This window comes from Elizabethkingia sp. YR214, from assembly GCF_003058195.1.
Classification (GTDB): domain Bacteria; phylum Bacteroidota; class Bacteroidia; order Flavobacteriales; family Weeksellaceae; genus Elizabethkingia.
Genome location: NZ_QBUH01000011.1, coordinates 57,672 through 115,342, shown reverse-complemented (window position 1 = coordinate 115,342; position 57,671 = coordinate 57,672). Strand labels below are relative to the sequence as shown.

The window sequence follows — 57,671 nt, the reverse complement described above, 5'->3', positions numbered from 1 at the left end:
TAATGTAATATTTAAAATATTAGATCCTTTTACAGGAATATAATTGCTTTGATTGTAATACATAAAATCCCGGTTTGCATCATCATAGTTTACCTGTGCATTATTGATACTTGTTTTTTCTCCTGATGTAATAGCTGGTAATGTCATAGTTCCATAAGAGTAAACGACCATGGTATAAGTCGCTCCCACATTCAGCATCATCGGTACAGCCTGTTGCCCTACCGTATAATCCTGAAAAGCCTGAAAAGAACCATCAGCCTGATTATAGGCGATAACACGGAATTGAATACCCGCTCCTAAAGCATTGCCAGGTACAGCAGCTAATGCAGCTTTCCCTACAGAAGCCTGCGTGGAAGATTTTATACTACCTGAAACCGGTGATAATTCTGCAACGATCACTGTACTGGGATCAACCATTACAGTTTGTTTCTGAACAGAAGCTTCAGTAAATGCAACTCCCTTTCCCTCTACAGATGCCTGGGCAGTTGCTGTTCCGCCTGAAAATTCCGTACCTGTCAAATTAAAATTAACAGCAGTAGGAGCACCACTTACCAGATTACTCTCTGTATCAGTACTGCGACATGAAGTTAACAAAAGACCAGTGGTTCCCAACACCAAGTATATACTTGCAATAAATATTTTTTTCATCTTTATTAAAGTTTTAAAATCCAGTATTAATTGTCGTATCATCTGTTCCTTCCCAGTCTGTAGGTACCTGATCAGCTGCACCATTTACCGTAACGGGAGTAACAGAAGCGGATGCGGCAGCAATTCCACTCTCCATTTCTATTCGTATTACATCTATTTCAGGCGAAACATATTTCTTTTTTTCAGTCTGAAATAGAATTTGTTTTTTTTCATCATTTCTCATAATTGTCAATTTTATAGTTCATCTTTATGTAAATAATTGCGGAGGGATTTGAAGTAAAGCCATAGGAGATTATATGCTCCTTTAAAAGTATACTTATAGAGCATCTAAAAAATACTTATGTACTTCCCAGAAGTTAAACTTGAAAAAAAGTTTAATGCTGGAAATGAATAAATATTAATTCCGGGCTTTTTTCAAAATTTTGATTGTTTCTTAAGAGGGATTTGTAATCCGTTTTTGATAAAATACCTAACAGATATTTCGGAGCCTTTGCACTTTTTTATGTTGTTTTTATTTTAACACTGCAAATTTTAAAAATACAAGCATAAAACACATAATACTAACACCATACACAGACCCTACATTACAACAACACCCTTTTTAGGCTCATTTTTACACAATATTTTTATATTTTTCAATAGAATATATGAACCATCCTTTGATACTGAACTTGTTTAAAGTAAAAGAAAGAATGAAACCTTTGTAAAAAAGTTGTGTTATTCTTTCAAAAAAAGTTTGTTAAGTAAAGATATTATAAAAAGAGATTTGTCCGTATTTATCATTGGGAGAAAAGAAAAATAACGCCAAAGTATTATTGGAACAGGTTGTAGAAGCGATCCTCCATCGTCTGCAGAAAGACTGCCAATGGCGAGAACTCCCTGTGAAACAGTTTTTTGAAGTGGAATATAGCTGGAACAGTGTATACCAACATTTTGCAAGATGGAACAAAAACGGAAGCTGAGAAAGGATTAAGCAAAAGCTCTTAGAAAGCACAAAATACTTTTGGATATGAGCCGCATTCAATTGGATGGCTTTCATGCCCCGACGAAAATAGGCAGTGAAAATGTTGATTATCAGAGAGGAAAGAAAGACGAATAATATGCTTTTTATTTTTGACAGCAATAGACTTCCGCTAAGCTGCTCAGATGCTATTTGTGGACATCATCATAATGTCTTTGAAATTGACAAACAATTAGATACAATGTTGGAAGATATTAAGAAATCCAATATTCGAACAGATCACCTCTTTCTTAATGATGATACAGGTTTTGATGCCCAGGAGCTGAGAAATTTTTGTGTAAAAAAAGATCTGTTTGCCAATTTCAATAAAAGAAATGGAAATATTTCAGATAGAGAAGAAATATTTGATGAAAAGCTTTACAAAAGAAGATTCGTGATTGAGTGGATGAATGCTTAGTTAAGCGGCTTTAAAGCACTCTTGATCCAATATGAAACGAAACAAAAACACTGGAGAGATTTACATCTAATTGCTTTTTGTTTCATCATTATTAGGAAACTTTAAACAAATTCACAATTTTAAACAAACATTTGCAACTTGTTGACCGTAAAAAAAATGAACAACAAGAAATCATCTATGGATCTATGGTACCGATAAGAAAAAGATAACTGAATTAATTCAGTTATCTTTTTAAATACTTATATTATTTAAAAAAAATTAAAATATCATAAGTCAAAATCAAAAATTTTAGCATCTATAATAGCTGCATTTTTAACTCTTAATAACTGATTTCTTTCACCATTTTTTTCAAAGATTTCGATTAGCAGAAGTTTATCTTTTGTTAGTGTAAATTGATCCAGCATAAACACATTATTATACTCAGATTTTTCCGGAACTTTATCTAAAGCTTTATAGGTACGAAGAGGTGAAAGTGTCTGATCCTGCAGAATAATTTTCTTAGCTTTTTTCTTATTGACAATACTAAAAGTAATAGAATCTATAATAAATGGGAGACTGCTTTTGTTGTTTAATGTTATATGAAAGTATAATTTACCCTGATGTACATATATAGCATTGAGCGAAAATTCTATTCCGTAACGATCTGAATCAATATTTTTGACAATCTTTTTGTTTTGCTGGTAGATTGTTTCCAAAATTAATTCTGCAAAAGATGGTGAATAGCCTTCCATTTCATCAAACAAAGTTTCACTTACTTTTTGTTGTTCAGTCTGCTTCATTTTTAATAAATCATACGTAAGAACAGCAGGTGCTGAACTGTAGAATACATCAAAATTATAGAACCTGCCATCTTCGGTGATGACAGAAAAATTAGTTTCCGGTTCAAAATTTTGGACTGCTGCCTTTATACGTAAAACATTCTCCACTCCATCTGCTTTACCTGCAATTAAGTATTCACTGCCTAAATCCACATACCGGATTTTAGAAGGAAAAATTAAATGACTTGTTTTTTCATAAGTAACCGTTAGCCAGTAAGGTTCTATTTTAGCTTTATCCAGTAATGATACTTCCTTTTTGGCGTTAGAGGTTATGGAATCTGTGAACTGATGATTATTGATTGTCTGCTGAGCATATATCTTTGCTGCTATTGAAATAACGAAGAAAATTACTGCTGTATACTTAATACATTTTTTCATTGATTTTAAATTTATTAAATGAATATCTATTTTTTTGAAACAAGCCATACTTTATGACCTGCATTAAGCATAACTTTGGGTGTTTTAACTTTCTTGGAAAAATATCCTGAAAGCCCTTGTACCAAGCTTTTACTCATATCTGAAGCAATCTGTTGTCCTGCTGTTGAGCTTAAACTGATGCTCGTTCCGGTATTAGTTCCCATATTGGAAATAATTTCTTTTAGTGCGCTTTTCTCAGGAGAGTAGGCAGTAAATAGTCCTTCCTGTCCATCGAGATCATAAACCTGAATATCAACAGGGATAATATTTCCATTATAAGCTATTGAATGAATAAGGATTTGTAAACGGTTACTCTGAAATTGAACTGTTCCAGAGAGAATATGTCCTCTGGGAATTTTAAACCCGTCAATTTCAACAGGCTCCAAAAAACGAAGAACAATCAGATCTCCAGGAATAACCCGTTGTGATTTATGAATACATGCCGAAATACTGTTTTTTATCTGTATATTCCTCTCCTCTTCTCCAATATTGAAAAGTCTCTGATTTGCGTAGTCTCTCTGATGTATTGGTTGCTCAGTATCAGATAGAGTTCTGTATAAAGTTGAAACTGTATTTTTCCTTACAGACAAAAGCGGTTTTATTCCAGCTTGCTTATTAGAGATCGTTTTCTCCAGAGTATCTATTGATTTTGTCTCCGTTTTCTCCTTTACTTCCGAAGCTTTAACTGAAGGAAAATAACGCGAAGCCATCTCATAAGATTTCTCCATAAGCATAATTTGGTTCTGCATGGTATTAACCGGCTTTGACTCCTTGTCTGCCAGCTCCTTCTTTAGTATTATCAATTCTTTTTTTAATTGTTCTGCTTCATAATTTCGGTCTTCTTTGTAGAATGAATTTAAAGTGTTTTGAGCATTATGATACGTACTTAAAGCAGTATTTTTACTTTTCTCAAGATCATAGGATTTGTTTTTGTTAAGAGTCTCTGTTATTTGATCCTGATTTGAATTTATACCTTTGCCGTCATTCCAGTAGTCGGATAAGGTCGTCAGGGTATTTTTTTCCTCTTGTTTCTTTTGTTCAAATAAGGCCTGTTCATAAGCTTTCTGTTTGTCAGACTGCATTAAAGAACCTGAAGCATCAGGTACAAACTCATTAAGTCCTTTCTGCTCTTTTATACTTTTGTCTGAAGTGGGCTTAAATACAAGATATAAAGATCCAAGGAAAACAATTCCCATCAAAGTAAAAATAACTGGCTTTTTCAGCTTTTCCATTCTACTTTGAGTTTTTGCTTCTGACTGATTTTCTAAATTTTTAGCATTTGGATTATGGGTAAGAATATTAACAGTTTTATGATCATTTTTTTCCATCATTATTATTTTTAAAGATTAAGGAAATGTTGTCCCCAGATAAATTAGAAGGTCTGATTCTCAATGTATCTTTACTCTTTACAGGCTCAATGGATATCTTATTTTTCTGCATCCTTAAATCTTTGCAGATCTGTATTATAACCATAATGGTTAAGAGAAGATATAAGAAAAAGAAACAGATAAGATATTTTTGCTGTTTCTGTACAGATAAATTCAGCCAGCGCTGATCAAGCTCCTTTAGTCCCTTGGATAGGGAGATGTAAATACTTTTCATCATGTAGGATTTTACCGGTCAACAACTTCAATGTCTTTATTCTCTACCACACTGAACTTTTCCATGTTAAATCCCTGCGGATTAGTATCTGATCTGACGGAATTAACTAAAAAACAGGTAGTTTTTAAGTTACGTCTGGTGATATTGCTTGAACGGATAATGAACTGTGTAGCGTAAGTATTGACCGCATATGGGTAATTATTAAAGTTACAGACCACGCTGTCAACCTCAATACGCTGTTGAACATTTCCCGATATAATGCGATTGTAATAGCCTTTTTCCATAAGGTCTTTATAGTAGTCAAAAGCAGACTGATCAGCCAGAAAAAAAGCGCGCTTCATATTGCTTTCGATAGCATTTTTATCAGGAGCCAATGTGAAAAAGAGTTCATGGAAACGCCTGACATGTTCCCTTGCTTCAACCGGACGGTTTCTGCTAACATCTTGTGACAAAGCCAGCATTAATGATTTTCCATTATCCAGAACATAAATTTTCTGGCGCTGCAATTCTGCAAAGTTGTAAGATTTCCAGATGGTAAATCCGACAATACAGATGCATAACAAAGCAAATACAATCGTATAAAGTCTGATCTGCTTAAAACTGTTCTCTATATTTCTTAATGTTTTAAATTCCATTGCTTAATAATTAATCATTATGGTCTTTCATGAGCTGTCCGCTGATATTTCCGGTCACAGATCCGGCACCGGCGCCTGCAATATTTCCGGTTTTACGGCCTGTCTGATTGATATTGCGTAAAAAGTTTCCGGCACCTCCGGCCTGAATAATCCAACCAGTCACAGTAGGAATCGTAAAATATCCTACTATACCAATAATCATATAAATAATGTATACCGTATTAGAAGTATCCGGTATAAAATCCGGATCTACCAGCATTTCAATATCCCTTTCCAATATTAGTGACTGTATCTTAGCCAGCATCGAACTAAACATATCTGAAACCGGCAGCCAGAGATATACACTGATATACCTGGTGAGCCACTGGGTGACCGAATGCTGGTAAAATAGTAAACAGCATCAGTCCTGTAATCAAAATCTTCTTTAATTGTTTTTCCATAATCTAAATGATTTATTATTCGTAGTTCCCACCAGGTGTGGGACTTTGATACAAAAATGAAAAAGAACAAGATGGGCTGTGATAAAGTGTCACTTATGGGTAGCTTTTTACCATTGATGGCCTGTAGGATAAAAACAAACGGATAATATTAGAAACGCCCTTATCGGCAAGAAAAAACATTTTTATTAATTAATTTTGCATTAAATTTGCCGATAACGGTAATAACAATTAATATCATGAACTATATTTCAGTCAGTGAATTTGCAAAAAAATGGAATATTCCCCAGCGAACTATACGAAACTATTGTGCAAATGGAAAAATAAAAGGAGCTTTTCTGACTGGAAAAACCTGGAATATTCCATTTGATGCATTACTACCTGCAAAAGCAAATAAGAAAAAATTAAGTAATAATATTTTACTTAATCATCTAATAGAGCAAAAAGAAATGAAACTTAAGGGGGGAATTTATCATAGAACACAAATTGATCTGACTTATAATTCAAATCGTATTGAAGGGAGTAAATTAACACATGATCAGACCCGATATATTTATGAAACTAATACCATTGGAGTAACTGAGGAGAGCGTTAATGTCGATGATATTATCGAAACCACTAATCACTTCCGTTGTATTGATTTAGTTATTGATAAAGCAAAAACCAAATTAACAGAATCCTTCATTAAAGAATTACATTTTTTATTAAAATCGGGAACATCTGATAGCCGCAAGGATTGGTTTAATGTTGGAAGTTATAAAAAACTTCCGAATGAAGTTGGCGGTAATGCGACCTGTTCGCCCGAAGAGGTATCTGCACAAATGAAAGAATTACTTGCCAATTACCACCTTATAAGAAATAAAACTTTTGAAGATATTATTGATTTTCATTATCAATTTGAAATAATTCATCCTTTTCAGGATGGAAATGGACGCGTTGGCCGGCTCATAATCTTCAAAGAATGTCTCGCCAATAATATTGTACCTTTTATTATAGATGAAGATTTAAAACTTTTCTACTATAGAGGGTTACAAGAATGGACTCATATAAAAGAATATTTACTGGACACTTGTCTGACAGCTCAGGATCATTACAAAGATATTCTTCGATATTTTAAAATAGAATTTCATTAAATTATAATAGTAGGGAGAGAATCCTTAATTCCTGTACAAATTTCGGCTTATGGCTCTGAAGCGTGCTGAAAAATTCCGGCATAAACTTTTCCCGCTTCGTAAGCCATCATTTATTCCGTTACTTTTTGCACTTGATCACTATAAGCCGTATGGCGCACCATAATTTATTCTTTAACCTTTAAAATGAACAATTATGGAACCTAAAGTTAAAAATCAGGAATTGTACAATATTTCAGAAGTTCAGCTTATCTACAGAAATGTTGTAAAAGCATCACTAAGACCAACTATTTCATGTTCTAAAGATGCCTATGAAATAATCATAAAAAATTGGGATCATGATAGTATTGAATTTGTAGAACAGTTTAAAATACTGCTGATGAATAACGCCAATAAAGTACTGGGAATTTATCTGGTATCAACAGGAGGAGTAAATGCAACATTTGTTGATCCAAAACTCATCTATTCAGCAGCTCTCAAAGCAAATGCATCAGCAATAATATTATCACACAACCACCCCTCGGGGAATCTTAAACCCAGTACTCAGGATATTCAGTTGACTGAAAAGATTAAAAACGGTGGAAAATTACTTGAGATACAGGTTCTTGATCACCTGATTGTAACTTCTGAGGGATATCTTTCTTTTCAGGATGAGGGATTATTATAATCCCTTTTTAGTCTTCAGATAAAGTCCTGAATATCGAAATCTTTGTAATTATTTTTCAGCAATAAAACGGAAGAATCGGTTTTTGTTTCAGTTAAACTTATGTTATATAAAAGTTCTGAGACCTTTCGGGATGCATCTTCAACGGAATTTATTAGTAAATCAAATAATGTGGTTCCATGTATTTTTTGAACTATGTCAGCTGCTGTTTGTTTTTGAGATAGTTCTAATTTATCTTTTTGTAGAAGCATCCCCGCTGTTCCTAATTCTTCAAAGGTAACCCCTTGGGCTAAACCATCATAATTACTAAATTCCGCCTCCTCTTTAAACTCTTCTTCCTCCTGATCCCAATCCGGTGTCATACTGAAATTTTCTTCCGATTCTTCCTGCTGAATTTCACTAACGATGTTCTTATTTTCATCGTATTGAAAGTCAAAATTATCCGCATTATCCATCGTCATGTCTTTCGCCTCACCGATGAGGAAAATGAAAAACTCTTATCGCTTTATAAAGACTCAGGCATGCCTAATAAAGCCAAGTTTATCAAAGCTTTATTATTTGGAAAGGAAATAAAAACTGTGAAAATTGATAAAGGAACCGTTGATTTTTATATGCGCCTGACAACATTTCACAGTCAGTTTCGCGCGGTAGGAGTCAATTATAATCAAATAGTTAAACTTCTTTATCGGAATTTTTCAGAGAAAAAAGCCAGTGCATTTCTTTTTAAATTGGAAAAACAGACGATTGAGATGGTCGTTTTATGTCAAAAGATTATTCAGCTAACTGAAGAATTTGAGAAAAAGCATATCATAAAACAACCCTAAAAATGATTGCAAAAATTGGCAGAAGCACAAACTTATATGGCGCTTTAGCTTACAATCAACTTAAAGTAGAAGAAAAAAACGCCAAGATCATCTTAACTCATAAAATGATTGAAACTCATGATGGTCATTATTCTGTGAGCCAACTGGCCAGATCTTTTCAGCCCTATATAATGGCCAATCGCAATACAGAAAAAATCGCAGTTCATATTTCCCTTAACCCGGATCCTAGAGATCATGTAAGTGAGGAAATGTTTAAAAACATAGCCGAGGACTATATGCAGAAAATGGGTTATGGAAATCAGCCTTTTGTTGTATTTAAACATTCAGATATTGAACGTTCTCATATCCATATTGTATCGGTTGGCGTGGATGAAGAGGGTCAGAAAATTTCAGATAGATTTGAAAAAAGACGTTCCATGAATATATGCCGCGAAATTGAACAAAAGTATAATCTGACCACATCGAAGGGTGGTTTTAAAGTTGTATTGTTTTGAAATAAACTATGGAGTTTAAATTCTTTTAAATCCTTATTGAACAGAAACTCTACATAACCTCTTTCAGCATTGAACTGAAGACTGGCGTTGAAGAGGTTGCCTCTTCGGGAGAGTATATTTTCCAGAAATAAAACCCTGCCGGATTTTAGTATCTCTTCCTGCTCTTTGGAGAGTTGAATTCCGCCTATAGTTTGAGGTATTCTAATATTCTCTATTCTGTAAGAGAAGAATTCACGGGTTAACCGGTCTATACTGATAAGAGAAGGAATGACTTCATTTGTTACCGGATGGATTAGATCCACTACCCTTCCCATATTTCCAGTAGTGGTGAGATTGCGCTGATCCTCTTTCGTGAAATAATGGCCAAAGAAACTTTCTTTGAAATTAGGCGCTTTTCTGACGGGGTAAATAATAGGCTCGAGTAATCCGGAAGTATTAGCCCGAAGAACTATTCTGGCATCAGTTCTGATGTGGGTATCTCCCATTCTTATGCTAATAGGAATTAATACAGAGGTTTTAAGACCTTTGAGTAAAGGGACTAAAATGCCTCTATTCTCTAGTAATTGCTGACTAAGTCCAAGCTTTTCCATCGTATACCAATCAATGTCTTTAAGATTATACAGATAGCGCTCCTTTGCTGTTTTTGTATGGGTATCACTGCTTGTCAGGCTCTTTATATTCTGTACCGTATTGATGTTAATCTCATACTGTGATAAATTTTTATAATCTTCAGGTCTGGCATGATCGATATACTGTTGTAAATCTTTTCCGGTTTGAACAGCTTCATATTCACTAACCTTGAAAAATGAGAATTCTTCAGGATGTTTAAGCTGGAAATAAAAATCACAGTAGAAGTTGACAAAATCCTGATTTTCCTCATCTATAAGAATAGGCATTTCACAAGGGTCGTGACTAAGTGAAATATCTTTAAGATTTCCGTTGTGATCAATTCCCTGAACAAGTTTAATAGTATCAGTATCGTGGTGTAATACGAGTAAAGTATCACCTGTCTTTTTTATACTGGTTTGCTGGTGTAATTCTTTTTCTTTAGAATCCTTTTTGTTTTCCATAGCATGTAAATAATAGCTACGGTTAAAATAATGAGGAAATCATATTTAAAGAGTAATTTGGAAGGCTTTCAGTATATTTTGTCTATAATTGCCTTTAATAGGGATATTAAAAGAAAAGACCCCGAAGTTCGGGGTCAGTTAAGTAGTTTTTCAATAGTTTTATTTGATAGAAATCAATGTTCGTTTCAAATTTAAAAAAACAAAACCCCGGAATAGTTCCGGGGCTAGATACTATAAATAATTAGACATTGGACTTAACTAATTGACAAATGAGCTACAAAATAAACATAAAAATTATGGCCTTAAATAACCTGAATGTTAATTATTTATAGTACAATGAAGTAATGATTTTAATTGGTTGGAACAAAAATAAGAAGGCAGAAAAAAAATTGCAAGAAGGGATATGTTAAAAAATGTAAAATTTTATTTAATTATATATTAAAAATAAAATTTAAGGATAAGTAAGGTAAATCTGATATATGATACGATAAATAAGATATAGTAAAAATGCATATTAATTATAAGTTTTTCCAGAAACTATAAGCTAACTTTGAACAGCACAATTGAAGTTAAGCCAAACTGAATTAAATATCCATTCTCCTGAAAATGTCAGAAGTAAATCTATCTGTAAGCGCTACAAAAAAAATATTACCGGTTATTCTTGCAACTGCAATCTTTATGCAAATGCTGGACTCCACCATTCTAAACACATCACTCCCCTCTATAGCAAAAGATCTGCAGGAATCTCCCCTTAATATGCAGAATGCCATTATCAGCTACGTTTTAACATTAGCTGTTTTTATGCCGGTGAGTGGTTTTTTAGCGGATAAGTTCGGAACTAAAAAAGTATTTATCTCTTCACTTATACTCTTTAGTGTAGGATCTTTGTTTTGTGTCTTATCTCAAAATCTTACTCAACTGGTCATTTCCCGGGTAATTCAGGGAATTGGTGGAAGCTTAATGACACCTGTAGGAAAATTAGCATTAATCAAAACATTTGATAAAAATGAATTATTAAAAGCAATGAATTTTGCTATTATACCAGCTCTGATAGGTCCTGTTTTAGGACCCTTAGTGGGTGGATATCTGGTAGATTACTTTTCCTGGCATTGGATATTCTTAATTAATATTCCTATCGGAATCATCGGTATTATTCTGGGGTCAAAGTTTATGCCCGATTATAAAGCAGAGAGTCTGGATTTTGATTTAAAGGGATTTTTGATTTTTGCTTCTGCATCTCTCCTGCTCTCTGTTTCATTGGAACTTTTTGGAGATCTTCAGAACACCACTCCGGTTTTATTTATTTTTATTTTAGGCTTTCTTTTTCTGTACTATTACTATTGGCATGCAAAACGGGATGAGAATCCTATATTTCCTTTAAACCTCTTCAAGGTAAGAACATTCCGTGTTGGAATCATAGGTAATATGGCTACAAGATTAGGAATAAGCTCTGTTCCTTTACTACTTCCTCTAATGATTCAAATCGCCTATAAACAATCAGCAGTTACTTCGGGATGGATTATTACACCAATGGCTATTACGGCAATCTTTGCTAAATCTTATGTGATAAAGATCTTAGATACCTTTGGTTATCGTAAAACATTAATGATCAATACATTTATTATAGGAACATTGATATGCGTTTTGGCAATTCCCGGTATCAATACTTCCATATACTGGTTTATCCCTATTATCGCAGTTTTAGGATTTTTCAATTCTATTCAGTTTACTTCAATGAACACCATTTCGATTGCTGATCTCAGAAACTTTCAGACCAGTAGCGGAAATTCTTTACTATCTGTAAACCAGCAACTGGCAATAGGATTCGGAATTACATTCGGTTTGATTGTATTAAAACTATTTGAAAACTCTGCTTTAATTAAAGGAGATGTACATAATGCATTTAGGTATACATTTTTAACGATTGGTATCCTGACTATTATTTCAGGATTTGTTTTCCGCAGGCTTCATATCTTTGATGGAAAAAACATGAAATCAAAGCAGAATTAATAAAGAACAAAGCCCTAGAATCCTAAGGCTTTGTCATACTACCAGAATTAATTCTGGTTAAACTAAAATAATCTATTTTCATTTACTTTTTTATCGCACTGTAGACGGCTAAGCATAAAACAGCTCCTCCGATGGCTACTAAAAAACTTGAAATATTAAAACCGGTAACATCTACGCCGAAAATCATAGAGCCTAGCCAGCCTCCGACCACTGCACCGATAATACCAATAATAATTGTTGCAATCCAGCCTCCCGGATCAGATCCTGGATGAATAGCTTTTGCAATTGCTCCTGCAATGAGTCCGAATATAATCCATGTTAAAATACCCATAATTGTAATTTTTAAGTGTTAATAAATTAGTGTTTGTTATTACTAAAATTACAAACATGATGCCATTAGTACTAATTCATTAATTTATTAATAAACAAAACAATTGTTTTAATAAATTATTAACAATATTACAATGCCATTTTTCTTCCCCATATATCGTATGATTATATTAGCAGTCTTTAATAAGATTTTTTTAATAATTACAAATATTTATAATTGAGCGACTGGCCTGACATAGCAACAGATGATTAAAAGGGATTGGTTTGGGAATCTCTTAAAAGAATCAATTCAGTCCACATATAGTCGCGTATTACAACAATTGTAACTCAGCAGTGCATTTAGTCTTCAATAAATATTTTCTTTTTAGATATATCAATTGTAAGCACCTTTCCTAGCCAGTTTATACTAGTTTTCCCTTCGTAAATCAAACCATCTACGAACACAACATTAAAATCTTTTACTAAAGAAATATTATTTATCGTTGATAAATCACTATACTTTCCTATATAAAAGTAATTCTGCACTTTAGGATTAAATTCACTTTTTATTGCTTTTTTTTCAAAAGCATCCTTGTTAACGGACAAATAATCAAATAATTTTGAACTAAACCAATATGAATCCTTTCCCGAACCACTATCTAGCTCTACTTGTATATTAATTTTATTATTAAGTTTTACCCAAGTGAAAATATCAAGAGACTTCCCAGCTTCATCTGCTAATTGAATATCAATATATTTTCTTGATTTTGTCTTTTTATTAAAATAAATGTTTTGTGTATTATAATCTATTGTCACAGGAGTATTTCTAAATGGTTGTAAAGAAATCAATCCATCTATATCACCAAAATCTAAATCAATTATAGTGTATTGTTGGTTTGGGAACTTTTTCGTACCAATCTCAAGACTATTAGCATTATATAAATCAGCTTCTATAGGCTCTCCGGTTGCTCTGTGCCCGACGAAGAAATTTGGTGTTTTAGTATTGCTTAACTTCTTTGAAAAATTTTTGAATATTACATTTATACCTGCCCCGGTATCCAGAATAAAGTTACCTTCAATATTGTTTATTTTAGCTTTTACAATTATATGTCCATTCTTGTTTATTTGAAATGGTACTTGTGCAGTTATATTCAATGCAATACTTACAAAAACTAAGATTAATATATTTTTCATAATTATATTTTTTATTTAGGGTTAAAGTTATCAAATGTCACGGTTGATGAAATAACATTTTTTTAATATTATTCCAAAAATAGCAGGATACAGCACAGATGAATCTGGGAACATTTAAATAAATACCCCTCAACCAATACTCTTTCTTTTCTAAGCTGTTATTTCTTATTATATATATGATTTTATTTGTGGCTTATTCCTTCACAGAATAAAGCTTAATAAATGAAAAAAGTCTATCTACTGGCTGTTATTGTTTTATTTACTCTATCCAAGGCTCAATCTGATACTATAAAAATCGATACAGTAGTTCCAGCAAAATCTCTAATATGTTATACATCTTCTGCATTGGAAGAGCATCAAAAATTCATTCAGAAAGAATGGGTGAAAAAGTCTATTGCTCCAAGTATTTTATTTGTAGCTTCCGCAGCTACATGGGGACAAAAGGAACAAATACGTGAGAACAGAAACAGGTATCTTCCCAATTTTAAGGTTCCTTATGATGACTATTTACAATATACACCAGCATTGGCAGTATATGGGCTAAAACTGGCAGGTGTAAAGGGACGTAATAATATAGGAAGGGCTACTCTTTCTTATGCAACCAGTCTTGCGATTATGGCAATTTTGGTTAACTCTATAAAATATACAGCAAAAGTAGAGCGTCCGGATGGCTCAAAAAGAAATTCTTTTCCATCAGGGCATGCTGCAATGGCTTTCACCAATGCAGCCTTTCTGGACAAAGAATATGGATTGGTAAATCCTGCTTATAGTATTGCAGGATATAGTGCTGCAACATTTACAGGCTTAGGCCGTGCTCTAAATAACAGACACTGGTTACCTGATATTCTTGCGGGTGCTGGTATCGGTATTCTTTCTACAGAATTAGGTTATTTCTTTATCGATAAAATATTCAAAAATAAAGGAGATAACATGGGATTGCTTTCCAAAATTGAAGGCAACGAAAACCCATCTTTCCTGGCTCTGAAATCAGGAGCAACAATTTCTATGTCTAACTTCCTGAGAGAATCTGGCCTGAGTGACAGAAAAACAGTAGGTTTTGAAGCTGGTTTGGAGGGAGCATACTTCTTCAGTAAAAATTGGGGTGTCGGTGCCGATTTAAATATCAGTACATTCCCTGTAAGAGCACTGCATCTGAAAACCGAAGATCCGGATTTGGAAACGCTGGATGTAAAGACTGAATCTCTGGGCTTTCTAAATGCAATGATAGGACCATATTTTGCCTATGACCTTACAGATAAATGGCAAGTAATGCTAAAAGCTACTGCCGGATATTCCAAGGCTGCCAATGGTAAAGTATTCTTAAAAGATGATGATCCCACAGCAACACAACAGTATTACAGGATAGCAACCTACCGCCCATCTAAAAGTCTTATGATGGGCTCCGGAATATCCTTAACCTACAAAATAACGCCACAGTTGGGTATTACAGCATACAACGATTTCCGTTTTACCAGCTCTAAAATCAGGTATTATTTTACAGATTCTTCCAATATAATTGAGAAGATGAATTCTGCACCCCGTGCAAATATTTCTTACATTTCACCCGGCCTTAAGCTGACTGCATATTTTTAAGCATTTAAACAGGTTTGTACACTATTATATTTTTAACATCAATTGCTTTCAATATTGAAAACATACCGCACTCAAAATAAAAATGCAGGTTTTACAACCTGCATTACTCACACTAGAGAAAGATATAAAAGATATATGTAGCTTTAGTTCTAATTAGTTCCACATAATAGTATGAGTTTTTTTATTGAAGCAATAAACTTCTTTTTTATTCAGATTCTGTTATAAGGCGTCCGTTTAAATTAATTACATTTCCTTTGGATGTAATTTCATTTAATTCAGAATCAAAAAATTCCATTTCCAATACATTATCTTTAAATGCTCTCCTTCCGCTAAAAACATTAATATTAAGAAGGATCTTTTTATCTACAATAAAGTTATACAGCTTTTTGGGAATAGAAATATTCTTAACCTCAATTTCATTTGACTGATGAATATCTTTTTCTTCAATATTAAAATCACCGAGCTTTAAACCATTAGGCCCTATTTCTTTCTTAATATCCGGAGGTAAAGTTTTCTCATCTGCTGTATTTCCATAGAAAAACAAGGATGCTATAATAGATTCTTTTCCCGATTGCAATTTTTTAACTGCAGCATCTGAAAGATTAACGACAATTTTAAAATTAGGAATCACAACCTTATCATTTTCAACCTTGATTGTATCTGTATGTTTAACCGGCATAATACTGCTACTATCAGTTAAAGCCCCCTCTTTTTTAGCTGTTTGAATAATTTTCGTTTGGATATCTTCATATTTAGAACCCAGTATACCGGAAATTCCATCAACCTTTCCTATAACCTCATAATTCTTTTTTATATCTCTGGTATCCATAAAAATATCAATATTTTGAGTGGGGCTATACTTTTTCCCGATGTAATTGACAGAAGGTGCACAGCTATAAATCTGCATAAATATTACCAGTAAAAAAATATTATTAACAATTCGATACATTTTTTGTGAATGCTTAATTTGATGTAACATGGATTTTCATTTTATAATTTATATAATACTGCCTTAATCGGAACAATATCAGATTTTGTCATCTGTCTTAAAATAATATGCTCCACTTCTTTACCTAGAATACCATCAGCTACGCTTCCACCTTTTTGATCTCGAAAGTGTATGTAAGCTTTATGATCTTTGGTATATCCATTAAACCGATAATACACCAGAATCTAATTGATGATCTCTTGTTTTATAGTTTGCAATACCTTCTATTTTATGACCTGATTTTGATAGTTCAAAAGAAATAACACCTATAACATCCATATCCCCCTTGTTTGAATACTTCCCCATATATTCTTTTGAAAATACGGATAGACTATCTTTATCAACGGACTTCAAAACATAAAGATAAGAGCTAGAAGGAAGCACAGTGGATTTAGTAGTCTGCTTAAATAATTACCTTTAATGATTTTTAGTCTTCTTCTTTCATTTCCGTCTGACCTGGTTCTGGAATACTATTATTCGTTTCATTTTGAGTTTTCATTTCAGTTTGACCAGGTTCCGGTATATTATTATTGTTCTCATTTTGAGTTCTCATCTCCAACTGACCAGGCTCCGGTATATCATTCGTACGTGTATTATAATTACGGTTATTATAATTTCTCTGATTCTCAGACCTCATTTCCAACTGGCCTGGTTCTGGAATATTGTTCGTACGACTACGCGTATTGTAGGTGCGGTTGTTATAGTAGGTATTGTTATGAGTGCGCACATTATTCTGTCGTTGGAAAACAGTTTGTCCCGGTTCTAATGGAGCATCATATGCAGAAGAAGGAACTGTCATACAAGAACTCAATCCGATTATCACTAACGAATAACTAAAAAACTTTACTATTGCATTCATTTTAAATTAGGTTTATTGCTAAAAATTATCCACAAAAGAAATAAAAAAGAAGATTCAGAGGAATTCCCCTACCCCTCATCACCCCCTCTCCCTGATTAAATAATTAGATATCAACAGATAAAAGATCACTACACCTATTCATACATGAGATCATCCTGTACTTTTGCAGAATAAGAGTTATGATCAAATACATGGGATTCGTTCATTCCCCTATAAAGATTTATATCAAACACTTTCTTAGTAACAACACCATTTTCGTGAATAAACCTTATTGTTATTCTAAAAGGCTCACCATCTAGCCAAGTATTATTATACAAAGCCTTATTAGGCATAAGAATACTGAATCTTCCATAATCTGTATTATTTGTATACTTTTCCCCTAGCCCTACTGAACCATATCCCTGTCTTTCCTGTTCTTGCTGCGGATCATTTTCACCACCTTTTAAAATAGTATTAAAATTAACGGTAATAGCCTTAACTGTTTTATCTGTTGAAAATACCCCGGACAGTAATATTCCATTATTATTTACTGATAAAGATATTTTTGGCAGGTGAAAATTTGGATCTTTAAGCCAGTCCGATCTTAACTGAGTATTTATAGTAGGATTAACACTTAAGATTGCAGCATCTGCAGAGGTTAAATATGTAGGATGAGTTGTCCCATAGCGAAGTGCACCATACCCCATAAGCCCTTCACCAAAACTCGATTTCTCATCTGAGCGTCCAATATTATGGTATAGACCTAGGCCATGTCCTAATTCATGGAGCATACCTCCAATTAAGTATGTTGCCAATTTTCCCTGCGCATCATCCTTACCAAGGTTCCTTAGATCAAGTCCCTGATAATCTACTGCATAACACCATCGATTAGAACCATAGAAAGGAACTCCACCATGAGTAGCAGCAGCATTTTCTCCATTAAGAGTCGGAGGTGTAATAGCAGGCAAAATAATCAGATTATAACTTCCGTGCTTTTCATTAGGATGCAATTTAAAATAGTTTAGAACCTCAGTTCTGATCTGTGTACTTACACCACGATCGTTATGAATATCATAAACATAAAAATCTTTTGTTTTCTCTCCGTTAATTACAATAATATTGACTATCGACGGTCCTCTTTTATTAAGTCTGAAAGTCTCATTACCATACCCCCACTGTTCCATCCATTTACCATAATATTTTTGGGCATCTAGTAAAATATTGCTTATTCTGTTAAGATAACCAGAAACAGGCTCACTTCCTTTAGGTAGAAAATAAATCACGTTAAGCATATCTTCACTAGTATGACCGGGAATATGGGGCGTACCAGGGACATTAGGCTTATGTGGAGCCTCATTATTAACTACTGAATCATTTCTGCATCCAAGTATTATAAATAATACTATCAGTCCAGAAATATTTTGAAATAATTGTTTTAGTGTCATAAAAAGTATTTTAATAATCTCAAACAAAGAAACTTAATCACTTTCTAACAACTAAGCAGATAATCCCCTCATTATACCCTCTATTCTTACAGCACAGTTAAATAAAATTCACAAATAGTTGAATATCAATAAATTGAATTCTAAAAAATATCATTTATCCAAATAGAATATAATGCATATCAGGCTCTTTATTATAATTCTCAAAAAAGAGACATAATAAGAATGTATTAATCTGTAAACCAATATAATAATCCAAAAAAAAGTTATAATTACTTTTATATTCAAAGCAATATAAAAGCATTTATATTTGAATATCAATAAATATATAATATGTTATATAATTTAATTTTGTACTTTTAAACAATTCACATAAAAAAATACATAAAGCTACAAATCAATAGGATACACTCAAATTCTGTTATTCTGATTTTGCATTTTCATCCGTTATTACACTATAAGAATTAAAATAAATGTTTTAATAATATCTATATATAAATAATTATTTACTACGTCAAACAAATGAAGAAAGCTTTTATTTTTATTTTTTATTTTTTTCAGATTTCTATTTTCTTTTGTCAGAATACTAAGGAACTTCAAAAGGTCGATGAATTAATTAATTCTGCAGATTTTTATATCTGGAAAGACCCCCTCAAATCGTTGGAGTATGCAAAAATGGCCAGTCTAAGTGCTGAAGAGCTCAAAAATTCATCAAAAAAATCTCAGGCTTATTATTATATTGCAAGAAGCTTACTGTTTTATGGGGAGTTTAAAGAAGCGAATATTTATATAAAAAAAGGAATTAAAGAAGATGCCACAAAGCAAAGTTATTATCTAATCGCCCTCTACGGAAATTTAAATTCAATGTATTATTCTCGCATGCTTCTATTTGAAAAACAGCGAATTGAGGACACTAATACATTGAAACAATTAGCTTCTATTGACCAGACTCAATCAATACTCTTACAGTCCATTAACTACTCCGCACTTGCTGATTATTATACAGAAATAAATGATTACAAATCTGCACATATACATGCAGATAAGTCAATTTCTTTGGTAGAAAAGATACCACAACGTGATTATTTTTTAGCAAGAGAAGCAATTAGATACAAAGCATATATTTATTATTACAAAGCCATTATTTATATGGCACAGCATAATGCTTCCGCCGCCTATCCTTATATACAAAAGGCCTATAATCAAGCACTATCTGAAGGAAATCTATATACAACCCTTTTTTTAGAATTATATGGAGATTATTATTTTGAAACCAAAAACTACCAAAAAGCACTTGATTTTTATTTAGTCTCTTTTAGTAATAAGAAGAAGTTTTTGAGAAATACAAATACTGCAGTTGCTCTGACTATGAAAATATCAAAAACCTATAAAATACTTGGTAGTAAGGACAAAGAAGAGGAATATTTTAGATTAGCAGATCAATACAGAATATTTGATGAAAAGGTAAGTCAGAAACGTATACACACACTACTGGATAATATAGAGCAGGATCACATAACAGAAAAGGCCTCCATAACTTATAAAAGCAATATAAAGGTTACATTTATAGTTGCATTCTTTATATTGTTATTTATTACCGCGATTTATTATCAAAAGAAACAAAAAGCTATTACCAACTTAAAACATAATATACACAAGAATCAGATTATTGAAAAAGAAGAAGAGCTATTGGTTAAGAATAGTGAAATCAAAAAACTTCAGTTACAAAAAAATGATGCTTTTAATGAAATCATTGATTTGGCTCAAAGTAATTCTCCACATTTCTGGGTTCGTTTTCAGGAAATTTATCCAGAGTTCACCAAAAATATTTTACAAGTAAATACAAATCTAAAAGCATCGGAACTTGCTTTTTGTGCTTATATCTATCTTGGCTTTACAACTAAAGAAATTGCCTCATATACTTTTAAAGCAACCAAAACTATAGAGAACAATAGGTATAATATAAGGAAAAGATTAAAATTATCTCCTGATGAGGATTTAAAGTTATGGCTTACAAAGTTTATAGAATAAACAGCCAACAATAAATGCATTAAATTAAACTAAAATACAACACATTACATGAAAGAGGGGTTCTTGAGGGGCCTCTCTTTTTATGTTTTCTATTCTTTTCAATTCCTTTGTAAGAGAATCTTTTTAACACTTAAATAAACTATTAAAAAATAAACTTAAAATAAATTATTATGAAAAAAACAATTAAAATTTTAGCAATTGCTATAGCAACATTAGGAGTTGTTACAACATCATGTTCATCTAAAAGAGATGAAGAACATCAAACAACAAAATATAACGTTACAGGAAACTGGCAAATAATGGCATATATTGATTCTCTAGGAAAGGTTGTAGATCATAGCAAAGATACTTACTACATGGAATTCGATAAAGATATGTCCTATCTTACTACTTATTTAGATCAGAACGTATCGGGTAAATATGTATATGAAGGTACTGACAGAATAGTTGTTACAACGACCACCGGAAAGAAAATTTATTATAAAGTAGTGAGCATGAACAGTAACACCTTAGAGATTACCTCATATGATCCTTCCAATGATAAAGCAACTGAAGGATTTAGATTAAAAAGACCATAATACATTTCAGTTTCTAAGTATTCAAAAAAAATAGAATGAAAAAAATTAAGGTGAATTACAAATAATTCACCTTAATTATGATATTTCATAGCCGAAGGATATCAAAATACTTCAATCAATTATTCATTCTTTTTAACAGAGCTTTTAATTAATAAGAGATATGATGAATCTTACAGTAGCTTCTATTGTTTATAATGAAAATAGCAATATAAAACGTTTTTTAAACGCAGTACACCATATAGCTGACGAGGTTATTATTGTAGATAGCTTTTCAACAGACAATACAAAGGAGATATGCCTGGGCTATTCAAAAGTTAAATTCTACGAAAAAAAATTTGAAGGATATGGTTCCCAAAAAAATTACACTTTAGATTTATGTTCCGGAAAATGGATTCTTTTTTTAGATGCGGATGAAATTCCTGACCAAGAGCTTATAAATCAGATTTTTGAAATTACACAAAAAAACTCATCAAAACATGATGTATATAAAATTAAACTGGATAATATTCTTTTTGGAAGTTCGATTCGTTACGGCGGTTGGGGAAATGTTTACAGAGAAAGACTTTTTAAAAAAGAAGCAGGTAAATATTCAGATGATATAGTCCATGAGAAGTTTTTAACCAATAAGGACATAGGAACGATATCTGGAAAGATATCACACTATACATATAAAAATATTCATCATCATATAGAGAAGATAAACCTGTATTCTCAAATGATGGCAGAAAAAATGCTAATAGACGGAAAAAGAATAAGCCTCTTTAAAATAGTTATGGGGCCTGTATTTACATTTATAAAAACATATTTTATTAGGCATGGATGGATTGATGGTATGGTAGGTTATTATTGTTCAGTAACCTTATCATATTATACTTTTCTTAAGTATCTTAAACTTTATGAAAAATTAAAAAATTAAACTTCTGATGATCTATATTATATTAGTTTTAATTCTTCAATTTTTGATCATTTATTTTCGAATTCACCTCTTCCTTTCTCCGAAAGAAAGGTTAATCATACTGATGTATCATAAGATTGGAAAACACACTCAGGATAGTTTAACTGTAGAAATAAATGCTTTGGAAAAGCAATTTGAATACTTAAGTAAAAAGAAATATCTTCCAATTTTTTTCAACGAAATACATGCATCTACTAAGAAAAAAATTATTATATCATTTGATGATGGCTATAGAAATAATTATGAATATCTCCCGAAATTATTAAAAAAACATTCTTTAAAAGCAGTTATATTTATTCCTACTTTCTTTATTGAAAATGGATATAATGATAATACTATGATGAGTTTTGACGAAATAAGAAGTCTTCCTTCTGATCTTATTGAAATTGGTTTACATAGTCACTTTCACAGAAATTTCAGAACCCTGTCACCTCAACAGGCAGATGCAGATATTAAAACCAATATTGAAATATTGAAAAAAAATCAGATTAATTATTCAAAAGTTTTTGCTTATCCTTATGGGAAACATATAAGAGAGAAGAAAAGCAAAAAAGAATTTATCTCTATGCTAAAACAAAATGACATTCATTTTGCAGTCAGAATAGGAAATAAAATAAATCATATTTATAATACTAATCCTTTTGAGCTTTGCAGAATAGATATTAAAGGAAGCGATTCTATGCTGAAATTTAAGCTTAAACTTTTATTGGGTAAATTAAAGTTTATGTTTTTACTCATTAATTCAAGCACATATATAGAACTCTTATTCAACAACATAATCAAAACTCAAGAATTAATCCACTAAAAAAACAAAAGTTCTCTGACTGTTTAAAGCTCTCTATTAATTTTGGAAATTCATATTTATATATAGGCATTATTTAAAATGGTAGAGAAAAACCACATCGCCAATATAAGCTGGTTTAGCCTCATCTTTAATCAGAAGCTTAGCTTCGATAGTAACTTTGACCGTTCCCCTAAGATTATTGACAGATTTTATAGTAGCCTGCAAAGAAACTTCAGCGTTAACTTTTACAGGAAGTCCAAACCTAAGGTTTTCTATCCCGTAATTAATCTCCATAGTAACATTCCTTACTTCTGCAATTTGTTTCCACAGATAAGGAATAAGGGATAGGGTTAAATAGCCGTGCGCAATTGTTGATTTATAAGGGCCTTCACTTTCAGCCTTCTGAGGATCAACATGAATCCACTGATGATCTAGTGTTGCATCAGCAAACTGATTGATCTGTTGCTGATCTATGATATGCCAGGAAGAGCTGCCCACCATGACACCTTCCAGCGATTTATATTCTTCAAAATTATTGATTGTAATCATGGTATCATTTTAATTTATATTACGTAAAGATATGTGGCAAAGAGTATATTTAAATACAATTTTTGTAAAATAGATAAAAAACCTCCCGTACTGTACGAGAGGCCTATTGTATATCGAAAATAAAAAATAATATACGACTTAGATTATGCCAATTTTACATTGACAGCATTTAAACCTTTTTTTCCACGTTCTACTTCATATACAACAGCATCGTTTTCGCGAATATTGTTGGATGTTAAACCTGTAGAATGTACAAAAATGTCTTCTCCTCCATTATTAGGAGAAATAAATCCGAAGCCTTTTGCTTCATTGAAAAATTTTACGGTGCCTTGTTGCATTGTAATTGTTATTAAAAAATTGTTATTGTATAAATGATGATTAATGAGGGAATATCTTTATTCCGTTCATTAATTCAATATTTCTTAGTGTAAGCCAGCCTGATTTCCGACAGGCATTGTAAAGCCAATGAGCTTTTGAATATTTTTTAAATCAGAACGTTCATCCTCGTCGCAAAAAGAAACTGCTTTTCCTTCCATTCCGGCTCTTCCTGTTCTGCCTATTCGGTGAACATATGTTTCCGGGACATTCGGGAGTTCATAATTGATAACGAAAGAAAGTTCATCGATATCGATTCCACGTGCCGCAATATCAGTGGCGATTAAAACACGAACCTTACTCTTTTTAAAGTCTTCAAGTGCTTTTTGCCTAGCTTGTTGGGATTTGTTTCCATGAATTGCTGCGGCAAAGATTCCTGTGTGTCCCAGTTGTTTTACCAATCGGTCAGCTCCGTGTTTGGTTCGAGTAAAAACCAATAGCCGGTTAATGCTAGAGTCTTCCAAGAGATTGATAAGTAAATCTGTTTTTCTGTTCTTGTCTACAAAATATACTGACTGCTCTATAGTTTTCGCAGTTGACGAAACAGGTGTTACCGATACTTCTACTGGATTCTTAACAATTGTATTTGCAAATTTCCGTATAGAAACAGGCATAGTTGCAGAGAAAAACAGCGTTTGTTTCTTTGAGGGTGTTAGCCTAAGAATCTTTTTCACATCATTCACAAAACCCATGTCAAGCATTCTGTCTGCTTCATCCAGAACCAGAACTTCAATTTTGGAAAGATTTACATGTCCATCGCTACACAAGTCTAAAAGTCTTCCCGGTGTGGCAATCAATACGTCTACTCTTTTTCTTAAGGCTGCAATCTGGCTTCCCTTGCCGACACCGCCGAAAACACAAAGCTGTGATAGTGGCAGATATTTACTATAAACCTTAAAGTTTTCCTCAATCTGTATTGCCAGTTCCCGTGTGGGGGTTAGAATGAGTGTTCGGACTTCTTTATGTTCCGGATTTTTCTTTTTAAGTAACTGGAGAACAGGCATTGCAAATGCTGCTGTTTTTCCGGTTCCGGTCTGTGCACAGCCAATAATATCTTTTCCCTCAAGAATATGTGGTATCGCCATATTTTGGATATCAGTGGGTTTTGAATATCCGGCTTCAGTTATGGCGCGGATAATAGGATTTATTAAATTTAAACTTTTAAAATTCATTGTTTTGAAATTGCCTTTTTCAGGCTTTTAGTGAATCAGGTTTTCCATAAAATCCTGAATAAAATTCATAAACAACAGTCCTTAAATAAGGAAATAAAAGTTTATAATCCTGCGTATTATGTAACTGCTTATTGATATAGCTCTTACTACCTAAACTCATATTCATCCATAAAGATTTAAAAAGTTAAAATTTGGCGGCTGGAAAAGCTAGTTACTGAAAAAGAAAAAAAGGGGGTATTTTAAACTGTGACAGAAGGCAAAGGCAGAGGCCTGTTATTTATTGTGTTGCAAATGTACAATAAACTTTCAGAACAACACCATATTTAATTAACTGATTATCAAAAATTTATTCATAGATTTCGTGCACGAAACAAATTGTTTGCATTTAGCGGATAATTTTAATCCTCTGATAATGTATACTTATTTTCCCAAAACACAATCTCAGCTGGCAACCACCTCTCCTCCACCTTTGATAAGAATTGCCTATTTCATTATGGTACATCATGAACCAGAAGTTTTCAAAAAACTCTTTCATCAAATTTATACAAGAGATCAATTCTACCTTATCCATATTGACAGAAAAGCAAAATCAGAATTTACAGAAGAAATTCAACAATTTCTCATACAGTTTCCAAATGCTTATGTTTTACAAAGTATGAACATTAATCCTGGAGGATTTAGCATGATACAAGCTGAGCTCAATGCCATGGAATACCTTCTTAACGTAAGTGCTGATTGGGATTTTTTTATTAATCTCAGTGGCGATGATTATCCCTTAAAAAATCAAAATATTATTCGCCAGTTTCTCTCTGAAAACACGAATAAAAACTTTATTTTCTATTACGATCAGAAATTTTACAGGCCCGATACGCTTCAAAGAATCCAAAATCATTTTACAGAATTGGCTTATAAGATATCTTCTCTGATTTATAAAAGAGAGTTTATGAAAGGAATAACGCCTTATATTGGCGGAAAGTGGTTTATTTTCACACGCGATACCTGTGCTTTTATGTGTGGTAACGATAAGGTTGTGAAATTTAAAAATTTTTATCTTCATACTTTTCTGCCCGGAGACTCTTTCTTCCAAACAGTCTTAATGAATACAACATTTCATGATATTGCGGTAAATGATGACAAAAGAATGCTTATTAAATTGTCAAAGGTAACAAAACAAAATCCAGAGATTTATATCAATAAGCTAAAGCAGGGCAATCATCTTTTTATAAGAAAACTCAATCATCAAACCGATACCCTAATCCTACGTTATATTAAAGAAAATTATAACCTCCCGCTAACTCAGACAGATCAGATTGGAAACGAACTTAAAACAGATGAGAATCAGAAGAACTAATCCGCAGAATTATTATAATTTTTAGGGTTCAAGTGTAGTGAACAGGTAAAGTATAAAAATGGCAATCAATACAAATCCCTGCATAATATTGGTACGGCCTGTTGCTAGGGAAACTGTAATAATAAATAAAGACAATCCTAAAAGCAGTATTGATTTAATGCTGATGCCTAACATCATTCTCATATCAGCTATTACAGAGACAAAAGCGATGAAAGGAATACTCAACCCAATACTTGCCAGAGCTGAACCTAAAGCTAAATTAAGACTCGTTTGAATTCGGTTATTGTATGCTGCCCTGATAGCCGCAATTCCTTCCGGAAGAAGAACTATTCCGGCAATAATAATCCCTACTAACGACTTTGGGGCCCCTAGTCCTATGACCAGTGTATCGACATCTTTTGAGAGGTATTTGGCCAGAAGCACGACGATTCCAAGACATAACAATAAAAGCATAATACTAAAATACATCACCTTTCTGGAGGGCTTTTCCAGTGGGACATCATCTTCAATAAAATCGGAACTTTTATTCGGTATGGGTGCTATAAAATAAGCGCGATGCCTTACCGTTTGTATCATCGTAAAACCCATATACAAAGCCAGACATATTAAAGAAATAAATATTAACTGGTATGGAGTATATTCTCCTCCTGTATGGCTTATGGTATAGTTGGGCAGAATTAAGATAAAAACAACAATAGAGGTAAGCGTTATTAAAGCAGTACTAACACCCTGTAAGGTAAATACCTGTTCTCTGTATTTCAATGAACCTACTATAATACACACACCTATAATTCCGGTAAGAATAATCATAACGGCTGCAAAAACAGTATCCCTTGCCAGAGATATGCTTTCTAGCCCCTTGCTGCTAAGCATAATAGATATAATAAGTGCTGCCTCAATAATCGTTATGGCAAAAGCTAAAAGAAGGGTTCCGTAGGGTTCCCCTACCCTATAGGCAATAATCTCAGAATGATATACAGCTGCTAAAACCGAACTTATGAGAAAAAATACAAGAATCAGAGAATAAATATGCCCGGTAAAACTATTATGAAACAAATAAACCAACCATGCCATTACAGGCAGAATGATTGTCCATCCTAAAAGGTATATTTTATTTTTCATAGGACATCAAGTACTTTCCCTGTTTCTAAGCAACTGCAGGATATTAGCTCTTTAAATTTTCTTAAACTAAATAACATCATAATCATTACATGTGACAATGAAGTTATGATCAATTGTACTCTTTGATTCCTCGCACCATTTTATAAGTTCATCTTGCAAATAATCCTCAAATTCAAAATCATCCGGCACCTCTACGATACATTCGGTAACCATCTCTATATCAAAAAATTCAGAAGCCATAATATCATTAAGTGAAGTCAGTTCATAATAACCTTTAAATAAAGGTATTTTTTTAGTTACACTATTTTTAAACAGGTAAAGCGTTGTATTTTTCATCATAAAAATATTATTTGATTATGTATATTCTTTTATCGTGTGTTAATAATGCTTATTGCTATTCAGAATGTCTTTGATAAAACATAAAGTAAACTCCACCCTTTGGTATAAGTTCATATTAAACTAACAGAACAGGCTCCTTGTAGGCACCTGTTCTGTTTACTAAGACTCTTTATAGCAGATCAATTATTTTTTATATTTTAATTGATCAACCTACAATACAAGTGCTTTATTAATGATATCAATAGTTTCCTCACGATTTTTATTTAATTTTTGCCCCAACTTTCTGAGTAATTCATCTTCTTTTCCTTCTTCAAACTGAAGATCAGAATCTTTTAGCTCTGCAAATTTTTTCTTAAGTCCTCTGGCCTGTTCAGCCCAATTACCTTTTATTCTAAAATTGCCAAGGTTTTTATTTTGGTTGTTATCCATAATGCTATTTTTTTAGGTGTAACAGAATTATTACTGAGTAAAGGTGAGCTATTTAATTCACTCAATCATTATACCTGAATATAATAAACTTACATATATCACATCTTTATAAATCTTCAAGATTTTTTAAACGCCGAAGCTTAAGTTTTTTGTAAAATGAGGGAGAAAGACCTGTTATTTTTTTAAATTGATTCGAAAGATGGGCAACACTGCTATAATTGAGCTTATAAGAAATTTCTGTGAGATTGAGTTCATCATAAAGCAAGAGCTCTTTTATCTTTTCTACTTTGTTGATAATAATGAAATGCTGTAAGGTTATTCCCTTTACTTCAGAAAATGTATTGGCCAGGTAAGTATAATCATAGCCTAATTTTTCGCTAATGTAGTCTGAAAAGTTTTCTTTTGGAAATTCATCTGTATAATGAATCATCTGCGTAACAACATTCTTGATCTTTTCAATAAGGATACTTTTTTTGTCATCTAAGAGTTCAAGGCCTGTTTTCAGGAGATTTTCTCTCAGCATTGTTCTTTGTGAAAGAGATATATCATCCCATAACTCTACCATCCCAAGATCTACGACAGCATTTTTTATCCCTAAGTTCTCGAGTTCCTGATGAACGACCATCTTGCAGCGCAAGCTTACCATATACTTTATATACAACTTCATCACATTTCCTACAGCTATTTTATATTACTAAGAATCAATATTTTATGATATCTCTATTTTCAAAGTTAGTGTTTATACTTTAAATACCTATGATTTATATAACAAATTATAAGACGTTTATAAAGCAGCTGCTTTTTAAAGCCTGACCTTTACACCTAATCAAATAAAGTATATACCATGTCAAAAGAGAGAAACGGAAAAAAGAAATCTGACAGTCAGGATAAAACGGCCCCCTCAAAATCAACAAAGGAGAAGCGTAAAGACAAAATTGCCAAAAGAATTGATAAAGAAAATGAAAGAAGGCGTCTTGATACCTGAATGAAAAAGTTAAACATAAAAAAAGAAGGAATTCTTTTAAAGAAAACAGATTATAGTTTTGAAAATGAAGGTGTTTTAAATCCTGCTGTAATAAAAGATAATAAAATAATACATCTATTTTACCGTGCTGTGGCTAAAGGAAATTTTTCAAGCATAGGCTACTGCCAATTGTCTGGTCCACTGCATATAAAAAAACGAAAAGACGTTCCTGTTTTGATACCTGAATATGATTATGAAAAACAAGGAGTAGAAGACCCTCGTCTGGTAAAGATTGACAATCTGTTTTACCTTACTTATACCGCTTACGATGGAATTAATGCTCTTGGAGCCTTAGCTACTTCTACGGATTTAAAAAAATGGAAAAAAATAGGAATCATTTCTCCCAAGATTACTTTTGAAGAATTTAAACTCTTCTCAGAAGACAAAACTAATCTTCATGAAAAGTATATTCGTTATAATCAATTCCAGATCAGTCATCAAACTGATAAGAATAACGTTTATCTGTGGAGCAAAAATCTTGTTTTTTTTCCCAGAAGAATTAATGGGAATCTCTATTTTCTCCACCGTATACGGCCAGATATTCAGATGGTTGCAGGCATTAAAAATCTGGAAGCACTGACTCCTGATTTTTGGAAAGATTATTTCCTTCATTTCAATGATCATATTGTACTTTCTCCTGTATATGCCCATGAAATAAGTTATATCGGAAGCGGTTGTCCCCCCGTAGAAACATCTGAAGGTTGGCTTATTATTTACCATGGTGTATATGATTCTATAGATGGTTATGTATATACTGCATGCGCCGCCATGCTGGATTTGGAAGACCCAAAAAAAGAAATTGCAAGACTTCCCTATCCCCTTTTTCAACCGGAAAAAAAATGGGAACTAAAAGGGGAGGTTAATAATGTTTGCTTTCCAACAGGAACCCTTGTAGAGAATGACACGCTCTATATATATTACGGAGCAGCAGACCAGCGCATTGCAGTTGTCTCAGTTCAGCTATCAGAGCTCATAAAAGAACTACAGCACTATTCTTCATTATAAATAAATTAAATATTATCCCGGAATAAAATGGAAAGTAATAACGATTTAATTATGCAAAATAATACTATTACAGGGCAATCCGAAAACTTATATAAAAACACAATACATTATAAAAACAAATATCTGCCGAAGATTGCCTTTATTAGTACTTTTCCGCCAAAAGTATGTGGTATTGCCACATACTCACAGGACCTGGTTAACACACTTAGAATTCAATTCCCAACTTCTTTTCAAGTCTCTGTTTTTCCTTTGGAATCTAATCAGGAACATTATCACTATCCGGAAGAAGCTATCCACATCCTCAAGACATTCGATCCGGATTCTTATATAGAACTGGCCAATAGAATAAATGAAGATCCCTTGATTAAACTTGTTTTATTGCAACATGAATTCGGTTTCTTTACCGACACCAACATAGGATTATCTGTTTTTCTCAAGATTTTAGAAAAAGAAGTAATTGTAACTTTTCATACTGTGCTTCCAAAACCAGATAAAAATTTAAAAGAAAAAGTACAGCAGATTGTTAACCTTTCAGCCTCTATTATAGTGATGACAAGTATTTCTTCTCAAATTTTGATTCATGACTATGGCATTACACCAGAAAAAATCAAAATCATTCCACATGGCACCCATTTATTAGCCTATAACGATAAAATTGTATTAAAATCAAAATACCACCTTACCCATAAAAAAGTACTCTCGACCTTTGGTCTTCTGGGACCCGGAAAAAATATTGAAACAACATTAAAGGCACTTCCCCAAATTATCTCGCAACACCCCGATGTTATTTTTTTGATTATAGGTAAAACACACCCTATGATTATTAAAACTCATGGTGAAGAATACAGAAATTATCTAAAAGACCTTATTAAAAAGCTTGATATTGAAAATCATGTAGCGTTTATTAATTCCTATTTGCCCCTAGGAGAATTATTAGAATATCTTCAGTTAACCGATGTTTATCTTTTCACTTCTAAAGATAGAAACCAGGCGGTAAGCGGTACTTTTTCCTATGCCATCAGTTCTGGATGTCCCATTGTATCTACCCCTATTCCGCATGCACTAGAAGTATTGAAAGATGGGAGTGGCCTTATTATAGATTTTGAATCTCCACAACAATTAGCGTGGGCAGTAAACATTATACTGAAAGATAAAACCATACAGGAAAAATTGAGAACTAAAGCTTTAGAAAAAATGGCCCCTACAGCCTGGGAGAATTCTTCTCTTCTCCATGCACATTTATTTCAGGCTTACGGAAAAGGAGAAATAGAGCTTCATTATACTCTACCTGAGATTAATCTTGAACATTTTCGGCAGTTAACTACAGATTTTGCCATGCTTCAGTTCTCTATACTGAATCGCCCTGATATGGATTCCGGATATACACTGGATGATAATGCCAGGGCAATGATTGCCATGTGCCAACACTATATGTACAGTAATGATCCGGCTGACCTGAAATTAATAGCTGTTTATTTAAATTTTATTGATTTCTGCCAAATGCATGATGGTAGCTTTCTTAATTATGTAGATAAAGAAAGAAAGTTTACCCCTCAGAATTATAAATCTAATCTCGAAGATTCTAACGGTAGAGCGATTTGGGCATTAGGCTTCCTTATTTCCCAGAAAGAAAATTTACCCGAAGAATTTTCTGTTCGGGCAGAGAAAATACTGCAGAAAAGTATTCTTTATATCCGTAAAATTACATCGCCAAGGGCAATTGCATTTATTATAAAAGGCTTATACTACCAAAAATCGATTCACAATGTACCTGTCATAAAAAAATTGGCTAATAAATTGTTAAAATTATACCAAAAAGAAGCCAGGGATAGTGACTGGCAATGGTTTGAGCGTTATTTAACCTATGCTAACAGTGTTCTGCCAGAAGCTTTACTATGTGCATGGCAAGCAACAGGAAACGAGAAATATAAACATATCGCTTTTGAAGCTTTTCATTTTCTTTTATCAAAAATTATTATAGGTTCTAATATTAAAGTAATCTCAAACAAAGGCTGGCTTCATAAACACAGTAAAAACACCCCCATTAATGGAGGTGAACAACCTATAGATATTGCCTATACCGTTTTAGCGTTATCTGCATTCTATAAGGTTTCTCATAATCCGCAATATCTTCATTTGATGCAGAATGCCATGAATTGGTTCCTGGGACAAAATCATCTGAATCAAATTATATACAATCCTGCTACAGGAGGTTGTTACGATGGTCTTGAGCAGCACAATGTCAACCTCAATCAAGGAGCAGAATCTACTGTCAGTTATCTTATGGCAAGACTTTGTTTGGAGAAGGTACAGGAAAACATTTAATTTAGAATGCACCAGACCTTGTAGTCATCATCATATAATTAAGGCTATAAAATACTATACTTGTACTTTTATAAAAGAAACAATTCATTTACTTACATAGTGTAAGTAAATGAATTTTAAAAAAACAATATAATAAATAAAATAGGATATTACCTTTCATCATTCCCATTGATCCATCTGTCTAACATAACATGTTCTTTAGGCGACTGATGTGTTCCTCCTGCTAATATATCTAAGAGCCTGTCCCATAGATTTCTTTTTTTATTGAATTCAGCTTTATAGATCAGTAATGCTTTTAAGTACTCTTTCTCGTATTTCTTTGCCTGCTCAAGAGTATAGTTTACGGGAATATTGTGCATAATATTAGCGGTGGTGTTACTAATTCTGGCTGGCGTTTGCTCCTCAATATACTTCAGTTCGCCCATACAAACGTTTATAAGAGCTATAATTAATGTAAAAAACTCGTCCTGAATATCACATATATTAATTCTCCAGTATAGTTTTTCCTCTTTAGGAAGAATTTGAAAACCAAGTGTTTCAATATGTTTATAATCTATAGTAATTTTCTCTATAAAATGCTGGTTTTGATGCCAGAATATATATGAATTTAGCCTGTTCTTTTCTACAATATTTTCTTTTATGTAAAAAATTTGCTCTTCAACATAAGCAAGATTATAACTTATACGTAATAAGGCATCTTCACACTGTCGGTCAACCTCTGTAGAACAATGAAGATTCAATATCACTTTCGCTTGTTTATTCAGGTTTTCTAATTCTTTTAATGCTTCCAGTATATCTGTCAAATCTTTTCTTAAAACCGTATTCGCATTTTGAATATAAAATAAGGCTGAGAGCTGTGACGTATTGTCCTGTATTATACTGCGTTTCTGCCGGTTTACTCCGGCTCTCTTTCTATGATAATTTAATGTACTTCTCATTGTAATTTAACTTAGATTTTATAAAAATATCAGATAGTTTATATCAGCCAATAATGGAACTATCAACTGTTTTGACAATAAAGGGATAGGAACTAAAGTTCCTATCCCACTTATTAAAACTTTTCGAAAACATATTTACTGCTTTCTAATAGCCCTAATTACTAATGGTAATGAATTTTGTTTTTAATAATACCTGAGGTCTTTTATAGTCTTATTGTAATTATTACTTTATCAGATTTCCATCATTAGCCTGTTTAATATAATTTAAACATTTCATATACAAAGATGGATAATTACTCGTCTATAATATTATGCTTTTATATAATAAACTTACATATATCACAGTTAAAATAGATCCAATTAAAATTCTTAAATACTTCTGTAAATTTTCTTTCTGAAGGTAACCATTTAACACTCACCTCTATGGCTATGTGAAAATATTCACAAATACCATAGGCTTGTGGGCTTTCAGCTTTTGTTTTGGTATGATAAATACCTTCAATAGCAAATATAACTGATATTCATACTGTTCTCTTATTCCGCAGTATCAGCTTCTCTGGCAGTAAAAATTCTAAGTAAAATAAAAGCTTTCTCAATCGACCAGTGTACACAATTCTTTAACACAGATTTTCTTCTGGAAATTTTCTGTAAGACAAATCCTCCGATCCCTTCATACAGTTCTTTAAGTCTATAAAAACTATCCCGGGAATATGGTAATACCTTACTTGGATATGTTTTCCAAATGTTGTGCTAATTCAAATACACCTAACTTGTTTTTAATAAGTAGTCATAATACTTAATCTGTTTTAAAGCTAATTAATCTTGATTATAACTATCAGATTAAGTGTTGACTAATTCAATTTATACTACAAAACCTGTTATTCAATCATTATCCTTCTTTTTCTCTTCTAAAGATCTTCCGAATGCACTATCTGATGATGTAAGATGTTTTATAGGGGCCTTTAATGCCTTTGCCTTTTCCAAGACTATTTTAGCTCTTTCTAAGTCTGTTTTCTTATTGTTGTTACCTAAATTGTCTGGAATATTATCCGTTTTATTTTTTCTCTTAGACATATTTCATATTTGTCTACAAGTTAATCATTTAATAATTAAGGAGTTTTAAAATTTAGCTGTTTTTTCCTATATCCTTTTTCTACGAAGCGATTTAGCCATCCTCATTAGTGATAATAAAATACCATTCTTCAAAATTAGAAATCATCCCAGAGCTACTAGTCTATTTCAATATTTTGTTTTAAAGGTAGATTCTTTGACGAATTTCGATCATGACTCTGTAGGTCCCTTTTTCAACGATCCAGTTCATTTTTTCATCTAAGAACTTAAGTTCTTTTACAGGAAGCTCTATTACAATATTTTTTGATTCTCCCGGCTTCAAATGCACTTTCTGAAAGCCCTTTAGTTCAATAACAGGTCTTGATACAGAGGCTAATAGTAAAGGTGAAGCAGTGTACAGTAACTTTATTGTGAAAAATGAAAATTATTATGATTACAGAGACTTTATACTTAGTGTTGGCTATAAATTTGGAAACAGCAAAGTAAAAGGTGCTGATAAGAATGCAAAATTTGAAGAGAAAAACAGAGTGAACTAATCATGATGATTTCCATGTGACAGCTCCTTCAACAATCAATTATACCCATACATTCTAAAATACTTATATTCTCTATACATAAAAAAAATATAAGCCCCAGATTTACTGAGGCTCTTATAAAATATAAACTTTACAAAAGTATCTTTGGTTACAGTTTTACCAACTGTCCAACTTTTTTCCAGTTTTCATCAACCTTCAAAGATACAGCAATATTAATCCCATTTTTGGAAGTTTTAAAAACGGTTCCTTGTGCTAACTGAGCATTAATCTGCTTAGGCGTTAAATTATAAATAGCTCCGGTAATAGGATCTATAACCAAACCTATAATTCCACCAAATAAAATATTAGCTAGATACCATGCATTAAACTTTTTTGTAAGTTTAGTTTCATAGGGCTGATAACCATCCAATTTAATCATAACACTATATTCTCTCTTTCTTTCAAGCTTTGTCTCAAAAGGAGTTTTACCTACTTCAACTTCATCAATATATACAGTTGCTTCACTTGGAATACTTGTGAAATTTACTCCTTGTTTACTTCCCGAAATAATTGTAGCACAGCTTGTTGTTAAAAATAAAGCCGAAAAGGCTAAAACAAAATAATGTTTTTTCATATAATATAGTTTAATTAATTTGCAATTGATATTGGGGTAAAGTAGTGACATTACCCTCATAGTAATAAAATTCAACTTTTATTCTATAACATGTACTCCATAAACCAGGTTCTTTTTTCTCTGTAACCTTTACAATATTAGCTCCGTTCTCTCTAGCTAGTTGACGTGCCTTTATTAAGTTGGAATTAAAATCACAGTCTGTAGAAAATCCTGAGTCGCCAAATTTAGTTGTTCCCAATTTTCTAGCACCATCTGGAACTTTGTGATTTACATCAAGAAATGCAACTTTATCATTAATAGTTAATGGTTTTCCTGAATCACTAAAAGTTGAATTTATAGTTGCTGAACAACTGTTTAAAAAGATAAGTGTACTAAAAATGAATATTATTTTTTTCATATATGTAATAATATGGTTATTGTTAAATAATTATTAGCAAATATTTCTAAATGAAACCACCCATGAAATTGCCAAATGTTAGATTCAAGATAGAAGCCTGTTTAAAACAGAACTTCCATCAGAAAGCACTCTACCATATAAAAGGTAAAAAAGTGCTCGTTATTTTTATTCTATTGCATTAAATTCTCCTATGCCTTGGAGTGATGAAATATTATCAAATTTTACATAACGTGTCCTTACAGGTTCTATAAAAGATATCCATCCGATATAAGGGGCCTGCGGAGATCCTCCTATATTTTCATTGTTTTCATAAGCCCCCTGTTTGGTCCAGTTGATACCATCATCACTTGTATATACTGTAAAATTTTGAGAAAATAATGCATAAGAACCATTGAAATAAGTTGGTGTCAATGAGAAACCTTTTAAGGTATGGATAGTACCCATATCTAAAGTAACTGCTGATGAGTTAAGGCCTGAAAGCCATCCTGTATTGGTATCTCCATCCAGCATCATTGATGCATTGTATTCTGGCTGGTATTCTGAACTTGTTGTGACAGACCAGTTGCTACGGTCTATAGTGCTGCCAACAACAGGCGTGCCGGAATTGAAATTGGTTATAAAAATATTTATTTTTAAATAAACAATATCATTGGTAGTAGGCAGGCCTGATTGCATGCTTGATTTTACAGGTAATAAATATTGTTTCTGAGTATCTAATTGGGCCATAGCGTCTGTAAATTGTATTTCTAATTCGTTAGACAAAGTTTTACCTTTCGCTATGTTAAGCGAAGCGGTACTTAGTTTATATGTATTTTCCGGTAACATTTGGAATTGAGTTCCATTGGTATTGTTATAGGCTCCAATAAGAGAATTGTCTACACCCACTTTTATTAATGTCTCGGTATTTATAATACTATTCAATGAAACTGATAGTTTTGGATTTGCACCGTTAATTAGGACAATGTTTCCTGCTTTCTTAAATATTACATCATCTGTGGTTTTACCTGCTAGGGTTTTAAAGCTATAGGATACTTCACTAAATTTTACTTCTATAAAAATGGTGTTTCTGTTAGAAGTAAGTGTTGCATTTTTGTTATCCATACTTTTTATAGATACTGGAAGCAGATAGGTTGCATTTTTATCCTTTATTAAAGAAGGATCCTTCCATGTTAATGAAAGCATTTTATCTGACATGCTTTTTCCTGCAGGAATATTAATAGTCTCCTGAATACTGTAAGCACCTGATGGTAATAAGGGAAGTGTTTTTCCATATTGCTTTTTGTATGCTTCAATAAAAGAAGTGTCGGACTCAGCAGTTATGGTTAGCTGTGTATTGCTTGTGACTTCTCTGGTAGCAACAGCAAAAAACAAATCGTTGTTATCTGCAAGAAACTTTCCCTGTAATATAAGAATAGGGGTACTTATTAATACCTGATCTTTGTTATTATTGGCTTGTAAATAAATTTGCAGAGCGTCTTTAGAGGATGCAACTGTAGTATCATCTTCGCGACAGGAAAATAACAGAAAACTCCACAGGGATATGAAAAGAATGCTGTATATATTTATTTTATATGCTTTCATAGTGTACTTTTTTATTGTTTTTTAATATTTGTTGGTTACAAAAATTTCATATTTATTATTTTTTATCAGACATTTACAGATCATGTAAGTATTATTCAGCAAGCATCCGCACATCTGGTATCCATTTAAAATTACTTCCCGCAATCATATCATTTCCGTTTCTAGAGTAGTCTTTAACTGTAGTACCTTCCATCATTACACTTCCAGTAACCCTCCAGACCTGGTGTTGCAGGGTCTATAGCATACATATTATTTCTTATCTCCGCAGACGAACTTACAATATTCCAGAAACGAATTTCATTAACCTATTTTGTCCCATAATTACCTCCAAAACCAATAGATTTAAAATCAAAAGAAGCTGACAATGCATTTGTCATGGCTAGGACCCCATATACCATATAATAGAGCTTCCATTATACAAGTGCAAGGTGATACCAGCGGTTTGATTGTGAGCTTTGCTGAGGTAATAACTCAACCCCTCCTATTCTTACTTGTAATAAATCGGGTTTTTCTATTACTTTTTCAAATCTGGTATATACTTCGGTTGGGTAAGAATATATTAGTTTTTGATTATTACCATTAAGATCTGCAGCTTTAACCCTCCATTCCATTGTCCATGTTCTTAGGCCTTTATAAGGTGTTTTATATTTTGCATCAATAGAATTATTGAATCCAAGTTCTGCTACAGAAGTATATAATACCCGATCCATTAATATATAATAGGTTTTTGCAGCATTCAAAGCAGGAGAATTCCCCTCTGTACCTATAATCATAATGGCAAGAGCATATTTGTTAATCTCCGGCAAATTAGCAATATCTTTTATGGATAACTGATAGTGGTCAGAGATATATTTCCCTTTTTCTATTGTAAAGGAATTATTGTTAAATGTATAATAATTTAAAGGTAGCATCTGGTAAATCGTACCATTCTCCTTGTTATATTGTTCCAAAGCTTTGGAGTCTATTTGTACAGCCACGCTGGCTTTAGTATCCATAGGTTTGGCTGCTCTAACCGTAATGGGTATCAGGGCTCCGCTCTTGTCTATGGAGATATTGGTAATATTGGTTCCGGAGGCCCCCTCAAAGTAGATTGCATTAGGAGAGGTTATCATTTCATCACTGGTACAAGCCAGGATGATAAATGACAATAATATAAAATTTATATATTTTATCAGTTTTTTCATAAATAAATATCATTTTTAATTGCTACATTTTACTCCTTGTACCCATGTAATGGAAGTATTAGCTATTGCGTCGTGTCCGTTATCTGATAAGTCTTTTACAACCTTACCATCGCTTTCATTGAACTTCCAATAACTTATGAGACCTTCTGATTTAGGATCAACACCACATACACCATTGGCGATTTCGTTTTGTGATAATGCGCGGGACCACACCCTGGCTTCACTAATTGCCCCGTCTAGCAGACGCCCATCTGCTGAATATCCAATATGGAAACCTCCTGCCCACATGTTAGTGAGGTCTATGGTACGTACTGCATTTTTGGATGCAACTAATTCTCCGTTTACATAAACTCTTAACTGACTGCCATCATACACTGCCGCAATATGGTACCAAATCCCTGTGGAGAAGGGGGCGGGCACTGTGACAGAAGTATTTCCGCCTCCCACATGTAGTTGGGATGGTAATATGTTGACATTTCCGAAGCGAATTAAAAAGGTTTCCTCAATTCCCATTACAGAGCATATAAAAGGATAGTTATTCTGAAAATTATTTATGAGGACTCTTGATTCAAATGTAAGTTTGGTCATAGCATTTAATCCCTCATTATTTTTAGAAAAATCTACTTTAAAGTAATTGTTAGTAAGTGAAGCAGCTTTGGTAGTAATCGTACGATTGGTAACTACATATAATGATTTGGAGGCCCTAAGTAATGGAATATTGGTAGTGTTTATTATTGTAATAGGTACTATATATTTCTTATTGGTTAGTAAACCGGTAAGACTTTTTATTTTTAATATTCCTATATTGGAAATATACTTTCCCTTTTCTATAGTATATTTACTATCCTGAAGTGTATAATAATCTGCAGGCAGTGCTGTATACTGAGTACCATTTCTCTTATTGTAATCATCTACTGTGCTTTCATCTATCCGAACAGATGCTTGTATTTCATTGTCTACAGGCTTAGCTGTCCGTATGGAAATAGGTACGTTTAAATCACTGTCCTCTATATTGACATTAATAACATCTTTACCTAAATTGCCTTCAAAGTAAATTGCATTTTCAGAAACAGGTATTTCATCATTGGTACATGCATAACAGAAAAGAAGACACAAGACAATACTTATATATTTAAGGAGATTTTCCATAGTAAATTTATTTTATTTAGATTTTGGAGCAGGATTCATAATCTGTATCATTTTACGGGTATATTTATATCCGGGATAGTTTCCGTAATCATATTCTATATGGTAAGAGCCGGCACCACCTTTTGCCCCCTGTGTAGGATTCCAGTAGGCCATTCCGTATAAGGAAGGAACCAAACCATTGATGGGATCTTCATAATTTGCCCCTCCTGTTTTCCAATATTTTTCAAAATCTTCAGTAACAATGAATCTCTCAGGGGGACACCAGGACGAAATATTATCGTATCTATCTTGCAGGTTTTGTGGAGATGATGTTCCGTATGCCTGTGCGACAGCGTAATCAATATACTTACCGGCATCAGTGGGAACTAAATTGACTTCTCCGTCTATTAATAACATTTTTCCGGTTCCTGCAACACGTCCGAAATACTTACCCATAGCTTCTATAAAAAGTCCAAAGTCATCTTCATTCTTGGTGATGTTCCAGGTATTACAGCCACAAACATAAGGTTCATGATCAAAGTCTATACCGTCTAACCCATTAGTTACAATCTCTTCATATAATATTTTAGCTACTTTATCAAAGCCTTCTTTTAGTTTGCCTTTGGTTTGACCATCGAAGTAGGTAGCTTTAAAACCTTTTATAATTTTGTCGAAAAAAGCTTCATCCGTGAATTCGACTCGTACAATTTTGGTACCTTTTACTTCCTGCACAAATTTCATTTCTTTGTATCCTGGAGAATCTTTCTCTGGAAATCCGCCCCACATACTTATAATATCTAAACTATCAGGTATTCCTTTCCATCGGTTTTGCATGGAAGCTTCCAGATTGGAAAGCCCCGACGGTCCATACCAGCCAAATGCAATCTGATGAGGTGATTTTTTATAGGCCCTGAGGTTAGCATGGTATTCATCAGAATTTTTGGGTACTGAATCTACATTTTCAGGTTCAGGTCTGTTTTCAGCTGTGCAACCGAAAAGTATCAGAACACAACTGATCAATATTGTGAGAATTATAGGTATAATACGAACGTCTTTCATTTTTTTAATTTTTTCAGGTTAGCTTAATTTTTTTTATCCCACCATAATCGGGTTCCTCCATTGTCCGAGCCGCCCAAGGCAGTAACACCCGAAGCAACTCCCTGCGGATTGTCTCTGTATTCCGAATTAGGAAAAGGCATTCTGCGGATTTGTTTCGATGTATCTATCGTTCCGCCACTATAGTTCACAACAACAGGGAAAATTTTAGGATACCCAGTCCGGCGGAACTCACTCCAAGCCTCTTGTCCATTAGGAAATACAGCAATCCATTTCTGCGTGATGATACGCTCCAGTTTCTTTTCAAAACTATCGGTTTCAGCCCATTTAATCGTTACGGTACTAAGAAGTGTACTTCCGGTATTGACGTTATTGGACGAGCTTACAGGGTCTCTGTATGCTGCTGCCGTACTGCTGCTGTCATTAAGATAATTATCAGCACCGCTAGCTCCAGCCTGCTGAAAAGAGGTACGTATGCCGGTTTCATAGAGATCTTTGGCTGCGCCACCCATATTCCATCCTCTTAATGCACCTTCTGCCCTTGCAAAATATGTTTCCGCCGCTGTTAGCCATGGTAAGGGGCTGTTTTCCTCAAGTTTTATGGTAGAAAAAGGGGTGTACAATGCTTTGTTGCTAATCTGGATTCCGTTTCTTATTCCAAAATAGCCTGTTGTTCCTCCAATAGTCACCTGATTGAAATAAGACGATATTCTGGGGTCTTTATAACCTTTTAGAAAGGACTCCATATTCGCGCCCATCCGAACATCATCATATTGGTAGCATATAGCTGAAATAGGATTCCTGATGAAGTTTGTTGGAGAAGATTTAATGGCAGCACTTGCATCGGCAGTTTTTATAACTCCTATCTGATGATTGACTGCTGATTCTGCGTATAATTTTGCTTTTGCCGGATCAGCGTACACAATTCTTAATGCAAGTCTCAGTTTCAGTGAATTGGCAAACTGAATCCATTTACGGATGTCACCCTGATAAATTAAATCATAATTGCCAAGAATTTTTGAATTTGGAAAATTCTGAGAAAAAGTTGTTAATACATTAATTGCATTGTCCAGTTCTTTGAAAAAGGAATCATAAATCGCTTGTTGCGAATCGTATTTGGTACTGACAACACCTGCTTTTATACCTGAATAAGGAAGCGGGCCATAAGTATCAGTCGCTCTGTGAAAACCTGCTACTTTTATAATGTCTGCTAATGCTACTGTTTCTGGTGTGCTTGCTCTGTCTTTTATTTGGGTCCATCCTGCGAAATTCCCCAGATAGGCACGCTTAAACATTTCTTCGTACCAGCTGGGTACCAGTCCGTAGGTAGAATTATTCTGTCCACCATTCCAAGTATTACTAACGCCCATATAACCAGAATAAATATCCCCTTGTAGGTTGTCTGTAAGTTGGTATTGATTTACTTCATCGGTGCCATTACTTCCCGCAGGAAACACATTCTTTTGCATCTGAAGAAAGAATGCTCCTAGCTGATAATAGTCACGTTGTAGCATATCTTCAGTAGGCTGTGTGGGATCGGTATTGAAGTCTGCATATCGATTGGTACAAGCACAGGCTACGCTTGCCATGCCCACTAAAATTATATTTTTTATAGGTAATTTCATCTTTAGTTTTGTTTTTGTGGTTTGTATTAGAATTCTAATCTTAGTGAACAGCTTATACTTCTAAGACTGGGCTGCATGAAATAATCTATTCCCTGATAATAAGTGCCTACGGATGCTGTATTTTCAGGATCGAAAGGTGCTTTATTGTAGAACATAAATAAATTTCGCCCACTCACATTTATAATAACATTGTTAATAAATTTTATCCACGGTGTACGCAATCTATAGGAAAGAGATACCTCAGCTAATCTTACATTGGTCATGCTGTATACATAATAGGCACCAACACCTGCTTGTGGACTTCCTACTACCTGATAGAATTTCTGAGCATCTACTTTACCATCGTTTATCAACACACCACCATTTTCCCGTGCCATTGCACTGGATTCAGATACACCGAAGAAGTCCATAACAGCCTGTGTCTGTGATACCCCGACACCACCCACCCGGGCGTTTATAAGAAATGCGAATGTGAAATCTTTATATTTGAATTCATTTCTCCATCCCAAACGATACTTTGCGAGTGAGGTCCCAGCCTTGATGAAATTGTCAGGATCGGCTTCAATTTGTCCTGAATTAGCATCTACATAAACATTCCCCTGAAAATCTTTTTTTAAGGTGTTGACATAAATATCTCCCATAGTGCCACCTTCTGTAAGGACAGTGCGATAGCTTCCGGTGCCACCCATATTAAGTTTGTCCATAGTCAGTGTAGAACCACTGTATGGGTCGTAATAATCTTTGAGCAAGCTGACAACTTTGTTTCTGTTTAATGAAAAAGTGGCCTGCGATCTCCATCTCAGATCTCTGTTGAATATAGGGCTTTCCCATGCTAAAGAAGCTTCAATACCTCTGTTGTCTACCTGACCGGCATTCACATATATGGAACTGAAAAGTGATGTTCCTGAAAAAGTAGGTTTGAATAATTGATTAAAAGTTGAAGAAGTATAGGCTGTAGCAGTAAGCTCTAATTTATTTTTCAGAAATCGGGCATTGATCCCCACTTCTGAGGAACGAGTGCGTTCGGGCTGGATACTGTTGGAAGGTCTTGTTCCTGTAGTTCCGATATTGCTTCCTACAAAAGGAAATGTAAGAACTGTAGTGCCTCCCGGCGGACTGTTACCAACTTCACTATAGGAACCTCTTATTTTTAAATAAGATAAAATATCTGATTTAATTTTGAAAATATCGGTAACAATTGCAGAAAGACCTACAGCAGGATAGAAGTAGTAACTTTTGGTGCTTCCGTATAGTCGGGAAGGCCAGTCGTATCTTCCGGTAAGATCTAAGTAGACTAATTTGTTATAGTCTACAGTAGCGCTTGTAAAAACAGATTGTGTCTGGTCGCGGGATTTTGCCTCGTATGGAGGAGTGGTTGTAACCGTATTTTTTAACGTGAAAAGATTGGCTAATTGTGAAAGGTTCCCTCCTACAGTAAAGGTTTCATACTGATTGTCAGTAATAGCAGCTCCTACATTGGCATTGATTCCAAATTTTCCGAAACGACGATCCATATTGGCAATAATATCACCATAGATTTGTTGATTGTTTTGAGGGTTTCTCATATAGGCACCAAGAGATCCTGCAAATAAACCGTATGTAGAGGCATATAATTTGGTTTCGGAATTCATAGCTGAATTGTCAAAATTCATCCGTCCCGTAACATTTATTCCTTCCGCAATATTGATTTTTAAAGCTCCTGTAATGATATAACGGTTTATCTTATTGGTAAATATATTCCGGTTTGCTGTCCAGTAAGGATTTTGTAAAGCTATTCCCTGATCCCCATAATCCCAATATTGTGTTTCGAAATTTCTTTCTGGATTATAGCGCTCATATATTTTATATTTTCCTATATCTGTAGTTGCAGGCATTAGATAAATAGGAACTATAGGATTGTAGTATAAGCCCTGAGTCGTCATGTTCTGGTCGTTCTGATTGATGTAATTGAATGATAAATCCAATGTTGCTCTTTTGTTGAATAAGGATGCGGAGTTACTGGCTGTGAAATTATAACGGCTGAATTTGTTCTCAGGAATAATTCCGTCTGCATCCTGCCTGGAGGCGGAAACGTAGAATGTATTATTTTCAGAACCACCACTTACTCCAATTGCGGTTGTGTAATTGGCTCCTGTTTGGTAAAAATTAGCAGGATTATACATGGGGGGTGTCGTTAGTTTATCTCCCCAACTAAACATACTTCCGCCTGCGTTGGCACCATAGCTTTTCTGAAAACGAGGCAGTATAAACGGATCCATGACGCTTAAAGTATTAGTGAAAGATATTCTTGGTTTTCCACTCTGCCCTTTTTTAGTGGTGATAAGAATCACCCCGTTGGCTGCACTGCTGCCATATAATGCTGCCGAAGCTGCTCCGGTAAGAACAGAAATATTTTCAACATCTTCCGGATTTAGCATAGCAATTCCACCAAAAGATGCTCCACGACCACTATAAAAATCTGAGGTTTGTGGAGCAGCAAAAGAAAGATTGGGCATAGGAATTCCGTCTACAACATACAAGGCATTATTGTTTTGTGTAATGGATGTTGTTCCTCTAAGAACAACCCTGGACTCCGCTCCAATACCAGATGCAGAAGATTTAATATCTACCCCAGCAACTTTGCCCGAAAGGCTGTTAAGGATATTTCCCTGCCCACCATCGACAATTTCAGCTCCGCTTACTTTCTGTACATTGTACGTAAGGGCCCGGGATTCTTTTTTGATTCCTAATGCAGTTATGACTACCTCGTTAATTTGTTGTGCTTTCTCAGGAGTGACAGAAAAGAGTGTGATACTGATTGTTATTTTTCCGTCTGTTGGAATCTCCCGAGATTTGAATCCAGACTTAGAAATTGTTAGAACAACATTCTCTCCAGAAGCTGTAATACTGAATTTCCCTTCCTGGTCAGAAGTGATTTTGTTGTTTGTTCCTTTTTCAGTGATTGTTACGCCGGCTAACGGAAAGTTATCCTCTCCTGTAACAATGCCTGTAACTGTCCTCTGGGCATAGATTAAAACTCCGGTAAGGAAACATAACAAAATGAAAAATAGTTTTTTCATGGTGTGCATTTTTAGTAAATTATTTATTGATTCTAACTACATTAATTAGATTTAACTCCTTTATTATTTTGCATTTTCACTTGTTTTAACTGTAATAAAAAAAAATAACATTTGACTAAATAATATTAAAATATGAAATTTATTGTATTTTTATTAATACATCTAAATTAATTTTTATTTTAATTTATTCGTTATTTTTTTATTGTAAATTAAACATATACCATTAAACTCTGTATTTTTAATATCGTGTAGGGTATCTGTATGGTGTTAATGTAATTTTTAATTACTTTTTTTTTTTGAATTTTATAAAAAAAATAATTCTAAAACATGAAAATAGATTTCACACCTAATGTAATCAGTTGATATTTAGCATCATTAATATCAAATCAAACATTATTCTTAGCAGAAGTTTTGTTATAGGATAAATTTTGTAAAGGGACCTAACCAATAAACCTTACTTTAACAACTCAATAAATGAATTATTTTTCGTTGTTTAAACTAAACTCATTTTAATTAATATTCTTGATAAACTTTTAAAACTACCATATGAAAACCTGCATCATTAAAACATTATATAGACCTAGTATTGGCCGGATTAGTCGTTAAAGCCCAGGAGGTAAGACCTTATAATGCAATCGTAATTCTAACAGATGACCAGCGATTCAATACCATTACGGCACTTGACAAACACAAAATACATACACCATTCTCTACTAAAGCTTTATCCTTGTGACGATCAGCTCTTACAGACAGAATAGTCTAATACTCTTGGTCGTGTGGCATCTATTGCCATATATATTGGTAACGTTTAATTTCCTTATCAGATTGATCAAAGAAAGTAAGGGACTTAACATCTACCTAAGCTCAATGTCCAGAAATCTGTTTTTCATATCGTTTAAAAGTCTTTAGAGTGCTTTCTTATATTCTATAAGGCAATTTATTTACATCATTCCTTTTTAATACATTATAAAACAGCACGTAAAGATACCTCTCTGATAATCTTTCCTGAAAAAACTGGCCGACTTAAAATAGAGACGAAAATCGACCGGAAAGCCATAAAGACTTATTTCACAAACAAACGTACACAATAATGAAAATAATGATTAAACATTTTCAAACCTATTGATTTCTACAGCAAGTATTTAATAAACAATTATTTATATGTTTTTTATAAATCTTTTTGTTTTATATATCCATTATTTATTCGTGACAATTACCGGATAGAAAAACACTTTCAGAACTTTATAAGTTTCACTCTATCTTGCTCAATATTTATTGGCTGTAAAATTGATTAATTTCAACATTGATCACAAAAATAAAGGCCCTACATAAGTCCTATGTTTTAATAAAATCAGGAATTCATATTTTTAACATTTATATGCATTCTTTTTCTGAATAGGATAAGAAATAAAAAAACTTTGTTTAATTGATTCCTAGGGCTCTTTAAATCTTTCATCAAGAGTAAATGCATTTTGAAGTAGGAGTTTAGCATTATAGTCATATTGTTATCCCTTAATATATTACATTCATCTAATTGTAGATAAATTGTAAAAGATCCCGCTAACTTTCATCAATACGATAATTACAAACACGTAGCATGCAAGTAGGGTTTCATTTTTAAGTTTTAGAACATTTTTATACTAGCTTTGCCACCTCTAAAATACACTTTTTACTCTAAGTTAAACCTCAAACTCTCTTAAATAGCAAATAATTTATAAGATTTTCATTTATAATAAATGATTTTAATAGGTTTATTGAATATTCAAAAAACATAGTATTCCTTTTTATCTTTTCTCCTCTGAACTTAATAGTACTTCGCAGCATATATTCAAAACATACCTTTTACTTTTAGGAGCAATTTAATTATTACATTAACCGTTAATCAAGATGTTAAAACATAGCTTTTTATTCATATTCTTCTTTACAACCTTATGGTTTCAAAGTTTACCAGCTCAACATACACCGTCCCAGAACGAAAGGAATCTCTTCAATCATGAAAATGTAGATAGTGAATACCTACTTACTATTGAAAAAATAAATGAAGTGTTTGAGTCTGCTTATATCAAATCCGAATTTACAGCAGATGTATATCTTATGTTCAATAATATTGAGCAAACCACTAAAAAGCTAAATATTATCCTCAAAAGTGTAAAGGTCGCCAACCTTAATGTTCGGAATCAACAAATGTATTATACTATGCTGCAGGATTTGGAAAATAGCCTGGATGATCAGAGTAAATTTATTGTCAAACAGGATAGCATAATCGATGGTGTAAAAAAACATATTTTGGATTTAGCAAAAAATAAAAATGTTTTAAAACTTAAAAATGATACTCTTGCACAGGAACACTTCCGAAAAGAAATTCAGGTGCTTATTGAAAAAAGTGGTAAAACAATAAAACTCCTTACCGAGCACACACAGCTCCTCAATGAAAAAAAGAGGATAATCCTTGAGAACAAAACCAGTATATTTTATGCATTACAAACTGTGGAAGATAGACTAAAGAAGTCCGAGTTAAGCCATATCACAAGAGAATACCCTTATCTTTGGAGCACAAATAGAACAGTAAAGAAAATAGATATGCCGGCTAATTTCTCTGAAAAAATAGCCCTAGAAAAAGATGTAACCCTATACTATCTTAATTATATACGCGGGGGAATAATTGTCCTGGTATTTTTAATGCTTATTTTGGGACTTTATATCAACAATAATCTCAAATACCTAGAAAAAACAGGATATATTCATAACCTGAAAAAACTCAATTTTCAGTTTCTCAATAAAGGTACATGGATTAACCTATTTATTATAGGATTACATATTTTTATTCTATACAGTTTACAGGCGCCAGCTATTTTCACATCACTTCTGTACTTTACATTACTGATAAGCATTGGCTTGCTGTTTCATAAAAACTGGAAAAAATCCAATCTGTATAACTGGCTCTTTCTCACTGTTCTTTTTGCAGCACTCAGTTTTATTAATTTATTTGTCTCTGTAAGTTTTATAGAACGTTTTTTACTTCTTCTGATCAACTGTACATCTATATATTATATTATCTCTCAATTAAAAAATACAGACAATACCCTCTTTAAACTCAGGTTTTTCAGATGGGCAGGAAAAATCTTTATCGGACTGTGCATTTTATCAGTCATTTTTAATTTCCTTGGCAGGGTCTCTCTTGCCCATGTACTAAGCCTTAGTGCAACAGTGGCACTCACAGAAGTAATTGCGCTAAATGTACTGCTAAAAATTATTATTGAAATCATTCTGCTCCAGATATACAGAACACGCGTACAGAGAGGTACTTCTAAAATTTTTGACTATAAGAGCCTCTCAAATAATCTTAAAATACCTTTTATACTGATTACCGGCTGTATGTGGTTTATTGTCATGTCTTCTAATCTGAACATATGGAGAGGAATTCGCACTGCCTTTAATACTATACTCTCCTACAAAATCCATATTGGAGAATTTACTTTTACACCAGGCAATGTCCTTTTATTTATTGCATTAGTATGGACTGCTCATTTATTACAAAAATATATTGCATATTTCTTTGGCGAAATTGAAGATGAAGACGAAGAAAATGTGAATAAAAAGCACCACTCCAGACTTATGATTATTAGGTTAATATTACTAATAGGAGGATATCTTCTGGCTATTCTGGCCTCTGGGATTCCTCTGGATAAAATAAGTATTATGATCGGAGCTCTGGGCGTAGGTGTTGGACTCGGACTTCAGGGAATTGTAAGCAATTTTGTCTCTGGAATTATTCTCATATTCGATAAGGCTATACAGGTAGGAGATATTATTGAGCTCAATTCCCAACGCGGAAGAGTAAAGTCAGTGGATCTTCGTACCACAAAAATAAGTGCACCCAATGGTTCTGAAATTATTATCCCAAATGGCAGTCTGCTCTCCCAAAATATCACCAACTGGACCTATACAGATAATTTACAACAAGTGGAAATCAGCTTTAAGCTGAGCGGAGATTCAACACCTGAAAATATTAACCAGATAGTTCATCAGGCACTAAATAAAGTTAAAACAATACACACAAACCGCGCATTCCAGATTTACTATACCACCTTATCAAAAGACAATTACGGGCTACTTGTAAAATTCTGGTGTAGTATTTACCGTACCGATGAAACCTTAAGTGAAGCAAAGAAAAGTATTTTTAATTCTTTTCATGATCATGAGATTACAGTAACCATTTAAACAATTTTAAACAGGTATTACAACATTATATTATTTTCAACTATCATTCCATATTCTTTTAAAGACGATAGAGATGTTATCCCCCGTAGTAAAAGGACAATACATTCTGTAGAACAAATAATATTACGGGTATTTCAAAATACATTTAAAATATCTGGTTTAAAGATTGGAAAACCACGGAATTCAATACCATTAAAATCCTTTAGGGAACATCCGGATTTTCTTCAATACACTTATTTACCGCCTTTGTATAGGCTGTAGGTCATGTTGTTTGATGAATATCATGTGGAAAACAATGATTTTCAATATTATCAACAACCATTTCTAGTGTTTTTTAAAAAGGATGTCTTTTACATAAATAATAGCCCATTGTACAATTATGCAACAACTTATTTAATGATATAGTTATATAAGCTTAATTTAATACCATTCAATATAAAGCAATAAAAATCTGGTAAAAATAAAAACTAACTGTATATTATTTAGTACTATCCTGATAATAAAACTCTCAACAAATAATATATTATGAAAATCATAATAAACATACGTTTATAATTACCAGATCTTAATTGCAATGGTTATTCACAACCATATTATTTAAAATACATTGATTGCATTTTTGTATTGAACATTTTAATAAAATGTTTTCACGAAGATCATAAAAAAATAAGAGCCGGCATATAGAATCTCTTGTAAAAACACTATTAAATCTGTATTACATATACCCTACACTCATGAATTACCTATTTGGGACTCTATCGGATCAATAGAATTAAAATAATGGTAATCCTTATATATACACATCGTGTAAAACACTTATAAAAATATAAGATCATGCAGCTTTATTACATGATCTTATATTTAATATTCCTATAATTATAGATATCCCGCAGTATGTCTTATTTTCATTAAAGATAAAACGTAATTAGTCTTACTCTTCACTGATCTAATGGTTCTATTCTATAGTTTTACTTTTTTAATAGTTTACAGATCCCATATGACCAGAAAAATCTAATAGAAACCTATAAAAGAAGATCTAGATCTATCGGCAGGAAAGCTAAAGTTATAAGTCAATGCTGTTTTTAATGCTTCCAGATCCTACTGCCCCTATTCCTTGTTTGGGGAATACTCCATAGCAAGCTTATGTGTAAATAACTGCTTTAGTACCTCATAATGAAGGTAAAGCTTCTATAGTGATAAGAAATATAATTGTTTAGTTTCGATTGATTCCAGACATAAAGAATCACTCGATGTAAGTATGTTCAGCTTTCAAAATTACATATTTGGCTTACCTGGTACAATCCCTAGTTTTTGTAAATTTTGTCTGATTCCGCTTCTTAGTTTTACCATCTCCGGATCTTTATAGAAAAGAAGCATTTTTTTACTCTTCCCATCTATATCTTCAGGTTTATTATTTAATAACACAAAATGAGTAAATGTCTCGGCGCCATCCTCATCCATTGATGAACACGCATATGCACTTACAAACTCCTTTGGAAAGGCATTAAAAATTTTACTTGGATTCATAGACATCGCTAATTCTAATGGAATTTTCTTCCAAGAAATATTTACCATTTGCTTAATAAATGAGCTCTCTTTATAATTGCTTACATAGTTATCGCTTTCAGGAAGATAAATCAAATACAGCTGTGTTTTATTTTTTGTTATATAATGTCCAAACTCATGAATCATCACATAAGTTGCCATATCATAACCTAATGTATTGAGTTTATCATCTGATGCAGAAAAGGAAGGAATCTGCTTCTTACCTTTATTTATATCATAAGCTAGCCCCAAAGAAAATTGACTTAAAGAGTTTTCTTTACGATCTCCCATATAAGCATATACATTGGATCCTTCTTCCGGATAGAAAACAGTGAACTGTGTTATTTCTTTTCGATATTCTGCAGGAATAATGTCTGTAAATAATTTAAATCTTTTCTTATGTTCTTCAATTGCTTTTTGTTCTTTCTCCCAGATTTCTTTTTTTATATACGTTGGTGCATTACTTGGCATTGGAAAAGTTTTATTCAGATAAATATTATCGTTGAATATATTATATGCTACAATAGTATTCTTACTTTCTCTATCATCATAACTATTTGGAAAAATAATTTTCTCTTCAATAGTCTCTCTGGTACAAGAATTAAAAATTGATGTAGTAGTTACTGTTAATAATAATAATAATAATTGTGGCAAATTGCTTTGTTTCATCATAGATAGTTTTATAGTAATAAATATCACTTGATGCAATATTTATTAAGTATTATTTCTTGTTAATTTTTTTATTTTTAAAATATTTAATTAATAACAATTCCTAAATGAAATACGGAAAAACTCTTTGGGAGATTAAGAAGTAATAGAATCTCTAATCCTTGATTTGATTAATAAGAACAGATACAGAACTGCAAGAATCTCAATTCATCAGTTCCATAGGAAAATAAAAGTTAAGTATCCTGATATAAATAATAAAAAAATATTTCATTGAAGGATAAAAGACGGATAACTCTTATTTATTAGAATTATCCGTCAACTGCTAATATAGAAACAAAATTATGATGAAGATACTACTTCATAAAAATATTAGCAGCTTAAATATAGATTAATTAATAAGTGAATGCTTTACTTTTTTATTAGCTATTAATTTGTGTTGCTTAAAAGACTAAAAGAACTACCCCTGGAGAGAATTTTACCATTATTATCAACCCATACCAAAGTGGGAGCTCCAGATACACCATAATTTTGAAAATTATCACCTTCCACTCCTTTGTAATTACAGTAAGTATTATCTTTCCACGGGAATGATTGTGCTTTACTTTTGAACACTTCACTATCTCGGTCTGCAGAAATTGCAATAACACGGATGCTCTTTGCTCTGAGATCAGCATAATGTTCGGATAGTTGTTGTAAAAAGTCTGTACAGCTTTTACAATCCGATTGATAAAAAACTATAAGGCTACTATCAAACATCTCATTCATTTGCTTATCCATCTTAAGACGGGAAGTTTTAGAAACTTCACCTGCTCCTGTTACATACCCGGATAGTACAAGATCCGGAGCTTCTGAACCAATAACACCTTTAATGAAAACTGCCAAAGGGCCTTTATAACTAGTTATTTTATCCGATGAAGACACTTGAGGTGCAATAGCACCAATATATTCATCTTCTCCATACAGATTTAAGTTATAAGCGACTCTTTCAACAAATCCCGTATAGTTTTTTGGTGTACTTATTCGTGAACTGATTTTTTTAAACTCCCTGGTAAATCTATCTTTATCTTTTAATAACTGCAAATGAATACTTACCCATGTATCTACAATCCTGTTCCAATAACCGGATGTATATAAGACTTCCCAGTCTAGCTCTTCAGCAATATATCGGGCAATATGATCAACCCTATCCTCCTCTTTTTCAAAAAGCCGGGTACCTTTACCGTCCGGAAGATTCAGAATAGGGACAAAATGGCTTATGTAGTCCGATTTTTCTTTTAGGTTATTCTGAAACCTTTCATAGGTTTTTTGTTGCTTCCCGGCTTCTTCTTTAAAAACGTTGTAGTTTATATCGCTTTGAGAATAGAGTTTTATTGCCTGCTGCATAATCTCATAACGTCGCATGATGTTATTCTGAGCCCTATACAGCTCGTTTAAATCCTTATTCCCGGTATTCCCTGAATATATGATATTTTGTTCATCAGGAACCGGAGCTTCATTGGATACTGAAAAATCCTTTCCCGGAATAAACATATCCAATCCCCCGCCTTCTTTAGTTCCTGTGATCAGCCAACGGCTCATTCCGGTATAAGGTGCATACTCTTTCGGGATTGTGAGCCTAAACTTTCCTTCTCTGGGAATTATTCCTTTCATAATAACCTTTTGTTCAGCTCCCTGAAAAATAATAAACTCATAAGACTTCCCTGTTAAATAAGGAAAATACATCTCTATATTTTGTCCTTTCATGAGACCTAAGCCTGCTAAAAACAACATCAACATTATTTTGATTTTACTATACATCATTGTTCTTTGTTTGTATTGTATATAAGAATAACGGTGGTCATGTTTTTACAGGAACATAACACCCAGAGCATAATTAGTATGAATTATACTCTCATATCATATCTTCTTTTAGTTGACAGAAATACAACGAACGCTAAGTCCATCTGTTCTAGGTTGTCCATTGAAATTTGTATCGGCTGTTACAGTGAATCCAGTAATACTCAACCTCTTAGAATTTATCCCATCCAGTGTTGTTCCACTCCAATAATTAGCCTCTTTTCCACGTGACAAAATAAGTCCGTCAGGGCGGTACCCTGCCGCTGGTAACATAAGACTATTAGGCCTTGATGCCGAGCTAAAGTAATATGCTGAACCATATGTAGTTACATTAAAAACCCAATTTCCTACACGTGCCCCTGTATTTTCATTAATAACTGCAGCCCATTCAGTCTGTGCAGGCAGTCTAAATCCACTCGGACAAGGATCATTAGGTCCTTTAGTAGTATCTCCCCATAAACTATTATCAGTATTCATTGTTGTATTCCAACCACTTACAGATGTCATGGACTGATCATCAGTCTGAGATACATATCTTCCGGCTTCTCCTGTCTGAGCACCCCACTGGTATTTGGCTCCATGTATAGCTGCCGCCGGTGTAAAAGGATCTGCAGCAATTTCTGCCCCCAGATTATGGCACATAAACGTACGCCATACCCCATTGACCATGGCACCACATTTTTCTATATTAATTGTTAAATTACTTTTATAACCTGGTGTAATTTTAAATGTGTTTGCAAGATTTTTAGTTACAGTTGTACTTCCAAGGCTTATATCTGCCGAGAAAGATCCTGTTTTGTTACCACCGGTATCTGCATTGATAAATACAGGCGCAGCAACACTAGTGGTAGGAGAGGTATTGGAAAACTGAAGAGGTACTCCTGCAGTTAAGGTACTTCTTCCCGTCATTACCCCACTGGATAAAGGAATTGTACCATTACTATAATGCGGGGTAAGAACAGCATTTGCAACTGATGCTATATTCCCCATTCCGTTTGAATTTATAATGGTAGTGATCTGAGCAACTTTATGCCTTAATGTAATATTTAAAACATTAGATCCTTTTACAGGAATATAATTGCTTTGATTGTAATACATAAAATCCCGGTTTGCATCATCATAGTTTACCTGTGCATTATTGATACTTGTTTTTTCTCCTGATGTAATAGCTGGTAATGTCATAGTTCCATAAGAGTAAACGACCATGGTATAAGTCGCTCCCACATTCAGCATCATCGGTACAGCCTGTTGCCCTACCGTATAATCCTGAAAAGCCTGAAAAGAACCATCAGCCTGATTATAGGCGATAACACGGAATTGAATACCCGCTCCTAAAGCATTGCCAGGTACAGCAGCTAATGCAGCTTTCCCTACAGAAGCCTGCGTGGAAGATTTTATACTACCTGAAACCGGTGATAATTCTGCAACGATCACTGTACTGGGATCAACCATTACAGTTTGTTTCTGAACAGAAGCTTCAGTAAATGCAACTCCCTTTCCCTCTACAGATGCCTGGGCAGTTGCTGTTCCGCCTGAAAATTCCGTACCTGTCAAATTAAAATTAACAGCAGTAGGAGCACCACTTACCAGATTACTCTCTGTATCAGTACTGCGACATGAAGTTAACAAAAGACCAGTGGTTCCCAACACCAAGTATATACTTGCAATAAATATTTTTTTCATCTTTATTAAAGTTTTAAAATCCAGTATTAATTGTCGTATCATCTGTTCCTTCCCAGTCTGTAGGTACCTGATCAGCTGCACCATTTACCGTAACGGGAGTAACAGAAGCGGATGCGGCAGCAATTCCACTCTCCATTTCTATTCGTATTACATCTATTTCAGGCGAAACATATTTCTTTTTTTCAGTCTGAAATAGAATTTGTTTTTTTTCATCATTTCTCATAATTGTCAATTTATAGTTCATCTTTATGTAAATAATTGCGGAGGGATTTGAAGTAAAGCCATAGGAGATTATATACTCCTTTATAAAGTATACTTGTAGAGCATCTAAAAAATATTTATGTACTTCCCAGAAGTTAAACTTGAAAAAAAGTTTAATGCTGGAAATGAATAAATATTAATTCCGGGCTTTCTTCAAAATTTTGGTTATTTCTTAAGAGTAATTTGTAATCTGTTTTTGATAAAATACCTAACAGATATTTCGGAGCCTTTGCACTTTTTTATGTTGCAAAAATTAATTTTCATCTTTTTGTGTTGTTTTATTTTAACGCTGCAAATATCAAAAAAAAAGGCATAAAACACACAATACTAACACCATACACGGACCCTACATCATAATAACGCTCTTTTCAGGCTCACTTTCACACAATATTTTTATATTTTTCAATAGAATATATATGAACCATCCTTTGATACTTATATTATAGGTCTATAATTACACCCTAAAATTTAATTATGTGTTTTTTTTACTTGTTAAAATGGATAGCCATGACAAAAAAAAGCGGACAACAAAAACAATTGTGTTGCCCGCCTATAAAAACAAATGATAATAATTTTTTCTATTTGATCAGATTTAAGTATTTCTGTCAAAAATAATACCTCTTATTTCTTTTATTTTATTTTTAAGTATTAGATGCTTGTACCGATCTTACACAACGAACCATACGCCCATCAGATTTCGCTCCGGATCTGATATCTGCAGTACTCCAGTTTGCAAGGATAAGAAGCCGGGTATAATTCATGTACCAATAGTTCGCATTACTGGCATTAACTTGCGTAGAAGACCAGTAATAACCAGATCCGGATCCTAAAGCCCCCCCAAGAAGTCCACCAGGTGAATCGGAGATTACCGTGTTACCAAATATTGATTTTGTTCTGTAGCCATAAAATGCGACAAATAAATTTTGAGAATTTACCGGATAGGAAGTATTAAGACTGTTTCCTGCATCCAGATTATACACGGCACTAAATGTTGCGCCTAAAAATAAACCATAGTTTTCCTTTTTATCATCAGGTTGTCCAAGGCTGCTGAATTCTGCACTTGTTGGCATTCTCCATTCGCCCGCCGGGTAAACTTTGGAACAAGGGTCAACATTATCCGATGAAGCCCCTGTAGGTGTAGCAGACATCCAATTCCAGTATTCGGTATTCATATCCGGCTGTGAATATTCGTTATCTACTCTAAATCTGTAAGCATCACTTTGCGATGATGAATAGAGTAAGTTCGTGCGTCCCCATAATAGTCCTTTAACTCTTATTCCGGATTCTATTAAACGGGCATTCAGCGAATAATTATTTCCCAATGCCGGAGTCAGGGCTGTGTTATTATACGGGATAATACTATTGCTAAAACTTCTTGTACTACTATTATCCATCGTAATATCCAGCTGATTTAACCTGAATCTGAGATTATTCACGGGAATATTTGTCGTTCTTACGGTATAAAATACAGCTGTTTTTGTTGCACCTGCTGCACCACCGGCTCCGGCTTTATTTGTCATACTGCTTCCGGTAATTGGGCTAATATTTTGCAGATTTGAGTACTGACCCGTAAATATATTAAGATCACCAGTTTGAATAATACTGGTAAAACCACTTCCTGTACCTGTACCCAATTCTACTGAAGTTGTATTATTGATTGTACCAAACATACCTCTGGTATCCAGATCCAGTGCAATT

At 33.3% G+C, this 57,671-nt stretch carries 53 protein-coding genes and 2 pseudogenes (2 of these 55 cut by a window edge); 18 read left to right on the top strand and 37 right to left on the bottom strand.

Translation table 11 applies throughout. The features are described from left to right. Positions 1-648, bottom strand: partial view of an FISUMP domain-containing protein gene (locus C8J95_RS17505; protein ID WP_108454157.1) — the start only. 957 nt of this gene lie to the left of the window's left edge; only the first 648 of its 1,605 coding nucleotides appear in the window; the start codon lies at positions 646-648; the stop codon falls past the left edge of the window. Between the two features lie 13 nt (positions 649-661). Next, positions 662-871, bottom strand: coding sequence for a hypothetical protein (locus C8J95_RS17500; RefSeq protein ID WP_107809984.1), 210 nt, complete (start codon positions 869-871; stop codon positions 662-664). A 541-nt stretch (positions 872-1,412) separates the two neighbouring features. Here C8J95_RS17500 and C8J95_RS17495 point away from each other — a divergent pair. Both C8J95_RS17495 and C8J95_RS17490 read left to right on the top strand, forming a co-directional pair. Next, a complete protein-coding gene (locus C8J95_RS17495; protein ID WP_107809983.1) occupies positions 1,413-1,610 on the top strand; it encodes a transposase in 198 nt (65 codons plus the stop codon). A gap of 138 nt (positions 1,611-1,748) precedes the next feature. Beyond that, positions 1,749-2,066, top strand: a complete 318-nt coding sequence (locus C8J95_RS17490; protein ID WP_146165476.1) for a hypothetical protein — start codon at positions 1,749-1,751, stop codon at positions 2,064-2,066. Between the two features lie 266 nt (positions 2,067-2,332). Here C8J95_RS17490 and traN read toward each other — a convergent pair whose 3' ends face one another. The 4 genes and pseudogenes from traN to C8J95_RS17465 form a co-directional block, all read right to left on the bottom strand. After that, the gene (gene traN, locus C8J95_RS17485; RefSeq protein ID WP_158267968.1) at positions 2,333-3,262 is read right to left on the bottom strand and encodes a conjugative transposon protein TraN; all 930 of its coding nucleotides are present in this window, start codon (positions 3,260-3,262) and stop codon (positions 2,333-2,335) included. A 26-nt stretch (positions 3,263-3,288) separates the two neighbouring features. Further along, the gene (gene traM / locus C8J95_RS17480; RefSeq protein WP_158267967.1) at positions 3,289-4,629 is read right to left on the bottom strand and encodes a conjugative transposon protein TraM; all 1,341 of its coding nucleotides are present in this window, start codon (positions 4,627-4,629) and stop codon (positions 3,289-3,291) included. Positions 4,630-4,914: 285 nt separating this feature from the next. Beyond that, a complete protein-coding gene (gene traK, locus C8J95_RS17470; RefSeq protein WP_078721085.1) occupies positions 4,915-5,538 on the bottom strand; it encodes a conjugative transposon protein TraK in 624 nt (207 codons plus the stop codon). Between the two features lie 10 nt (positions 5,539-5,548). Then, positions 5,549-5,923: pseudogene (locus C8J95_RS17465) on the bottom strand (conjugative transposon protein TraJ); the annotation flags it as partial. Positions 5,924-6,214: 291 nt separating this feature from the next. On the opposite strand from C8J95_RS17465, the gene C8J95_RS17460 reads away from it, so the two are divergent. Then, the gene (locus tag C8J95_RS17460) at positions 6,215-7,108 is read left to right on the top strand and encodes a DNA-binding protein (protein ID WP_078721079.1); all 894 of its coding nucleotides are present in this window, start codon (positions 6,215-6,217) and stop codon (positions 7,106-7,108) included. A gap of 193 nt (positions 7,109-7,301) precedes the next feature. Then, positions 7,302-7,772, top strand: a complete 471-nt coding sequence (locus C8J95_RS17455; RefSeq protein ID WP_078721078.1) for a RadC family protein — start codon at positions 7,302-7,304, stop codon at positions 7,770-7,772. A gap of 14 nt (positions 7,773-7,786) precedes the next feature. Here the strand turns inward: C8J95_RS17455 and C8J95_RS17450 are convergent, their stop codons facing one another. Beyond that, positions 7,787-8,224 carry a hypothetical protein gene (locus C8J95_RS17450; RefSeq protein ID WP_107809979.1) on the bottom strand — a complete coding sequence of 146 codons (438 nt, stop codon included), beginning with the start codon at positions 8,222-8,224 and terminating at the stop codon, positions 7,787-7,789. Between C8J95_RS17450 and mobA the strand changes: the two genes are divergently transcribed. Continuing rightward, the gene (gene mobA, locus C8J95_RS17445; protein ID WP_370446837.1) at positions 8,216-8,593 is read left to right on the top strand and encodes a conjugal transfer protein MobA; all 378 of its coding nucleotides are present in this window, start codon (positions 8,216-8,218) and stop codon (positions 8,591-8,593) included. The genes C8J95_RS17450 and mobA overlap by 9 nt on opposite strands. A gap of 2 nt (positions 8,594-8,595) precedes the next feature. After that, positions 8,596-9,048 (top strand): annotated as a pseudogene (locus C8J95_RS17440) (relaxase/mobilization nuclease domain-containing protein); the annotation flags it as partial. On the opposite strand, the gene C8J95_RS17435 reads toward C8J95_RS17440, so the two are convergent. Next, positions 8,973-9,983, bottom strand: a complete 1,011-nt coding sequence (locus C8J95_RS17435) for a DUF3945 domain-containing protein (RefSeq protein WP_255412872.1) — start codon at positions 9,981-9,983, stop codon at positions 8,973-8,975. The pseudogene C8J95_RS17440 and the gene C8J95_RS17435 overlap by 76 nt on opposite strands. 780 nt (positions 9,984-10,763) lie before the next feature. Between C8J95_RS17435 and C8J95_RS17430 the strand changes: the two genes are divergently transcribed. Next, complete coding sequence (locus C8J95_RS17430) at positions 10,764-12,167, top strand: MFS transporter (RefSeq protein WP_107809975.1); 1,404 nt, start codon at positions 10,764-10,766, stop codon at positions 12,165-12,167. A gap of 82 nt (positions 12,168-12,249) precedes the next feature. Here the strand turns inward: C8J95_RS17430 and C8J95_RS17425 are convergent, their stop codons facing one another. Further along, entirely contained in the window at positions 12,250-12,498 is a 249-nt protein-coding gene (locus tag C8J95_RS17425) for a GlsB/YeaQ/YmgE family stress response membrane protein (protein ID WP_078721046.1), read from the bottom strand. A 338-nt stretch (positions 12,499-12,836) separates the two neighbouring features. Next, positions 12,837-13,670 (bottom strand): retropepsin-like aspartic protease, encoded by an 834-nt coding sequence (locus C8J95_RS17420; RefSeq protein ID WP_078721045.1) that lies wholly within the window; start codon positions 13,668-13,670, stop codon positions 12,837-12,839. A gap of 222 nt (positions 13,671-13,892) precedes the next feature. Here C8J95_RS17420 and C8J95_RS17415 point away from each other — a divergent pair, with 222 nt between their 5' ends. Next, positions 13,893-15,263: a phosphatase PAP2 family protein gene (locus tag C8J95_RS17415; RefSeq protein ID WP_107809974.1), complete on the top strand. Its 1,371-nt coding sequence runs from the start codon at positions 13,893-13,895 to the stop codon at positions 15,261-15,263. Positions 15,264-15,468: 205 nt separating this feature from the next. On the opposite strand, the gene C8J95_RS17410 is transcribed toward C8J95_RS17415, so the two are convergent. The 4 genes from C8J95_RS17410 to C8J95_RS17400 all read right to left on the bottom strand — a co-directional run bounded on the left by C8J95_RS17410 (position 15,469) and on the right by C8J95_RS17400 (position 18,534). Then, positions 15,469-16,092, bottom strand: coding sequence for a hypothetical protein (locus C8J95_RS17410; protein ID WP_146165475.1), 624 nt, complete (start codon positions 16,090-16,092; stop codon positions 15,469-15,471). A 321-nt stretch (positions 16,093-16,413) separates the two neighbouring features. Further along, a complete protein-coding gene (locus C8J95_RS18745; RefSeq protein WP_158267966.1) occupies positions 16,414-16,557 on the bottom strand; it encodes a hypothetical protein in 144 nt (47 codons plus the stop codon). Between the two features lie 121 nt (positions 16,558-16,678). Then, complete coding sequence (locus tag C8J95_RS17405) at positions 16,679-17,110, bottom strand: hypothetical protein (protein ID WP_146165474.1); 432 nt, start codon at positions 17,108-17,110, stop codon at positions 16,679-16,681. Positions 17,111-17,244: 134 nt separating this feature from the next. Then, positions 17,245-18,534 carry a hypothetical protein gene (locus C8J95_RS17400; RefSeq protein ID WP_078721039.1) on the bottom strand — a complete coding sequence of 430 codons (1,290 nt, stop codon included), beginning with the start codon at positions 18,532-18,534 and terminating at the stop codon, positions 17,245-17,247. Between the two features lie 519 nt (positions 18,535-19,053). Here C8J95_RS17400 and C8J95_RS17395 point away from each other — a divergent pair. The 4 genes from C8J95_RS17395 (at position 19,054) to C8J95_RS17380 (ending at position 22,900) form a co-directional block, all read left to right on the top strand. Beyond that, a complete protein-coding gene (locus C8J95_RS17395) occupies positions 19,054-20,562 on the top strand; it encodes a hypothetical protein (protein WP_078721038.1) in 1,509 nt (502 codons plus the stop codon). A 170-nt stretch (positions 20,563-20,732) separates the two neighbouring features. Continuing rightward, positions 20,733-21,140: a hypothetical protein gene (locus C8J95_RS17390; RefSeq protein ID WP_078721037.1), complete on the top strand. Its 408-nt coding sequence runs from the start codon at positions 20,733-20,735 to the stop codon at positions 21,138-21,140. Positions 21,141-21,300: 160 nt separating this feature from the next. Further along, entirely contained in the window at positions 21,301-22,056 is a 756-nt protein-coding gene (locus C8J95_RS17385) for a glycosyltransferase family 2 protein (protein ID WP_078721036.1), read from the top strand. A 103-nt stretch (positions 22,057-22,159) separates the two neighbouring features. Continuing rightward, complete coding sequence (locus C8J95_RS17380; protein ID WP_158267965.1) at positions 22,160-22,900, top strand: polysaccharide deacetylase family protein; 741 nt, start codon at positions 22,160-22,162, stop codon at positions 22,898-22,900. 69 nt (positions 22,901-22,969) lie between these two features. Here C8J95_RS17380 and C8J95_RS17375 read toward each other — a convergent pair whose 3' ends face one another. From C8J95_RS17375 to C8J95_RS17365, 3 genes are all read right to left on the bottom strand, one after another. After that, entirely contained in the window at positions 22,970-23,428 is a 459-nt protein-coding gene (locus C8J95_RS17375; protein WP_107809970.1) for a MaoC family dehydratase, read from the bottom strand. Positions 23,429-23,571: 143 nt separating this feature from the next. Beyond that, positions 23,572-23,766, bottom strand: a complete 195-nt coding sequence (locus tag C8J95_RS17370; RefSeq protein ID WP_078721033.1) for a cold-shock protein — start codon at positions 23,764-23,766, stop codon at positions 23,572-23,574. Between the two features lie 84 nt (positions 23,767-23,850). Next, positions 23,851-24,975, bottom strand: a complete 1,125-nt coding sequence (locus C8J95_RS17365; protein WP_107809969.1) for a DEAD/DEAH box helicase — start codon at positions 24,973-24,975, stop codon at positions 23,851-23,853. 412 nt (positions 24,976-25,387) lie between these two features. On the opposite strand from C8J95_RS17365, the gene C8J95_RS17360 reads away from it, so the two are divergent. Then, positions 25,388-26,326, top strand: a complete 939-nt coding sequence (locus tag C8J95_RS17360) for a beta-1,6-N-acetylglucosaminyltransferase (RefSeq protein WP_107809968.1) — start codon at positions 25,388-25,390, stop codon at positions 26,324-26,326. 21 nt (positions 26,327-26,347) lie between these two features. Here C8J95_RS17360 and C8J95_RS17355 read toward each other — a convergent pair whose 3' ends face one another. From C8J95_RS17355 to C8J95_RS17340, 4 genes are all read right to left on the bottom strand, one after another. After that, a complete protein-coding gene (locus C8J95_RS17355) occupies positions 26,348-27,448 on the bottom strand; it encodes a calcium:proton antiporter (RefSeq protein ID WP_078721030.1) in 1,101 nt (366 codons plus the stop codon). A gap of 66 nt (positions 27,449-27,514) precedes the next feature. Then, positions 27,515-27,787: a heme oxygenase gene (locus C8J95_RS17350; RefSeq protein ID WP_146165473.1), complete on the bottom strand. Its 273-nt coding sequence runs from the start codon at positions 27,785-27,787 to the stop codon at positions 27,515-27,517. 210 nt (positions 27,788-27,997) lie between these two features. Then, the gene (locus C8J95_RS17345; protein ID WP_021348986.1) at positions 27,998-28,216 is read right to left on the bottom strand and encodes a hypothetical protein; all 219 of its coding nucleotides are present in this window, start codon (positions 28,214-28,216) and stop codon (positions 27,998-28,000) included. A 106-nt stretch (positions 28,217-28,322) separates the two neighbouring features. After that, positions 28,323-28,883, bottom strand: coding sequence for an AraC family transcriptional regulator (locus tag C8J95_RS17340; protein WP_249089013.1), 561 nt, complete (start codon positions 28,881-28,883; stop codon positions 28,323-28,325). Positions 28,884-29,060: 177 nt separating this feature from the next. On the opposite strand from C8J95_RS17340, the gene C8J95_RS18830 reads away from it, so the two are divergent. The 3 genes from C8J95_RS18830 to C8J95_RS17330 are packed head-to-tail and all read left to right on the top strand — an operon-like array spanning position 29,061 to position 32,570. Beyond that, positions 29,061-29,201, top strand: coding sequence for a hypothetical protein (locus tag C8J95_RS18830; protein WP_165689191.1), 141 nt, complete (start codon positions 29,061-29,063; stop codon positions 29,199-29,201). Further along, on the top strand, positions 29,202-30,245 hold the full coding sequence (locus C8J95_RS17335; RefSeq protein ID WP_107809966.1) for a pesticidal protein Cry7Aa: 1,044 nt from the start codon (positions 29,202-29,204) through the stop codon (positions 30,243-30,245). A gap of 51 nt (positions 30,246-30,296) precedes the next feature. Beyond that, positions 30,297-32,570, top strand: a complete 2,274-nt coding sequence (locus C8J95_RS17330) for a glycosyltransferase (protein ID WP_185124631.1) — start codon at positions 30,297-30,299, stop codon at positions 32,568-32,570. Positions 32,571-32,719: 149 nt separating this feature from the next. Here the strand turns inward: C8J95_RS17330 and C8J95_RS17325 are convergent, their stop codons facing one another. The 3 genes from C8J95_RS17325 to C8J95_RS17315 all read right to left on the bottom strand — a co-directional run bounded on the left by C8J95_RS17325 (position 32,720) and on the right by C8J95_RS17315 (position 34,931). Continuing rightward, complete coding sequence (locus tag C8J95_RS17325; RefSeq protein ID WP_107809964.1) at positions 32,720-33,508, bottom strand: hypothetical protein; 789 nt, start codon at positions 33,506-33,508, stop codon at positions 32,720-32,722. A gap of 882 nt (positions 33,509-34,390) precedes the next feature. After that, entirely contained in the window at positions 34,391-34,582 is a 192-nt protein-coding gene (locus C8J95_RS17320; RefSeq protein ID WP_078721025.1) for a hypothetical protein, read from the bottom strand. A gap of 178 nt (positions 34,583-34,760) precedes the next feature. Then, the gene (locus C8J95_RS17315) at positions 34,761-34,931 is read right to left on the bottom strand and encodes a fibronectin type III-like domain-contianing protein (RefSeq protein WP_255412871.1); all 171 of its coding nucleotides are present in this window, start codon (positions 34,929-34,931) and stop codon (positions 34,761-34,763) included. A 58-nt stretch (positions 34,932-34,989) separates the two neighbouring features. Between C8J95_RS17315 and C8J95_RS19080 the strand changes: the two genes are divergently transcribed. Further along, entirely contained in the window at positions 34,990-35,115 is a 126-nt protein-coding gene (locus tag C8J95_RS19080; RefSeq protein WP_255412866.1) for a hypothetical protein, read from the top strand. A 148-nt stretch (positions 35,116-35,263) separates the two neighbouring features. Here C8J95_RS19080 and C8J95_RS17310 read toward each other — a convergent pair whose 3' ends face one another. The 8 genes from C8J95_RS17310 to C8J95_RS17275 form a co-directional block, all read right to left on the bottom strand. After that, positions 35,264-35,728 carry a PEGA domain-containing protein gene (locus C8J95_RS17310; protein ID WP_107809963.1) on the bottom strand — a complete coding sequence of 155 codons (465 nt, stop codon included), beginning with the start codon at positions 35,726-35,728 and terminating at the stop codon, positions 35,264-35,266. A 10-nt stretch (positions 35,729-35,738) separates the two neighbouring features. Continuing rightward, a complete protein-coding gene (locus C8J95_RS17305; RefSeq protein WP_107809962.1) occupies positions 35,739-36,125 on the bottom strand; it encodes a hypothetical protein in 387 nt (128 codons plus the stop codon). 165 nt (positions 36,126-36,290) lie between these two features. Continuing rightward, a complete protein-coding gene (locus tag C8J95_RS17300) occupies positions 36,291-37,706 on the bottom strand; it encodes a BT_3987 domain-containing protein (RefSeq protein ID WP_107809961.1) in 1,416 nt (471 codons plus the stop codon). A 413-nt stretch (positions 37,707-38,119) separates the two neighbouring features. Further along, entirely contained in the window at positions 38,120-38,890 is a 771-nt protein-coding gene (locus C8J95_RS17295; RefSeq protein ID WP_107809960.1) for a DUF1735 domain-containing protein, read from the bottom strand. A 15-nt stretch (positions 38,891-38,905) separates the two neighbouring features. After that, positions 38,906-40,039: a DUF1735 and LamG domain-containing protein gene (locus C8J95_RS17290; protein WP_107809959.1), complete on the bottom strand. Its 1,134-nt coding sequence runs from the start codon at positions 40,037-40,039 to the stop codon at positions 38,906-38,908. A 12-nt stretch (positions 40,040-40,051) separates the two neighbouring features. Next, the gene (locus C8J95_RS17285) at positions 40,052-41,077 is read right to left on the bottom strand and encodes a glycoside hydrolase family 18 (protein ID WP_107809958.1); all 1,026 of its coding nucleotides are present in this window, start codon (positions 41,075-41,077) and stop codon (positions 40,052-40,054) included. 23 nt (positions 41,078-41,100) lie between these two features. Further along, on the bottom strand, positions 41,101-42,699 hold the full coding sequence (locus C8J95_RS17280; RefSeq protein WP_107809957.1) for a RagB/SusD family nutrient uptake outer membrane protein: 1,599 nt from the start codon (positions 42,697-42,699) through the stop codon (positions 41,101-41,103). A gap of 26 nt (positions 42,700-42,725) precedes the next feature. Further along, positions 42,726-45,758, bottom strand: coding sequence for a SusC/RagA family TonB-linked outer membrane protein (locus C8J95_RS17275; RefSeq protein WP_255412865.1), 3,033 nt, complete (start codon positions 45,756-45,758; stop codon positions 42,726-42,728). Positions 45,759-47,645: 1,887 nt separating this feature from the next. Between C8J95_RS17275 and C8J95_RS17270 the strand changes: the two genes are divergently transcribed. Continuing rightward, a complete protein-coding gene (locus C8J95_RS17270) occupies positions 47,646-49,979 on the top strand; it encodes a mechanosensitive ion channel family protein (RefSeq protein WP_107809955.1) in 2,334 nt (777 codons plus the stop codon). Positions 49,980-51,254: 1,275 nt separating this feature from the next. Here the strand turns inward: C8J95_RS17270 and C8J95_RS17265 are convergent. The 5 genes from C8J95_RS17265 to C8J95_RS17245 all read right to left on the bottom strand — a co-directional run. Further along, entirely contained in the window at positions 51,255-52,196 is a 942-nt protein-coding gene (locus C8J95_RS17265; protein ID WP_146165472.1) for a hypothetical protein, read from the bottom strand. Positions 52,197-52,619: 423 nt separating this feature from the next. Further along, the gene (locus C8J95_RS17260) at positions 52,620-53,993 is read right to left on the bottom strand and encodes a thioredoxin family protein (RefSeq protein WP_146165471.1); all 1,374 of its coding nucleotides are present in this window, start codon (positions 53,991-53,993) and stop codon (positions 52,620-52,622) included. A 108-nt stretch (positions 53,994-54,101) separates the two neighbouring features. After that, positions 54,102-55,712, bottom strand: coding sequence for a hypothetical protein (locus tag C8J95_RS17255; protein ID WP_107809952.1), 1,611 nt, complete (start codon positions 55,710-55,712; stop codon positions 54,102-54,104). 13 nt (positions 55,713-55,725) lie between these two features. Then, positions 55,726-55,935, bottom strand: a complete 210-nt coding sequence (locus tag C8J95_RS17250; protein ID WP_107809984.1) for a hypothetical protein — start codon at positions 55,933-55,935, stop codon at positions 55,726-55,728. Between the two features lie 679 nt (positions 55,936-56,614). Then, positions 56,615-57,671, bottom strand: the 3' portion of a protein-coding gene (locus C8J95_RS17245; RefSeq protein ID WP_107809951.1) for a hypothetical protein. It continues 692 nt past the right edge of the window; only the last 1,057 of its 1,749 coding nucleotides appear in the window; the start codon falls outside the window, past its right edge; the stop codon is at positions 56,615-56,617.

Excerpts from the sequence above, each read along its gene's own strand:
- C8J95_RS17500 (WP_107809984.1), bottom strand. The coding sequence starts at position 871 with ATGAGAAATGATGAAAAAAAACAAATTCTATTTCAGACTGAAAAAAAG.
- C8J95_RS17490 (WP_146165476.1), top strand. The coding sequence starts at position 1,749 with ATGCTTTTTATTTTTGACAGCAATAGACTTCCGCTAAGCTGCTCAGAT.
- traN (WP_158267968.1), bottom strand. The coding sequence starts at position 3,262 with ATGAAAAAATGTATTAAGTATACAGCAGTAATTTTCTTCGTTATTTCA.
- traM (WP_158267967.1), bottom strand. The coding sequence starts at position 4,629 with ATGGAAAAAAATGATCATAAAACTGTTAATATTCTTACCCATAATCCA.
- traK (WP_078721085.1), bottom strand. The coding sequence starts at position 5,538 with ATGGAATTTAAAACATTAAGAAATATAGAGAACAGTTTTAAGCAGATC.
- C8J95_RS17460 (WP_078721079.1), top strand. The coding sequence starts at position 6,215 with ATGAACTATATTTCAGTCAGTGAATTTGCAAAAAAATGGAATATTCCC.
- C8J95_RS17455 (WP_078721078.1), top strand. The coding sequence starts at position 7,302 with ATGGAACCTAAAGTTAAAAATCAGGAATTGTACAATATTTCAGAAGTT.
- C8J95_RS17450 (WP_107809979.1), bottom strand. The coding sequence starts at position 8,224 with ATGGATAATGCGGATAATTTTGACTTTCAATACGATGAAAATAAGAAC.
- C8J95_RS17435 (WP_255412872.1), bottom strand. The coding sequence starts at position 9,983 with ATGCCTATTCTTATAGATGAGGAAAATCAGGATTTTGTCAACTTCTAC.
- C8J95_RS17430 (WP_107809975.1), top strand. The coding sequence starts at position 10,764 with ATGTCAGAAGTAAATCTATCTGTAAGCGCTACAAAAAAAATATTACCG.
- C8J95_RS17425 (WP_078721046.1), bottom strand. The coding sequence starts at position 12,498 with ATGGGTATTTTAACATGGATTATATTCGGACTCATTGCAGGAGCAATT.
- C8J95_RS17420 (WP_078721045.1), bottom strand. The coding sequence starts at position 13,670 with ATGAAAAATATATTAATCTTAGTTTTTGTAAGTATTGCATTGAATATA.
- C8J95_RS17415 (WP_107809974.1), top strand. The coding sequence starts at position 13,893 with ATGAAAAAAGTCTATCTACTGGCTGTTATTGTTTTATTTACTCTATCC.
- C8J95_RS17410 (WP_146165475.1), bottom strand. The coding sequence starts at position 16,092 with ATGGATACCAGAGATATAAAAAAGAATTATGAGGTTATAGGAAAGGTT.
- C8J95_RS18745 (WP_158267966.1), bottom strand. The coding sequence starts at position 16,557 with ATGGGGAAGTATTCAAACAAGGGGGATATGGATGTTATAGGTGTTATT.
- C8J95_RS17405 (WP_146165474.1), bottom strand. The coding sequence starts at position 17,110 with ATGAATGCAATAGTAAAGTTTTTTAGTTATTCGTTAGTGATAATCGGA.
- C8J95_RS17400 (WP_078721039.1), bottom strand. The coding sequence starts at position 18,534 with ATGACACTAAAACAATTATTTCAAAATATTTCTGGACTGATAGTATTA.
- C8J95_RS17395 (WP_078721038.1), top strand. The coding sequence starts at position 19,054 with ATGAAGAAAGCTTTTATTTTTATTTTTTATTTTTTTCAGATTTCTATT.
- C8J95_RS17390 (WP_078721037.1), top strand. The coding sequence starts at position 20,733 with ATGAAAAAAACAATTAAAATTTTAGCAATTGCTATAGCAACATTAGGA.
- C8J95_RS17385 (WP_078721036.1), top strand. The coding sequence starts at position 21,301 with ATGATGAATCTTACAGTAGCTTCTATTGTTTATAATGAAAATAGCAAT.
- C8J95_RS17380 (WP_158267965.1), top strand. The coding sequence starts at position 22,160 with ATGTATCATAAGATTGGAAAACACACTCAGGATAGTTTAACTGTAGAA.
- C8J95_RS17375 (WP_107809970.1), bottom strand. The coding sequence starts at position 23,428 with ATGATTACAATCAATAATTTTGAAGAATATAAATCGCTGGAAGGTGTC.
- C8J95_RS17370 (WP_078721033.1), bottom strand. The coding sequence starts at position 23,766 with ATGCAACAAGGCACCGTAAAATTTTTCAATGAAGCAAAAGGCTTCGGA.
- C8J95_RS17365 (WP_107809969.1), bottom strand. The coding sequence starts at position 24,975 with ATGAATTTTAAAAGTTTAAATTTAATAAATCCTATTATCCGCGCCATA.
- C8J95_RS17360 (WP_107809968.1), top strand. The coding sequence starts at position 25,388 with ATGTATACTTATTTTCCCAAAACACAATCTCAGCTGGCAACCACCTCT.
- C8J95_RS17355 (WP_078721030.1), bottom strand. The coding sequence starts at position 27,448 with ATGAAAAATAAAATATACCTTTTAGGATGGACAATCATTCTGCCTGTA.
- C8J95_RS17350 (WP_146165473.1), bottom strand. The coding sequence starts at position 27,787 with ATGATGAAAAATACAACGCTTTACCTGTTTAAAAATAGTGTAACTAAA.
- C8J95_RS17345 (WP_021348986.1), bottom strand. The coding sequence starts at position 28,216 with ATGGATAACAACCAAAATAAAAACCTTGGCAATTTTAGAATAAAAGGT.
- C8J95_RS17340 (WP_249089013.1), bottom strand. The coding sequence starts at position 28,883 with ATGAAGTTGTATATAAAGTATATGGTAAGCTTGCGCTGCAAGATGGTC.
- C8J95_RS18830 (WP_165689191.1), top strand. The coding sequence starts at position 29,061 with ATGTCAAAAGAGAGAAACGGAAAAAAGAAATCTGACAGTCAGGATAAA.
- C8J95_RS17335 (WP_107809966.1), top strand. The coding sequence starts at position 29,202 with ATGAAAAAGTTAAACATAAAAAAAGAAGGAATTCTTTTAAAGAAAACA.
- C8J95_RS17330 (WP_185124631.1), top strand. The coding sequence starts at position 30,297 with ATGCAAAATAATACTATTACAGGGCAATCCGAAAACTTATATAAAAAC.
- C8J95_RS17325 (WP_107809964.1), bottom strand. The coding sequence starts at position 33,508 with ATGAGAAGTACATTAAATTATCATAGAAAGAGAGCCGGAGTAAACCGG.
- C8J95_RS17320 (WP_078721025.1), bottom strand. The coding sequence starts at position 34,582 with ATGTCTAAGAGAAAAAATAAAACGGATAATATTCCAGACAATTTAGGT.
- C8J95_RS17310 (WP_107809963.1), bottom strand. The coding sequence starts at position 35,728 with ATGAAAAAACATTATTTTGTTTTAGCCTTTTCGGCTTTATTTTTAACA.
- C8J95_RS17305 (WP_107809962.1), bottom strand. The coding sequence starts at position 36,125 with ATGAAAAAAATAATATTCATTTTTAGTACACTTATCTTTTTAAACAGT.
- C8J95_RS17300 (WP_107809961.1), bottom strand. The coding sequence starts at position 37,706 with ATGAAAGCATATAAAATAAATATATACAGCATTCTTTTCATATCCCTG.
- C8J95_RS17295 (WP_107809960.1), bottom strand. The coding sequence starts at position 38,890 with ATGAAAAAACTGATAAAATATATAAATTTTATATTATTGTCATTTATC.
- C8J95_RS17290 (WP_107809959.1), bottom strand. The coding sequence starts at position 40,039 with ATGGAAAATCTCCTTAAATATATAAGTATTGTCTTGTGTCTTCTTTTC.
- C8J95_RS17285 (WP_107809958.1), bottom strand. The coding sequence starts at position 41,077 with ATGAAAGACGTTCGTATTATACCTATAATTCTCACAATATTGATCAGT.
- C8J95_RS17280 (WP_107809957.1), bottom strand. The coding sequence starts at position 42,699 with ATGAAATTACCTATAAAAAATATAATTTTAGTGGGCATGGCAAGCGTA.
- C8J95_RS17275 (WP_255412865.1), bottom strand. The coding sequence starts at position 45,758 with ATGAAAAAACTATTTTTCATTTTGTTATGTTTCCTTACCGGAGTTTTA.
- C8J95_RS17270 (WP_107809955.1), top strand. The coding sequence starts at position 47,646 with ATGTTAAAACATAGCTTTTTATTCATATTCTTCTTTACAACCTTATGG.
- C8J95_RS17265 (WP_146165472.1), bottom strand. The coding sequence starts at position 52,196 with ATGATGAAACAAAGCAATTTGCCACAATTATTATTATTATTATTAACA.
- C8J95_RS17260 (WP_146165471.1), bottom strand. The coding sequence starts at position 53,993 with ATGATGTATAGTAAAATCAAAATAATGTTGATGTTGTTTTTAGCAGGC.
- C8J95_RS17255 (WP_107809952.1), bottom strand. The coding sequence starts at position 55,712 with ATGAAAAAAATATTTATTGCAAGTATATACTTGGTGTTGGGAACCACT.
- C8J95_RS17250 (WP_107809984.1), bottom strand. The coding sequence starts at position 55,935 with ATGAGAAATGATGAAAAAAAACAAATTCTATTTCAGACTGAAAAAAAG.